The sequence below is a fragment of the Cryobacterium tagatosivorans genome (genome assembly GCF_004402215.1).
Classification (GTDB): Bacteria; Actinomycetota; Actinomycetes; order Actinomycetales; family Microbacteriaceae; genus Cryobacterium; species Cryobacterium tagatosivorans.
In genome coordinates this window covers 1-54729 of record NZ_SOEZ01000061.1, presented here as the reverse complement: position 1 = coordinate 54729, position 54729 = coordinate 1, and the positions used below count along the sequence as shown (strand labels likewise).

Genomic DNA, 54729 nt, shown 5'->3' with positions numbered 1-54729 from the left:
CCACATCCAGGTAGTTGGTGGGCTCGTCCAGCAGCAGCACGTCCGGGCCCTCGAGCAGGATCTTCGCCAGTGCCGCGCGGTTGCGCCAGCCGCCGGAGAGCTCATCGATAGGGCAGACGCGGTGGGCTTCGTTGAACCCGAGCGTGGTCAGCGCGGTGTCGATCCGTCGCTTGTAGTCCCAGCCGTCGAGCCGGTCCATCTGCTCGAACAGCTCCGCCTGGCGGTGGATGAGCCGGTCGAGTTCCGCGTCAGAGGGGGTCTCCGCGATGGCGGCGTCAATCGACGCCAATTCGGCTTCGACGGCCTTGATCTCCACGAACAGGTCGTCGAGGACCTCGCTGATGGTCGCCTGGCCGTCCAGCTCGGAGAACTGCGAGAAGTAGCCGACCTTGACGCCCGGCTCCAGGGTGACGGTGCCGGTATCCGGGGTCACCTGGCCGAGGATCAGCTTGAGGATCGAGGTCTTCCCCGATCCGTTCTTCCCGATCAGGCCCACCCTGTCGCCTGGTTCGAGGCGGAAGAACGCCTCTCGCAGGACCTGCGCGGTTTCGAAACGAACACTGACGTCTTGCAGCCGGATCAGGCTCACTACTGTCCTCTCAAGGGGTGGTTCCCATGGTTCCACCCTACGGTTCCCCAGCCCTGAGTCTACAAAGTCCCGTTGACAATCGGCTGCGGAGGCACCGGGCAGGCACTGGGCAGCCACCCGGCGTGCAGTCGCCGCGCCCTAGAATCGGCGCATGTCCCGCCTCGTCGTCGTCCTCCCATTGCACCCACTCCAGGCCGGGGACAACTTCGCGGTGGCGGACTGGCCGCTGCACATCACCGTGCTGGCCCCCTTCCTCACGGATGCCGCGCCCGCCGACATCGCAGCGGCCATCGCGGCGGCGGTATCCGGCCAGGCTGCCCTCACCGCGGTGGCGGGCCCGGAGGAGTTGTTCGGGCGACGCAAGGATGTCCCGGTGACCCTCGTCGTGGACGATGGCACCCTGGCGCGCCTGCACCGCATCCTGGTCGATGCCGTTCGGCCGTTCGCCGCGGCCCCGGACGAGCCGGCCTTCACCGGCCCCGACTTCCGGGCCCACGTCACGGTCAAGCGGAATGCCCGCGCGGGCGAGGGGGACGTGCTCTCCCTCTCGCAGGTCGCCCTCGTCGACATGGCGCCCCGCACGGGGCCGAGCGGGCGAACCGTGCTCGCCACGGTCTCCCTGCCCACCCCCTGATGCGGGCCGAACTGCCGCCCACCGCGGGCCCGGCCGCCGCTAGGGTGAGGGCATGACGACCAGCATGGGGGATGTCTGGCCGGGCATCATCGAGGATGTGCGGCTGTACCCGTCCCCGCACAACTCGCAGCCGATCAAGCTCCGTGCGCTGAACGACACCACGGCCGAGGTCTACTACGACCTGGACCTGGGGCTGCCGGCCGAGTCCTTCGGCATCCCGTTCGGGCACGTCTGCGCCGGGGTCTTCCTGCACGCGCTGGCCGTGGTAGCCGCCGGCCACGGCTTTCGCACGATCGAGGCGCTCGACCATTCCGACCTCGACTTCGACGCGGCCGAGCGCCTGCACGTCCTTGGCACGGTGACGCTGGAGTCCCAGCACCAGGATGCCGAGGCTCGCGCCGGCCACGCCGACTTCCTCGCCCGGCGTACCTCGCGCCGCCCCTACGACAACACCCTCGTCGACCCATCGACGGTCGAGGAGGCGGCCCGCATCGCGGCGTCGGCCGGGTTCCGGTTCCGCACCACGAGCGACGCCCGGATCGTGCAGGATCTCGTGCGGATCAACCAGGAGACGCTGTTCGACGACCTGCAGAACGACGCCGTGTACGGGGAGATCATGCACTGGCTGCGCTTCTCGAAGTCCGAGGCGGCCGAGCGGCAGGACGGCCTCAGCGCCGAAACCATGCTGATGCCGGGCGGCATCCTGCGCTTCGCCATGAAGCACCGCGGCCTGTGGCAGCTGCCGATCGTCGGCCCGGCCATCCGCGGGGTCTACCTGCGCACCATGCGCGGGGTGCGCCAGCTCGGGTGGCTGGAGGGCCCGTTCGCCGCCCCGGCCGACTACATCGAGGCGGGGCGCACCTTCCTCCGGCTCTGGCTGCACTTCACCCGGGCGGGCGTGTACCTGCATCCGTTCGGCACCGTCATCACGAACCCGGGCTCGCACGACCTGTTCGTGCGCGCCCTGGGCATCACCGAGGGCGACGGCGACATGGCCTGGATGCTGTTTCGTTTCGGCCACAGCAAGACCCCGCCGCTCGCCCACCGCCGCCCCGCGGCCCGGATGCTGCTGCCCGCCACGGAGGACGCCTGATGAAACCGTTCATTTTCCTGTTTGTCTGGCTCCAGGACGGCGTCGTCAGGCTACTCACCCGCGGCATCACGACGCACAGCCTGCTGCTCGGCCCTGGGATCGAGCCGCTGCGCTGGACCCTCGGCCGCTGGCGCGCCTGGCGCACGTTCGAGATGGCGGCCAGGAAGGTCCCCGCCTACCGGGAGTTCCTCGCACAACGCGGAGTGTCGGGAAAGCTCTCGACCAAGGGTGGCCTCGCGGCCAGCTACGCGCGCCTGCCGGAGATGGACAAACGGCTCGACTGGGAGAAGTACGACATCGTCGCAGCCTTCGGCGGGGAGGGCATCAGCGAGAACATGCGCAGCCACATCCTGCGCTACGCGCACAGCGCGTTCGGCTCCTATGGCGCGTCCGACCTGGAAATCAACGTGGCGATCGAGACCGACTACACGGTCGAACTTCGCCGGGCGATCGCGCAGAGCCCGAAGCTCGCCAAGCGCATCACGAAGCAGGGCGAGTACGGCGTGCTGCCGATGGTGTTCCAGTTCAACCCCTACGACTACCTGATCGAGACGAACGAGGGAGGCGAGCTCATCGTCTCCATCGTGCGCAAACAGAACATCAACCCGCGGTTGCGTTACAACATCCACGACCGGGGCCACGTGATGCGCCTGCGCGACCTGCGCCCGATCCTGGAAGAGCACGGGCTGGGCCGGCTGAACCGGCTCCAGTTCCTCGACCTGCCGCTTCTCTTCCACTACGGCCGCAGCGACATGTCGGTCGACTACAACGGGGCGGTCGTCGCTCCGGATGCCCTGCGCGACGTGATCTACACCGATCCGGTGCTGCTCAGGGCCGTGGCCAACCACCGGCTGGTCAGCTTCGAAGATGAGCTGGGCGACAAGCAACTGCACATCGCGCTGCAGCTCACCGAGGGGGCCGGCGACGGGAGCGGGCACGACCTGGCCGCGTGGCGGGCCTCCGTCGTGGCCGCGCTGCGACGCATCAACGGGGACTTCAACAACGCCATCCTCACCTCGGCCGATGCCACCCTGCCGACGATCGCGTTCTACCCCTGGCGCAGCGGGCCGTTCGCCGGCGACGGCGCCAAGCTGAAGAACGAGTACGTCTGGCACCTCACCGCCGCGGACATCCCCGGTGCCAACCTCGACCTCAGCTCGCGCTCCGCGAAGTAGCCGGCCCATAGCCCGCCTCCATCCATCCGGGTAGCATGTCCGCGTTCGCGCCGCGCAGACCGCGCAGCGGAGCCAGGTCGAGGAGGCAACCATGAGTAACGACTACGAGAACAGCACCGCGCACGACACCATGAACGAGGTCGCGGGCATCCAGAAATATGCCATGCAGGTCGCCCGGGCGGCCGACGCGCTGTCCAGGGGTGACGCTCTGACCCAGCGGCTCATCGACGCTGTGCACAGCGGCAGTAGCACTGCGGTGGAGGAGATCTTCGCCGAGGCCGGGGTCGACACCCGGGTCACCCTGGCCACCGTTGACGGACCGGAGACCGGAAAGGTGTCCGACACCGCCCAGCCGGCGCCGGTGCAGCAGACCGCAGCCGCCGCTCGGGCTCAGGCCGCCAGGACCCGCACGGTGACGGTGACTATCGGGATCGGCCCCATCTCGATTTCGGTCACGGTCACCAAGAAATCCAAGTAGGCATATCGACCTGGCCGGAAACGGATGCTCAGGCCGGCTCCGGCCGGAAACAACGGGACCGTCGGATAGCCAGCTATCCGACGGTCCCGTCACAGCGTTGATCTACTCTTCCTCCGGTTCTCCCTCCGGCGGATCCGTTTCGTCCGCCTGGTCGTCTACGTGACGCGTGCCATCCGGGTTGAGCACGATCTCGCGGGGCCTGGCCCCGCGCATCCGTTCCTCGTCCCATTCGGCGGAGTCCGCCGGGTCGGGCGTCACGTGTTCATGGGCCACTCCTGGGGTGTCGGGGGAGTGTTCCCGATCCGGCTCAGGCCGCCGCGGCGACATAGGCACTCTGGATGACGGATCCCCAGTACGGCCCGAACATCGTGTTCTTGACGCCGCTGTAGCCGAAACTGTTGACCGAGTTCTGGTAGCCGGCGGTTCCGCTGCCGATGAACCACGGACCGCCGGACGATCCGCCGGTCATGTTGCAGGGAATGCCCTGCGACTGCGTCTGGCCGTAGGGGTCGTCGGAGGCGGCCCCGTAGCAGGACTGCAGGGTCGCTCCGTTGAACGGCGCTGCCGCCGGGTAGCCGTACGCCGAGTAGGTGAGGCCGCGGCTGTTGTTGAACGACACACCGGATGCGCCGACCGTGTCGCTCAGGCTCGTGCCGGTGGGTGAAGCGACGATTGCGAAACCGGTGTCGTAGTTGATGTCACCGCCGGATGCCCACTGGCTGGGAGCGTAGAGCTCCGTCGCGTCCCACTGGCCGTACGGTGCTGCTCCATTGTTGTAGGCGGGAACGAAGGTGAAGCGTGATGCGAAGGCGCCCGGTCCCTCATTGACGCAGTGTCCGGCCGTGACGACCGTGTTCTTATTGGCCGAGGAAATCGCGTTTCCGGAGCAGACGTAGTTGGCGCCGCCGAGGGTGAAGAACACCTTGCCGATGTGGCTGACGGGTGCCAGCGCCGGGACGGGCCTGGCCTTGAGCGTGGGTGACTGCTTTTCGACCGACTTCGTGGGTCCGACGGCAACCGGGGCCGAGTTCGTCGCTGAGGCGGATGCGACGTTGTCGGCGACGAGGGTGTCGCCCGGCTTCGCGGCTTTCATGCGCGCCGCGGTCCAGTAGTCGCCGCTCTGCTGGGTCTGCGGAACGACCCAGCGGTCGACGTCCGACGATCCCGCCGCGGGGGCCGCACTGGCCCCGCCGGCCGTCGCAAGCCCGCCCGTGACGAGCAAAGCGCCGACCGCCAATACTGCAAAGGCACGGGACCTGAATGTGGTTCTCTTCATTTTCGTCACTCCAGTTATCGATGGAACCCGCCGGGCCGGAATCGCCGACGGTCTGGGGCTGAGCTTGGCGCGTGGACAGGGCTGTCTACCCGCTTTTGTGGTTCCCGACGAATATGTTGTGGGAACCGACACAGATCGGCTTTGGGCATCCATTACTGCTATTCACGCGCGCTTGTCTTCGGCGGCCGTTCCACGGCATCCGGCGAGCCCGCCTCCGGCCGCGGTATCGTATGCCGACAGCACGTCCAGCAACCCTGCCGAGCACATTGCCTCCACGCAGCCGCTCAAGAACATGGAGGACTTCAACATGGAGGACTTCGTGGCACTGAGTACCGAGCCTGCGCCGCACCGGCCGCACTATCGCGGGTCCCGCCTCGACGCCAAGCTGATCGGCCCGCTCACCATCGCCGCGCTCGTGAGCGCCCTGGCCGTCTTGTGGGTCGTGGCGCGGCCATCCGGTGAGGGTTTCGAGCAGCTCGTCGGGGAGTGGCTCGGCGCCGAGGGGGTGCTCCTGCTCTCCATCGGCCTGGTGCTGATCAGCACGCTGCGCTGGGTGGAACGGTGGTTCAACGGGGTCGACCATGCCGCGCTGTGGCACCGCCGGGTCAATATCGCGGGCATGCTGGCGATCTCCGTGCACGCCCTGGTGACCGGCGACGTCCGGGAAACCACGGTCGGCCCGACGCTCGGCCAGATCGGACTGTTCGGCCTGTTGGCGCTCACCGTCTGGGCGATCGCGCCGCGCTGGCTGTCCTTCGTTCCGCAACGCTTCCGGGGACTCGTCCCGAGGGTCACCGGTTCACGAGTGGTGCGCCTGGCCGGTGTCCCCTTCCGCAGCTACGCCGTCTGGCGCTTCTTCCATCGCTTCACGGGCGTGTTCGTGGCCGCCGGGTTCGTGCACGGGCTGCTGGACGCGAGCATGTTCGACTCGGCGGTGCTGAGGTGGACCTACCTCGTCATCGGCGGCACGGGCCTGGCCTTTTACGTCTACCGGGAGTTGCTCGCCCGCCGCTTCGCCCGCACCTACGACTACCAGGTCGACTCCGTGCAGCCGATCGGCGCGAACCTGGTCGAGATCTCGCTGAAGCCGCTGGGACGGCGCTTCGAGTACCGGGCGGGGCAGTTCGCCATCCTCTATCTTGAGGCGAAGGACGGGTGGCACCGGCATCCGTTCAGCATCGCCAGTGCGCCGGCGGATGCCAACGTGCGCGTCGCCGTCGGGGCCCTGGGCGACTTCACCTCCAACATCGCCGACCTGGTCGAACCGGGCATGCCGGCCGTGATCAACAGCCCGCACGGACACTTCGACTACCGTCGGGGCACCGACCACCAGGCCTGGATCGCCGGCGGCATCGGTGTGGCGCCGATCCTCAGCTGGCTGCGGGACGCGACCTCCGAGACCTTGCCCGCGCGGGTGGACCTCTACTTCAGCTCCCGCGGCCCCGCTCCCTACGGCGATGAGATTCGTGCGCTCTCGGCGCGGCACGACGCCATCCATCTGCACCTGATCGACACCAGCACCGAGCCTCGGCTGACCGTCGAGGACGTTCTCACCACGGCCGGCTGCTCGCCCCGTGAGCTGTCGGCGTTCATCTGCGGACCCGAAGCGATGGTGAGCGCGTTCCAGAGGGGACTGGTGCGGGCCGGGGCCCGGGCGGCGAACGTGCACCGCGAGTACTTCAACCTGCGCTGAGACCTGGGCCGGGGGAGGGCTTGCGAGAAAGTACGCTGACTGGATGAGCCTCCTGCGCGCCGCCGAACCGTCCGATCTCCGCGAGATCCTCCGCCTCATCGTGGAGCTCGCCGTCTACGAAAAGGAGCCCGATGCGGTCGTAGCCACCGAGGACGGGTTGCGATCGGCCCTGTTCGGCGAGAGCCCCGCCGTCTTTGCGCTGGTCGTGGACGGCCCGGAGGAGGGCACGCTCGCCGGGGTGGCCCTGTGGTACCTCACCTTCTCGACCTGGGAGGGCGTGCACGGCATCCACCTCGAGGACCTCTACGTGCGCCCCGCCTTCCGCGGCAGCGGATACGGGAAGGCATTGCTGACGCGGCTCGCGGCGATCTGCGTCGAGCGCGGCTATGCCCGCCTCGAGTGGGCTGTCCTGGACTGGAACGACCCGGCGATCGGCTTCTACAAGTCGCTCGGCGCCGTGCCGCTCGACGGGTGGAGCACGTTCCGGCTCGATGGCGACGCGCTGACGCAGACGGCCTAGACGCACATCGCTCGGCGCCGAGATGCGGGAGACTTGACGTTCACGAAAGAGGAACCACATGATCAATCTCACCCAGGACGCCGACGGCTTCATCCGGATGAACCGGCACTTCCCGGCCGGTTCGCTCATTTCGATCACCTTCACGGACGGGTCCGTGGAGACGTTCTCCGGCCGGCGCCTGAACGACATCTATGACGAGGCCGTGATGGTGTACCGAGCGACGAATCACCTCGACGCGAAAGGGTTCTCGCGGCTCCCCGCGAAGACCGTGCACCCCTCGAAGAACATCCAGTTCGTGCCCGTTCGTCCCGGAATGGCCACGATGGCGCCTGGGAACACTCCGGGCTAGGCCGTCGACGGTTCCTGGCTGACGTCCCCGAGGAAGCGCAGCACCCGCTCGGTGAGGAGGGTGGCCGCAGGCCCGTCGTAGGCAGGCAGGCTGTTGTCGGCGAACAGGTGCTCACCGCCGGGGTAGAGGAACAGCCCGGTATCCGGCGTCGTCTCGACGAGTGCGCGGGCCGCGTCGATGTCGCCCTCATCGACGAAGTACGCGTCCGCATCCATGCCGTGGATCTGGACGGGCACTCCCTCGGGCCACGCGCCGCCGAACTCGGATGTCGGGACGCACGAATGGAACAGGAGCGCGCCCTTCGCCCCGGGCCGGGTCTGGGCCAGCATCTGTGCCGGCAACACCCCGACGGAGAACCCGGCGTAGACGAGCTCGCGGGGCAGTCCGTCGCCGGCCGCCCGTCCACGCTCGATGATGGTGCTGAATCCCACTCGCTGGGCGTAGGCCACACCGTCGTCCAGGTCGTCGAAGACCTGCCCGTCGTAGAGATCGGGGGTATGCACGGTGTGACCGGCGAGCCTGAGGTTCTCGGCGAAGTCAAGGACACCGGACGTCAGTCCGTGCGCGTGATGGAACAACAGCACTTCGGCCATCTGCTTTCCTCGCTTCTCGGCGCGCGGGAGCGCCGTCGGAGTGATTGTGGCACATGCCGGGCGCGCTGCCTTGTCGACCCGTCAATCCCTCGAAGCGGTCCGCGCTACTTGGTGATCCGCAGAACGACAGTCTGGCTGCCGGGTGAGTTGCGCCCTGGCTACTATTTCCCGGGGGCCCGGTACGACGGCGTCTTCCTGGCCGCGTCGTCGAGATCCTCCGGTGTCATCAGCGGCTTGAGGCGCACTTGCACGCTGCCCGTCGAATTGATCAGAAGCGACAGGGCGGCGGCGGCGGCCGGTTCCGGGACCTCGATGATCCCCAGGACGTCGGTCTCCCCGAAGGCGTAGTAGAAACTCTCGAGTGAGCCTCCTACGGACTTGACGGCCTCGACGAGCGCGTCCCGGCGCTTCGTGCCGCCCTCACGCATGAGGCCCTTGATGCCCTCGCCGACGTAGTTCGCTTCGAACAGATACTTCGTCATGTTCTTCCTGTCCTGTGATGTCCGGGACGCAGGCATCGAACTGTGCCCGACCGGATGAGAGGAGCTCCCGGAGCTGGTCCCCGGAGTGGGGTTGTGCGCACATAGTAGGCCTTCCTCTTTGCGCTGGCTACGGACGTTGGAGGGCGGCTGCCCGGCTCAGTCGAGGGCAGGGGCGCGCAGGGGGGCCGCAGCGGAAGCGCGGCCCATCAGGAACGGCATGCTGAAGCCCGCGACCACGGCGCCGGCAGCGCCCCAGGCCAGGTCCCCGATCGAATCGACGTACCCGACGAAAATCTTCCCGTCGATGAAGGTATGCCCGAACCACTCGAAGACTTCCCAGAGCACGCCGAGTGAGAGCCCCAGGGCGGCGGTCATCACGACGGCCGACACCATCGGCCGCGGGAGCGTCGCGGCGTCGGCCACGATCCCGAGCCGCACCAGCCCGATGTAGCACAGCGCGGCGCAGAGTCCGTTGGTGAGGAAGTGCATCGGGAGATCCCACCAGCGCGTCGAGATGTAGATGTGCAGCACGCTGCTCCAGACGGCGACGAGCAGCACGATGCCGAACGCGATGTCGACGCTCGGCCGGACGCCCAGCGGGCGGGGGAGGAGCATCCCGCCGGCCACGAACGCGAGGCTCACCCCCTCGATCGGGCCCCAGCCGACGCCCGCGACCACGATGCAGATGAGGGCCAGCACCCGGAGCGCGTCGGCGGCCGTCTCGGCGGCTCCCGAAGGCGCCCGCAGGAATGACCCGGTCATGGCATCACACTAGACGGGTCCGATGCCCCAGGCGACCGGTCGCCGGAGTGCAGCACCGCCTGAACCGGTTCGTGATCGGATGCCGCACTGCTGTCGAACCGGACGGCGTTGATCCCCGCGCTCGCCACGGTGACTCCGTGCCCCACCAGGATGAGGTCGATGCGTTTGGCGCCCGCGCGCCGGCGCCGGTAGTTCGAATAGGTGCCCCATTGCGGCGTGAGGCGCTCGGCCGCCACCTCCCAGGCGTCCCGGAGCGCCCCGTCTGCCGTGAGCCGGCGGTAGACGGCCGAGTCCACGTTCGCGTTGAAGTCGCCGGTCACGACGATCGCGGCGTCCGGCTCCGCCGCGCGAGCGGCCCGCACGAGACCCAGGATGAACGTCGCCGATTCGAGCCTCGAACGCCACGAGAGGTGATCCAAGTGGGTGTTGAAGGCGAGCAGCCGTGCTCCGGTCGCGGTGTCCGTGAAGTCGGCTGACACGACCACCCGCGGCGTCAGGTTTCCCCACGATCTGGACCCGGGCTGCTCCGGCGTCGTGGACAGGGCGTGTTGCCGCCAAGCGGTCAGCTCCAGCCGCCGCGAGTCGTAGAAGACCGCGCATCGTTCGTCCTGCCCGGAGGCTTTGCGGCCGTGGCCGACCCACCGGTAGTGCGGTCCGAGGGCGTCCGCAACGAACTCGGCCTGGTCGGCCAACGCCTCCTGCACGCCCAGCAGCGTCGGCTGCTCGGCCGCGAGGATGCGTCGAACGAGTCGCTTGCGGGTGGCCCAGCGATCCGGGCTTCCCGGCCGGAGGTGGGGGAAACGCCGGCGGATGTTGTAGCTCATCACGTGCAGGTCGGGGGCGTCCACCGGGCCGATCAGCGCGGCATCCGTCATGCGCCCAGCGTACGCTCATCGGGTTTGTGCTCCCGTACACTCACTCACATGTTCAGTTCCCCGCACCGCGCGCTTTCCGGACGGTCAGCATGAGGGCCGTCGTCTACGACCGGTATGGCACGCCCGACCGGCTGCGGGTCGAGGAGGTTCCGACGCCGTCGCCCGGCGCGAACCAGGTGCTCGTCGAGGTCGCCGCGACATCCGTCAATCTCTCGGACTGGGAATGCCTGCGGGGATCTCCGATGTACGCGCGGATCGGGGGACTGCGCGCCCCGGCGCGCCGGGTGCTCGGATCCGACATCGCCGGCCGCGTCGCGTCTGTGGGCTCCGGCGTCACCCGGTTCCGCCTGGGTGATGAGGTGTACGGCGACAATCTGGGTCTCATGGGCGGCTTCGCCGACTACGCGGTGGCGCCCGAGGCGGCGCTCGCACATAAGCCGGGGGAGTTGACGTTCGCCGAGGCCTCGACACTGCCCCAGGCGGGCTCGATCGCGCTTCAGGGAACCGCCGGCGTTCGCCGCGGGCAGCGCGTGCTGATCAACGGGGCGGGCGGCGGGTCGGGCTCGCTCGCGATCCAGCTCGCCAAGCTCGCCGGGGCGCACGTGACCGGCGTCGACAACGCGGGCAAGCAGGATTTCATGAGAGAACTCGGGGCCGACGCAGTGGTCGACTATCGCAGCGCGGACTTCACCCGGCTCGAACCGTTCGACCTCGTGCTCGATCTCGTCGCGCACCGATCCGTCTTCGCCTACCGGCGGGCGCTGGCTCCCGGCGGCCGCTACCTCTGCGTCGGCGGAACCGTGCGAACGCTGCTGCGGGTGGCGACGATCGGGGCCACGCTGGGCCTCCTCACCGGGCGCCGACTCGGGGTCCTCATGGTGAGGCAGGGCCCGGCTCACTTCGAGCCCGTCGCCGAGCGCTGCGTCGCCGGCGATCTTCGCACCCACATCGACCGCACCTTCCCGCTCGACGACGTGCCGCTGGCGCTCGCCCGCGTCGGTGAGGGGCGCGCGCTCGGCAAGGTGGTCGTCACGCCCTAAGAACTCAATGCGCCCAGGGCGTCTCGGGCGCGCGTCATCGATGCCCCGAGCCCCCAGTGGGCGCCGAGTCGATCCAGTTCGGCTGCCTGTTCGCGAGTGCTGACCCGGATACGGGCGTCGAACGCCGGCAGGTCGAGGTCGCGCACGACCTTGACCACCGCCGGGGCGACCGTCAGGTAGTCGGCGGCGGCGAGGATCCGGGCGCGCACGGGCGCTGCCATCCCGGATGCCGGGGCGGCCGCTGCGGCGATGATCCCGTCGAGGTTTCCGTAGGCCGACAGCAGCCTGACTGCCGTTTTCTCTCCCACGCCGGGCACCCCGGGCAGTCCATCCGATGCGTCTCCGCGCAGCGCCGCAAAGTCCGCGTACTGCGCCGGAGTGACCCCGTACTTGGCCTCGAGCGCGGCATCCGTCAGAATCTCGAGCCGTGCCATGCCGCGACCGGTGTAGATCACCCGCACCTCGCGAGAGTCGTCGACCAGCTGGAATAGGTCACGGTCACCGGTGACGACATCCACGGGGATCGGAGAATGCGATGCCAGCGTGCCGATGACATCGTCTGCCTCGTGATCCGGGGCGCCGACGACCGGCACGCCGAGCGCGCCGAGAACCTCGCGGATGACCGCGACCTGCGGTGTGAGCAGGTCCGGAACCTCCTCGAGCGGAGGGTCCGCATCGGCCGGTTGCGCCGCGGCCACCCGGTGGGTCTTGTAGGTGGGGATCAGATCCACGCGCCACTGCGGTCGCCAGGCGTCGTCCCAGCAGGCCACGATTTCGCTCGGCTGGAACTCGGAGGCGAGCCGAGCGACGATGTCGAGCAGCCCGCGTACGGCGTTCACGGGCATCCCGTTCGGCGCGCGCATGGAGTCGGGCACCGCGTAGAACGCGCGGAAGTACAGTGCGGCCGTGTCGAGGAGCATCCGGCGTTCAGGGTGATCGGTCACGGCCGCATCCTCCCACATCGGCCGGTCGAGCGCGGCGAACGCCGCCGCGGGGGCCCGGTTCGCTCAGGGCGCGTTCGGGTGTTGTCCGATGCTCAGCCACGCGTCTGTTCCGGCACCCGGAGTAGTGGTGCCGCGGCCCCTGTCCGAAGCGCCGCCGTTCTTCATGGCCTGAAGTTGACGTTCGACGTCCGCTTTCATTGCACCCGCCGACAATTGCCGTTCGAGGTCGGCGTCGGGTGGGGCGGTGAGATCGTTGAGCGCGCCGCTGGCGAGCAGCTTGTCGGTGGCGGCCGCGCGGGCCTGCATCTGGGCGACCCGGTTTCTGGCCCGGTCGAGGTTGGCGCCGACGTCGCTCACTTGGGCGCCGATGCCCGCCGCGGCCTCGTTTGCCCTGACCTGCGCTTCGGAGGCGGCATAGGTGGCCTTCATCGTCTCCTTTTCGGTGCGGAATGCGGCGACCCGTTCGGCCAGACGCCGCTCATTGTCTTGCAGCTGCGCCTGCTGCTGCTGCAAGGCGATGTGCTGGTCGCGGAGCGCTGCGACCTGGCCCTCGAGGAGGGCGCGGCGCTCCAGGGCGGTCCGGGCGAGGTCCTCCCGGCCCTGGTTGAGCGCCTCCTGGGCCTGGTCGGCCAGCCGCTGGTAGCGGGCACCCATTTCCTGCCCCTGCAGTTCGATCCGTTTCTTCGCCGTCGCGACCTCGGCCAACCCCTGGCGAACCTGCTGGAGCATCTTCACCTGCTGCTCGTAGCTGTCGTCCAGCGCTTCACCGGGGTCTTCCAACCGGTCGAGGGCGCGGGAGGTCTTGCTGCGGAAGATGACTCGCAGCCGTGAAGTGACGCTCATGATTCGTTCCCCCTCAAGAGGCCATCCATCGATAGCTGTCGACGCGAATCGGGCATTCCGTCGTGTCCGTTGAGCACCCGCAGCTCCTGGACTCCGGCATTCAGGGCGGAGACCTCGCGGTCGACCTCAGAGCGCAGCGTCTTAAGCGTGTCGTCGGTGAGGTCCCCGAGGCCGGCAGCGACCGCTGAGCGCAGTCGGCGCACCAACCCGGCCACCTGGTCGACGCGGCCGGGCCACAGGTAGCCCCTCGGCGAGTACAAGGGAATCACTCTCGCTCGCCATCAGCCGCAACTGGGAGTCCAGCGTGACACCCTCGCTCTGGATGCGACGGAAGAGTCGCGGAAGTTCACCACGGGGGCCGGCGCCGAGCACTGCCAGGTCGACGGCAGCCTGCCCGCTGTCGAGGGTTTCCTGCAGCCTCAACCGGAGTTTCAGGACCTCGTGCTGCGGACCCCAACTCAAGCGGGTGCGAGTGCGCAGCACTGTGCCGGTCAGAGCGCGACTGCGGCGAATGCGTTTGTACAGTGCCCGAGCGATGACGGCCAACGTGAGGACACCCGCAAGCATGATGATCGCGAGTGTCAGCAGGATGCCAGTGAGTGTTGTCACGCGTGGCACCGATCCTTTCCGCATACCGCTCCGATCACGGCACGATCTAACGGCCAAAATACGCTCGTTACCGTCGAGTTGTCACAATTCCCAGCGAGTTCGAGATCTACCGCTACGGCAGGGCCGTGCTGGGCCTAATCTTTCGGCATGCCGACAACGTTGCTCCCGGCTGGGCGCGACGAGATGAGGAGCGACCAGCTATGAAGAAGCAGGAATCCGCCAGGACGACGACGGCGAAGGGCCAACCGTCAGAGGGGTTCTCGGAGGAGGAACGGGCTGCCATCAAGGAGCGCGCTGCCGAGCTGAGAGCGGAGAAGCGGCGCGGCCAAGACGCGAACAAGAAGGCGGAGGATGAAACCGCCGTGCTCGCGGCGATTGCGGGGATGCCGGATTCGGACCGCGTCCTGGCCGAGCGCCTCCACGCCGTGATCGCCGCGAGCGCCCCGCAACTCGCGCCCAGGCTCTGGTACGGGATGCCTGCGTACGCCAGGGACGGCAAGGTGGTCTGCTTCTTCCAGGGCGCGCAGAAATTCAAGACGAGGTACGCGACGCTCGGCTTCAGCGACGAGGCCAACCTCGACGAGGGTGCCCTCTGGCCGACGGCCTTTGCCCTGACCGAGTTCACCGCGGCCGACGAGGCAAAGATCGCCGCGCTCGTTAAACGTGCGGTGAATTGACATCCGACCCGCCACCGGGCCGCATGCCGTGACGTACACTATTACGTACAAGGAGGCCTCTAATGAGAACCATGACGTATTCGGAATCACGAGCGCGCTACGCCGAGACGCTGTCCCGGGTGGTCGATGATCGTGAGGAAGTCGTCATCACCCGCGCCGGGCATGAGCCGGTTGTGATCGTCTCTCTCGATGAGTACGAGTCGCTCAAGGAGACGGCCTACCTGCTGAGGAATCCGGCCAATGCGCGACGACTCCTCGGATCGATCGAACGGCTAGAGTCCGGACGTGGCACCGTGAACGACCTGACCGAGTGAAATTCGTCTGGGATGAGGCTGCTTGGGAGGACTACGAATGGTGGCAGTCCCAAGACCGCAAGATCCTCAAACGTATCAACGCTCTCCTCCGTGATGTCGCAAGAAACGGAAACGAGGGCATCGGAAAGCCCGAGCCCTTGAAACATGGCTTCCAGGGTTACTGGTCGCGGCGCATCACCGAGGAGCACCGTCTCATCTACAAGGTTGAAGGCGACGAAGTCCGCATCGCGGGGTGCCGCTACCACTACGGGAACTGATAGTCCGAAAGCCGCACGCCAGCTGCCGAACGTGTACTGGGCGCCGTTAGCACGGCGATGCCGGCTCCGGCACAGATGCCCGCACAACGAGGAAGCCCCAGTCAGCTGACTGGGGCTTCCTCGTTGTGCGTCGACGGGCCTGTCGTGTTAGTGGCTTGTCAAAACCGGCTCCTCGAACTGGTTCATCGTGTTGTTCTTGCCACCCGCCTTCAGCGCGGCCTCGCCGGCAAAGTACTCCTTGTGGTTGTCACCGATGTCGGATCCGGACATGTTCTGGTGCTTGACCGTGGCGATTCCCTCGCGGATCTCGCGACGCTGCACGCCCTTCACGTAGGCGAGCATGCCCTGGTCTGCGAAGTACCCCTTGGCCAGGTCGTCGGTGGAGAGCGCGGCCGTGTGGTACGTCGGCAGGGTGATGAGGTGGTGGAAGATTCCGGCCTCGGCAGAGCCGTCGCGCTGGAACGTGCGGATGCTCTCGTCGGCAATCTGGGCGAGCTCGGTCTCGTCGTAGACGACGCTCATGAGCTTGGCGCGGTCGTAGGCCGATACGTCCTTGCCCTCTGCGAGCAGGTTGTCATAGGCCTGCTGGCGGAAGTTGAGCGTCCAGTTGAACGACGGGCTGTTGTTGTAGACAAGCTTGGCGTTCGGGATGACCTTGCGCACCTCGTTCATCATTCCGGCGATCTGGGCGACGTGCGGCTTCTCGGTCTCGATCCAGAGCAGGTCCGCGCCGTTCTGCAGCGAGGTGATGCTGTCGAGCACGCAGCGGGCCTCGCCGGTTCCCTGACGGAACTGGAACAGGTTGCTGGCCAGGCGCTTCGGGCGCAGGAGCTTGCCATCGCGCTTGATCACGACATCCCCGTTGCCGAGCTCTGCCTCGGTGATCTCGTCGACGTCGAGGAAGGAGTTGTACTGGTCGCCCAGGTCTCCGGGCTGGTAGGTCACGGCGAGCTTCTGCGTGAGGCCGGCACCGAGCGAGTCGGTGCGGGAGACGATGATGCCGTTGTCGATGCCGAGCTCGAGGAACGCGTAACGCACGGCGTTGATCTTTGCGATGAAGTCCTCGTGGGGAACGGTGACCTTGCCGTCCTGGTGGCCGCACTGCTTCTCGTCCGAGACCTGGTTCTCGATCTGGATGGCGCAGGCACCGGCCTCGATCATCTTCTTGGCAAGGAGGTAGGTCGCCTCGGGGTTGCCGAAACCGGCGTCGATGTCGGCGATGATCGGCACGACGTGGGTCTCGTAGTTGTCGATCTGGTCCTGGATCGCCGCGGCCCTGGCGTCGTTGCCGGCGGCGCGGGCATCATCCAGGGCGGTGAAGAGCAGGTCCAGCTCGCGGGCGTCGGCCTGGCGGAGGAAGGTGTAGAGCTCCTCGACCAGCGCGGGGACGGCCGTCTTCTCATGCATGGACTGGTCGGGGAGCGGACCGAACTCGCTCCGCAGCGCGGCGACCATCCAGCCGGACAGGTAGAGGTAGCGCTTGTTCGTCGTCTTCAGGTGCTTCTTGATTGAGATCATCTTCTGCTGGCCGATGAAGCCGTGCCAGACGCCCAGCGACTGGGTGTAGACGGAGGAATCGGCGTCGTACTCCGCCATGTCCTTGCGCATGATGTCGGCGGTGTACTGGGCGATCTCCAGGCCAGTCTTGAAGCGGTTCTGTGCGCGCATACGGGCGACCGACTCCGGGTCGATCGCGTCCCAGCTGCTTCCGAACGCATGCTTCAGAGCTTCGATGGCCTCGGTATCGTCCTGATAGATGGTCATTTGTTTTCCTTCGACGTGGGAGTTGTGCTGTGCCGGGACGGCTGAATCGGCGGCCCGGTATCGGCCGCTAAATGAAGACTGCGGCAAGAAGTACGGGTCTTCTCCGGGAATCGGGGCAGAACTTTTGCGATTCTTCTCCGCCAGAGAAGAAAATCCACAGACCCTCGGCCGTCGAATTGGGTCTTGTGCGTCCCAGATCGCAGAGCGCGGGGCCTTCCGGCGCTTAGGTTTATGGCTGAAGTCACATTTCGCTTATGCATGCTGACCGTACGAGAGGCCAATCCTTTGATGCGTGGACCCGGGAGCCGTTCGGCTGCCCCAGCGAGGTGGAGGTGAGCAACGACCAGCGCGCCCGCTCGAATCCCTCGATGAAGATTGAAATACTCCGCATCGGCGAATGCGCGAACTGGGAAGAGGCCAGCCGACGCGCGCGCATCGCACTCGCGGCAGTCGGCGCGCTCGACTCCACCGTCGAATACCGGCTTCTGTCATCTCCGGAGGACGCTGCGCGGGTTCCCTTCGCCGGCTCGCCAACCATCCTGGTCAACGGGATCGATGCGTTCCCCGGCGGGGACCGCACGACGGATCTGGCCTGCCGGGTCTACACCGACCAGGGTCTCGCCGGACTTCCCACGACCGAGCAGCTTCGCGTCGCACTCACCCAATCCACCATCAGGGAAGGAAGGCACTCCTGACCCGAGGGCGTTTCCTCAGATGATGGATTCCTCGGCTGTCAGTCTGTTCCGAGGGTTCCGACCATCCAGAGTTTGCCCTTGGCGCAGTCGCGTTCGGTCCACGTGTCGTTGAAGGAGTCAATACCGCCGCCGCCCATGGCAAGGGGTGCCCCCGAACGCGCCACGACGTTCTTGCCGGCGTCAAGCACTTCGAAGGACGTTGAATCGCCTCTGGCGGTGTACCCCTTGGGCCAGACCAGACTCACCGGCCCTCCGGCCGTCTCCGCCCGCACGCAGCCGTCTCCGTCGACTGCCAATGTGCCCCGGAGCAGCGCTTCCATGCCGCTCAGCGTCGATGAATCAGACGTGACGAGTCGGAGAGGGGAGGACGCACACGCGCTGACCGCCGACACCAGAGCCACGGCCGATCCAAGAATTAGCAGTCGTGACCACGGTGTGCGCATGGGGCGGACTCTACTCTCGCGCAATGAAGATGGACCGTACCGCGCCGGTGTGCCGATCCGCCGCCGCATTCGCCGCTGGGTTGCATGAGATCTGTCACGTTTCGTACCACGCGCGACATGAAGAGGTATGGACGATTCGACAGACAATGCGGAAGCGCGGATCCGCGCGCTGGGACAGCTGCGGCTCCCCGACGGGGTGCACGACGAGACCGTGGCCCTGGCCCTTCTGTTTGAGGATCCGCAGGTGCGCTCGGCTATGGAGCGAAACCCGCGGCGGCGGGGGCGGTTTCGTGCATTCTCTCGCGCACACCGAGTTCTGGTGGGCAGTCTCATCGCGCTCGCCGGCGTGGGCGTCGCTGTCCCAGCGGCCGCCTTCACCTCCTGGCTCGCCCGCACCGGCGAGTTCGGCGACCCCTCGACGAGTACCGAGGTAGACGACACCGAGTGGATCGACCTCGGCGCCCCAGACGCCCCCCAGATCGTCATCGAGGCATACCCTGACTACCTGACTCTGCCGAAGGGAGTTCCCCGGGAGGCCGCGATCGCGGATGTCTCCCGCATCTTCGCGAAGCTCGATCTGGACGCAGGTGGAGAGGGCCTCGCCCAGGAGGGTCTGATGACTCAGACCTACGAGAACTTTGCGATCTGTGCCTGGACCGGTGATTGGCTCACCGCCCACCTGGCTTCCGACGCAGCACGCGAGGATCGCGCAGCCACCTGGCTTGGCGACACCGGCAACTTCCCTTCGATGGTCGCCCACGACGGCGGGGGCGTCACCGACGCTCTCCTGAGCTTCGCTGCCGCCGCGCACGACGGTGACGTCAAGACCGTCCATCAGGCATTCGATATGCAATCCTGTGGAGAGCGCCTGGGGGGAGGGAAGCGATGATTCCTGCGACCACGGAGACAGCTGCGCCGGTTCCTTCGCACGCCGATGCCGACGACACTGAGGCTTTCATCCGTTCGATCGCCCACGAGCTGCTCGGATACTTCGCACGCCGCGTGATCCCCAGCGAGGACGCTGCCGACTGCCTCTCCGAGACCCTCCTGGTTCTTTGGCGACGACGCGACCGTCTCCCCAGCGAACACGGCGAGCGACGCGCGTGGAGCTATGGGATCGCTCACCTTGTCCTTGCCGCCCACCGGCGAGGACGCGTGCGTCAACTCTCGCTCGCAACCCGGCTCCGCGAGGAACTCCAGCACCGGCCGATCGCCCCCGAGTCCACGGACGACGACGCGATCACCGCGCTCGCCACGCTCTCCTTGCGCGATCAGGAGCTGGTCTGTCTCGTTGTCTGGAGGGACTGACCATCACCCAGGCAGCCACCGTGCTCGGCATTCGAGCGGAGGCCGCCCGCGCTCGGTACTCCCGGGCACGCCGCACCCTCCGCTCGCGATTGGCCGGTGCATCGGTCACGACCTCCGCCAGCGAGCGCCCTCGCGGGGCCTCGTCGAGGCCGGGGACCTGAGGTCAAACGGTGAATACCGACCTGGCCAAGCCGACCGGTGGCCCGTGGCCTAGCGTCGGCTGTCTGCCGTGGGGCGCAGCCGGATGAGCCGCTGCGGGCCGTCCTCGTCCAGCTCGACCAGGTCGCCGCGCGAGGACAGAAAATCGGTGAAGGAACGGAAGCCGAGCGGCTTCTCGTTGAAGGAGGGGTCCATTCGGCGCATCTGGTTCTTGATCGTGCCCGTGTTGAGCCACTCGTCGGCGTCGCCCTTGGCGTGACCGATCTGCAGCGCGCGCACGAGGAGTTCCGTGCCCAGTGTCTGCGGGTCGATGTTGTCGTCGGCCTCTGGCTCGTCGGACTGCGTGTCCTCGGTGTGCGAGAACATGGGAATCGTCGTGAGCTTGCGGGCCTCGGGGGCCGTGTCGGGTGCCGTGTCGGGTGCCGCGTCGGCAGGTTCCGCGGCCTTCTTGCTCGCCTTGGGCCTCTCCGCGCCGGCGGCAGCGGCGGTAGCGGTGGACTTGTCGATTCCGGGCAGCGAATCGTAGTCCTCGAACTCGTCGCACGCGGCCGCAAGCGAGGTGCTCGTCGAGCCCGCGACGCCGATGCCGACGACGTAGCGACCCAGCCGCTTCGACTTCTGGGCGAGGGCGATGTAATCGGAGTCGCCGGCGATGATGATCACGTGGGTCAGATCGGGCAGTTGGAAGAGGTCTTCGACCACGTCGACGGCCAGGCGGATGTCGGCCCCGTTCTTGGTCCCCCTGGTGGTCGTGGTGAACAGCTGGGTCAGGTCCACCGCTCGAGACATGAGCTGCCGCTGGTAACTCGCGTTGACGGGCACTGACCAGTCGGCGTACGCGCGGTTGACAACCAGGGTGCCGAATGATGCGGCAAAGTCGATGATGGCGTTGAAGTCGACCGTCGCGGCGGCGAGCTTCGCGGCGATCTCGGGGTCGGCATCCCGGCTCGACTTGTCGAAATCGCGGATGCCGTCGCGCTGGAAGGCATTGCGCCCGTGCAGCTGCTGATAGCGCGAGATGACGATGTTGTCGAAGTCGATATAGAGGCCGACGCGTGCATCGTTCGGTTCAGTCATGGTGAGCTCCTCAGCCGCAGGCGGAAGACTCAGTTGCGATCCGGTACCTCCAGTCTGACGGGAGCGAGGTGGCGAGGGCAACTCGGGTGCGCGATCTCCCGGATCGCGCCCTCAGATCAGCTGAGCGAGCGAAGGTAGCGCCCGCGCGCGATTCGCTGCGCGATCCGAAGCAGTGGGTAGAGGGCTCGCCAAGGCTGCTGTGGTGCCGCCCGGGTGAGCGAGCGCACTGTGAGACGTACCTCGTGGCCGTGACGGTGCACGATAAACGCCTCCTCGCCGCTGACAGGGTGCCCTGGCAGGGTGCGGTACGCGAACCCGACCCGGTCTGACTCCTCAACGACGGACACGACCTCCACCGGCTCGAGCACGGTCACGTTGAAGAGTCGTGCCGTGACGACCACGCGGTCGCCTCGCGACACCGGACGGGTTGAGTCCACGGCAAACCCGCTCTCCGTCTTCACCCGCCAGCGGAGCACATCCCTGGTGACGCGCTCCCACACCGCGTCACCGCTTCCCACGACCGCCGACACTTCCGAGCGGCTGAATCTGCGGTCGCTCGCGGGCCATCCACGAAGTTCAGGGCTGGTCATCTGTCCTCCTTCGCTCCGCCAAGCGGACTCTCATAGGGCTTGGTCTCACGTCCCGGCAACACCACGGGCGGAAACGCGGACGACGATGCCCCGCCAACGGGTCCCGACCCCACCACGTCAGCCAAAACAAGGACCACCGTGAGGAAAACCTGACCCATCGAACGCAACACGCTCGTGGTTCTTCTCAGCAGCATGCCTATGTCGTATTTCGCTCTCACTTGATGCCCCCTGTTCGATGGAGCCTACCGACCTGCCCATCACTCGTCGGTCACGAACCGGAAGTTCCCGGGTGGTTCGTCTTCGTCAGCGCCGCCACGGACCGCCGGCTCTCGAGGCGCAGTTCCATTTCGCTCATGACAATCGCGGCGAGGTCGCCGAGGGTGGCGAGTTCCTGTTCCGTCGCCATACGCGGTTCGAAGTCGAGCACGCAGAGCGTGCCGAGGTTGTGTCCGTCCCGCGTGCGCAAGGGCACCCCGGCGTAGAACTGCAGGCCGAAATCCTCGGCGACGAGGGGGTTGGCCAGTGTCCGGGGGTCGAACCGGGCATCCTCGACGACCCAGGGCACGTCATCCAGGATTGCCGAGGCGCAGAGCCCGGGGTGCCTGTCAATGTGGTCGATCTCGAGACCGTGGTGCGACGTGAACCAGATCCGATCGTGATCGACGATCGTGACGAGCGCGACCGGAACGGAGAACACGCGGGCGGCGATCGCCGTGACGCGGTCGAAAGCACCGTCGGCCGGCGCCTCCGGCAGCCGATAGCGCTCGACCGCGAGCATGCGGGCCGCCTCGGTCGACGGCTCGGGAGAGGCAACCACATCCCTGTGCCGACCGGTCTCGGCAGCAACCAGCTGGCGAAGCGCCACGACCAGATCGTGGATGGAGGGACGGTCCTCCGGATTGCGAGCAGTCATGGCCGCCAGCAGCGCCCTCCATTCCGAGGCGATGCCAGGCGGAATGGGCGGATCGCTGCGGAGCCGGGCCAGTGCCGACGGGATCGGGTCGCCGGGAAACGCGACGGTGCGGGTGAAGCACTCGAGGAGAACGAGCCCCAGCGAGTAGATGTCGCTGGGCGACCCCAGCATCTGTCCCCGCGCCTGTTCGGGGCTCAGGTAGGCGGCCGTGCCCGTCGTCACGGTGTCCGTGTCGCGGCGCTCGATGGCGCCGACCAGGGCAATGCCAAAATCGGTCAGTTTCGCGCGGTACCGTGCGCCGCCCTGGCCGTAGTCGACAAGCATGATGTTGGCCGGCTTGACGTCTCGATGCACAACACCCCGATGGTGAATGTATTGCAGGCCTTCGGCCAGGTCGAAGCCGATGTGCGCTATCTGGCGAGCGGTGAGGGAGCCCCCCTCGAGCTGGACCTTGAGATCGTCGCCCGTGACGAGCTCCATGACGAAGTAGACCCGCGGCCGGGCCGCATCCGTGCGGTCGACGCCCGCATCCAGCAGGGTAACGAGGCTGTGGTGGCTCAGGCTCGCCAGGAGGTTCACCTCGTCTTCTTGGCGACGTATCTCCTTCTCGTTTGTCGCGGACGCCTCGAAGACCTTCACCGCGACGTCGCGCCCCAGTGTTTCGTCCCGGGCGCGGTAGACAGACCCCGCGCCGCCTCGACCGATCATTTCCTGCAATCGGTAGCGTCCGCGGAGGCGCGGTGCGCCGGCTTCGGAGACCTCCGGAGAGCGCCCGGCCAAGGTGACGGCGTCCATAGTGAACCTTTGTTTCGTGGCGCCTCCACCACGGCGGTCCGGCGTATCCATTAATAGGACGTAGCTCGAGGCGAATGTGTCACGCCCGACACCGAAATTACTGCTGGAGCCAGCCGGAATCTCTCTGCTTTTCCCTTCGTCCCTTGTCCCGGCAGTCCCCGAGGAGTACTTTTCCCGAATGTGGGGGAAGGCGGGGCGGGACGCTGGCTCACCCGACGCCAGGCGGGCCGTCTCTTATTGAAGGGAAGACTCATGAAACGTATGACAATAGGGTGCGTCGTCGCACTCGGACTCGTTTTCGCTGGCGCCACTGCGGCTCAGGCTGGCGAGACCAGTGGCAACGGTAGCCCGGTCCCCGGCGCAGAGAAGGCGAGCTCGATTTGCGCCTATTCGGGTCAGGACCTCCCCGACGCTCAGGAGAACCAGCCGCCCGAGTTCAACGATGACTTCGTCACGGACGGGCACGTACAGAGTTACGGACGGTGGGTCAGCCACGGCTTCAAGGATGTTGTGCCCAGCCCGGGCGACGCCTGCCGCGGCAACGTGGCGTTTGGGGAGTAAGTCGCCGATCCGACGGCCCAAGTCATCTGTGCTAAACGCCCCGGACAGCGAACACGGCGCTCACTGTGTTGTTCGAAGCGTCAGTTCACTGGGTTTGCGTCGGGCACGAACGGCCACTTCCGGGAAGGACCGGGATGATTCTTCAACCATCTCGGTCCTTCTTCCCTGACTCTCCGGGTCGTACATGAACTCGCAGAGTTCATGCGAGCAACGGCAGGCCACCGCGATCTTCCTCGCCCACTCGACCGCGTCCTCGCGCGTCGGCAGCTCCAGCACGGTGAACCCGCCCTTGAGGGCGCTGCCCCGACGCCCGCCACAGCACCCCTGAGGCAGCGTCTGTTCAAGGCTCGCGTCAAGCGGCTCGCCGCCATCGACAATGCTGGTACGCCGGATACGACCGAGGTCGCTTTGCGTGAATCGCTCGCGGCCGGGCTCCACGACATCGTTGCAGGCATGAACCGAAAAAACTTCCTCGTGCGCAGGCACCTGCGCGAAGTCGAGCGATTCGCGGAACCCGCGACTTGGCTGAATCCGTCGCCGACAGATCTGGACGACGCGGCCGATCACCTGTCCGACCTCCCCTCGGCAGTCCACGCCAACGACACCGACGAAGAGGCGAAACGATTTGACCTCCTCGCGTTGCGTGCGCAGTTGGGGGTCGTCGACAGCGACCCGGCGAACCTCGCGGCGTTTGCTGCTGCCCGGAAGCGCATTCAGGAGATCGCAAGTGCGCTGGGAGACCAACGCAATATCCCGGTCGTGATGCAGAATCTCGAACTCATCGATGCCGTCGCGAGCGACGTATGGTGGGACGGCATCACACTCAACCTGCTCGAGCTAATGCGTCTCCGGCTTCGCGGGCTCGTGCGTCTGGTCGACAAGTCAAAGCAGGCCATCGTCTACACAGATTTCGAAGACACCCTCGGAGAGTTTGAGGCACTCGAACCTCGTATCGTCACTCCAGGTCTGGATCGGGAACGGTTTAGAGAGAAGCTGTTCGCATTCCTGCGTGAACACGAAGACCAAGTCGTTCTGCACAAGCTGCGGACTGGCCGCCAGCTCACCGCACTCGACCTTGCAGAGCTTGAACGTATTCTCACCGAAACCGGCGGGTTCACTGCCGCCGAGATCGCGGCAGGTGCTGCGGAGGCCCAGGGACTTGGTCTGCTGATTCGTTCGGTCGCGGGGATGGAACGCGCGGCCGAGGTCGAAGCGCTGGGCGCCTTCGTGGGGGACACGACCCTCACGGGCAACCAGCTCGCCTTCGTGAACCTAATCATCGAGCAGCTCACCCAGCGCGGTGCCGTCCCAACTCGACTGCTTTACGAGGCGCCCTTCACCGATTTTGCACCAAAGGGTCCCGATGAGCTGTTTACAGACGCTCAGGTCACACAGCTTGTCGATGCACTTCACCGAGTCACTGCAACCGCGGCCGCGTCGTAGGTTGCGAAACAGCGAGATGAAACATTGGACAGCGGAGGCCACGAGCGCATTCTCGTCGTCATTGCCTGTAGCGGGCGCACTCATGATCGGTTCTCGCCGGTGGCCACTTCATCGTTCTGACTGCGGCACGTTCCAATGCTGATAGCGCCTGTGTCGCTTCACCGGGATGACCACTTGCTCGGATGCCCAGTTCTCTCTGCGGGACGATCTGTCGGCTACATGCTTACGCGTAGGCGAAATGCCTGGCACAGCACAACGATCAACCAGTACTTCTCAACAGAACCCCTGTTTACTGACCTGGCCGCTGCAGAACGTGCCGCGGAGAAACGAAGAGAACGAGGAACGTACTTCGAGATTGATGCAGGGCCTGTGCTGGTGTGTGACCTCGGAGATAGCAGTCTGGTCGTCTCGCACCTGAACACTTCCCAACCGTTCGCGAATTGGACGGCGCCCCGCCATCTAACGGAGGGTGACACGCCGGTTACCGGTCTTGACCTCGTCAAGTCGTTTGGCGAGCTTTACTTTCGCGATGCCGAATCTGGGTGGCCACTCCACGCAGGCCAGCCGACCGTGATCGTTGGAATCGTCAGTTCCTTTTCCCTATCGATCGACGTTGGCGACGCACCGTTTACGGTGCGCCGATCGGAAGTCGAGGCAGGAGAGATGTACTTCACAGAGGTGCGAACTGACGTGATTGACACGACGGCAGTGGCCCGCATCGCCGAAGAGCTGGGCCGAATTGTGACGATGCGAAACGAGCCCGACAACAGGGAGCCTGGAGAAGATTACTTTCTCGACGGCGACTGAACCGCAGCTGCCCGGTCGAGTTCAGCTGCGATGCACAGAGCGGCGGACTCGAACGTACAACGGAGTTGGCAGCGTGTAACGCCCGTGAATTCGGCACGCGGGACTCGAGCGCACTAACCGCACTGTCTCGCTGCCACGAGAGCCCGATGGCTTAGAACGACGACAAACGCCCGCAAAACATCGTTTGTCCGAGAAGCGTGGCGAAAGTCCGAAGTAGCGTGTCACGTGACACCTGGTGCCCCCAGGCAGATTCGAACTGCCGCCCCTGCCTCCGGAGGGCAGTGCTCTATCCCCTGAGCTATGGGGGCCAGGTTCGCTACTACGTTACCAGCATCTGAGGGCCGCTCCACCGCACCGCAGGCGCCGGGAGCCTAGGGCAGGTGGGAGACCGCGGCGGCGATCAGCGGCTCGGCGTCGCCGGGCTCTCCGAACTCGACCGAGCTGGCGACGACCCAATACTTGCCGGTGAAGACCTGGGCTTCGCCCTTTCCGCCGGATGCGGTGAAGTACCCCTCGACGTCGACGCCGGTGCCGTACGTCGGCACGGGGGTGCTCGCCGACACGGCCTGATTCTTCAGGTCGGTCAGCACGGATGCGCTCGGCTGGGCGACCGAGATCTCGATCACGTCGCCGCTGGTCTGGTTGAGCCAGCTGCAGGCGACTCCCTGGTAGGAGACCGCGACCGCGGCGGCGCTGCCGCCCGCCGGCTTGTAGCCCGGGGCCGCTCCGAAGTTCGGGTTGAAGGCGTAGACGTCATCGGGGGTGAGGACCTCGTCGCAACCGAGCGTGACCGCGGTGGCCGGGTCTTCCGTGGCGGTGGGCGTCGGCTCGGCGCTGGCGGCCGGCGTTGTGGTCGGCGCGGCTGTGGACGACGCGCTCGGCGTGGGGGCGGCGCCCGGTGCGCAGCCGGCGAGAACGATCAGGGCGAGCGCCCCGGTGGCCAGGGCGGAGCCGGAGCGAACACGGCGGGCGCGGATGGATGCAGGCAGAGGCGAGAGGGTCACGGGCTGACCCTACCAACAGGGATGGTGGCCGGTAGGATGGATCGCCGTGACCCCTGCTGAGCTTTCTCAATCCCTGTTCGACCTCGTCATCCGCTTGATCGAGCGTCGACGCGCGGCCGGCAGCGCCGGCCCCGAGATCGAACTGAGCGTCGCCGACGTCGTCCTCGAACGGCCCAGGAACCGCGACCACGGAGACTGGGCGTCGAGCATCTCGATGAAGATCGCCAAGGCGCTCGGCTCCAACCCGCGCGAGATCGCCGGCGAGCTCGCCGCCGGGCTCGAACAGGTCCCCGGCGTGGCGTCCGTCGAGGTCGCCGGCCCCGGCTTCATCAACATCCGCCTCGAAGCGGCAGCCGCGGGCGCGCTCGCCAAGGCGATCGTCGATGCCGGCGAAAGCTACGGCACGGGATCGGCCTACGCGGGCATCAAGATCAACCTCGAGTTCGTCTCGGCCAACCCCACCGGGCCCATTCACATGGGCGGTGTCCGCTGGGCCGCCGTCGGCGACAGCCTCGCCCGGGTGCTCAAGGCCGAGGGCGCGGATGTCACGCGCGAGTACTACTTCAACGACCACGGCTCACAGATCGACCGGTTCGCCCGCAGCGTGCTCGCCAGCTACCTGGGGGAGCCCACGCCGGAGGACGGCTACGGCGGCGCGTACATCTCCGACATCGCCGGCAAGGTCGTCGAACTCTACGAGGGCGACCTCGCCGCGCTGCCCCGCGACCAGCAGCAGGAGGTCTTCCGCTCGATCGGCGTCGACCTCATGTTCACCGAGATCAAGGAGAAGCTGCACAGCTTCGGCGTCGACTTCGACGTGTTCTTCCACGAGGACTCCCTGCACGAGTCCGGTGCGGTCGAGCGCGCGATCGAACGCCTGCGCGAGCAGGGCCACATCTTCGAGTCCGAGGGCGCCATCTGGCTGCGCACCACCACGTTCGGCGACGACCGCGACCGCGTCATCATCCGTTCCAGCGGCGAACCGGCGTACATCTCCGGCGACCTCGGCTACTACCTCGACAAGCGCGAGCGCGGCTTCGACCAGAACCTGGTCATGCTCGGCGCCGACCACCACGGCTATGTCGGCCGGCTGATGGCGATGACCGAGGCGTTCGGCGACATCCCGGGGCAGCACCACGAGATCCTGATCGGGCAGATGGTCAACCTCGTCCGCGAGGGCGAGCCGGTGCGGATGAGCAAGCGCGCCGGAACCATCGTGACCCTCGACGACCTCGTCGACGCCGTCGGGGTGGATGCCGGACGGTACGCGCTCGTGCGCTCCAGCAGCGACTCGCAGGTCGACATCGACCTCGACCAATGGGGCAAGCGCACCAACGACAACCCGGTCTTCTACGTTCAGTACGCCCACGCCCGCACCCGCTCGGTCGCCCGGAACGCGGCGACCTCCGGGGTGGAGCGCACGGCGTTCGCGCCGGAACTGCTCACCCACGACTCGGAGTCGGCGCTGCTCGGAGTGCTGCAGGAGTACCCCCGCATCGTCGCGCTGGCCGCGGAGCTGCGCGAGCCGCACCGCATCGCCCGCTACATCGAAGAGCTCGCCGGCTACTACCACCGCTGGTACGACAACTGCCGCGTCATCCCGCTCGGCGACGAGCCCGTGACCGACCTGCACCGCACCCGGCTGTGGCTCAACGATGCCACCGGCCAGGTCATCCGCAACGGCCTCGGCCTCCTCGGGGTTTCGGCGCCGGAGCGGATGTAGCGATGGCGGGCAAACGCCGGGGCATCGGCGAGCTCGTCATTACGGCCGTCGTGCTGCTCGGGCTGGTCGCCGCCTTCGTCATCGTCGACGCGCGAGTGCGCGCCTACGCCGAGGAGCGCGTCTCGACCGAGATCGCGGCCAACCTGCCCGAGGGAGCCAGCGGAGACATCGACGTGTCGATTGGCGGCGCCTCGGTGATCGCCCAGTACCTCGCCGGGAGCTTCGACCGGGTTGTCCTGGATGCCCCGCGGTTCGCCGTCGACGGCGTTTCGGCGGCCGTGCACATCGTGGCCGAGGTTGTGCCCGTGGACTACGAGTCCACGCCTGTCGGCGCGGTCACGGGCAGCATCGACTTCGGGGAGGAGGCGCTCAATGCCCTCCTCGCGTCCGGCGGAAACACCGGCGACGCCGAGCTCGCCCTGGGGGGAGGCGAGGTGAGCTACTCGGGCACGTTCGCGATCTTCGGACTCGAGCTCGGTTACCGGGCCACGGCGACCCCGAGCACCTCAGCGGACAGCCTGCTGTTCACGCCGACCGACGCCGAACTCACAACCGGTGCCGGCTCCGTCGACCTGACCAGCGCCCTCCCGCTCATCCTCGGCCAGAAGCCCCTCGCCATCTGCGTGGCCGAGTTCCTGCCGCAGGGCGTCGAGCTCACCGGGGTGAACGTAACACCCGAGCGCGCACGCATTAAGCTGGAGTCGAGCACGCTGATGCTCACCCGGCAGTCGCTCACCACCCTGGGCTCCTGCTCGGCCGGCTGATTCGGCACGCACACCACGCGTTCGCTAGAATCTGCGGTACTCGCCCCCAACGTTGACGGCGACTTCTCCTCCCTGGCTCCAGGGACCAATCCGGGTTCGCTCGCCGCCGAGTGAGACACACACACACTCGACTTGCAATGAGGTTTTCACTCGTGGCCACCAATCCGCTCGCCCCCGACTGGCTCAGCCTGCCCGGCGACGCCAACGCGCTCGGCGAGGGACTCTGGCCGTCGACGACGACGCGCAACGCCGACGGCGAGCTGGTGATCGGTGGTGTGACCGCTTCCGCGCTCGCGGCCGAGTTCGGCACCCCGCTCTACGTCATCGACGAAACGGATGCCCGCGGCCGCGCGGCCGAGCTCCGCACGGCCTTCGAGGCCGAGTTCGCGCGCATCGGCACCTCGGCGCGGGTGTACTACGCCGGCAAGGCCTTCCTCTCGACCGAGGTCGCCCGCTGGATGGTGGCCGAGGGCCTCAACATCGACATCTGCACCGGCGGCGAGCTCGCCGTGGCCCTGGCCGCCGGCGTCGACCCGGCCCGGCTCGGCTTCCACGGCAACAACAAGTCACTCGCCGAAATCGACGAGGCCACCCGGGTGGGCGTGGGCACGATCATCATCGACAGCCCGATCGAAATCGACCGTGTCGCCGCCGCCGCCGCGCGCCACGGCAGGGTCCAGGCCGTGCGCCTGCGCGTGAACAGCGGGGTGCACGCCCACACCCACGAGTTTCTGGCAACCGCGCACGAGGACCAGAAGTTCGGTGTCGTGCTGGAGGACGCACCTCGCCTGGTCGCCGCCATCCGCGCCGAGGAGAGCCTGCGCTTCCTCGGGCTGCACTGCCACATCGGCTCGCAGATCTTCGGCGTGGACGGGTTCGCCGAGTCGGCGGCCCGGCTCCTCGCCGTGCATGCCGGCCTCCTCTCCGACGGCCCCGTCCCCGAACTCAACCTGGGCGGCGGGTTCGGCATCGCCTACACGTCCGCCGACACGCCCACCCCGATCCGCGAACTCGCGGCGGGGCTGGCCGACATCGTGTCCGCCGAGTGCCGGCGCCGCGGCATCCCGGTTCCTGCGATCGCCTTCGAACCAGGGCGAGCCATCATCGGGCCGGCCGGGGTGACCCTGTACGAGGTCGGCACGATCAAGCCGGTCGACGTCGGCGGGGCAACCCGGCTGTACGTGAGCGTCGACGGCGGGATGAGTGACAACGCCCGCCCGGCGCTCTACGGAGCCGACTACTCGGTGCGAATCGCCGATCGCGTCTCCCGCGCGGCTCCGGTGCTCGTGCGCGTCGCCGGCAAGCACTGCGAAAGCGGCGACATCGTCGTGGACGCCGACTACCTCCCCGCCGATGTGGCACCGGGCGACCTTCTCGCGGTGCCGGCGACCGGTGCCTACTGCTGGTCGCTGTCGAACAACTACAACTTCCAGGGCCGGGCTCCCGTGGTCGCGGTGCGGGATGGCGCGGCGCGCGTGCTCGTGCGCGGCGAGAGCATCGCGGACCTGCTGGCGCGCGACACCGGGGTCTCGACAGGCTCGACCGCCGACGGGGTCTCGACAGGCTCGACCGCCGACGGGGTCTCGACAGGCTCGACAACCGAACAAAAGGACATTCTCCGATGATCGAATACCGCAACCTGCGCGTTGCCCTGCTCGGCGGCGGCTCCGTCGGCGCCCAGGTGGCGCGACTGCTGCTCGAGCAAAAGGAGGAGCTCGCCAACCGGGTGGGCGCCGGGCTCGAACTCGTCGGAATCCTGGTGCGCGACGTCAACGCCGAGCGCACGGTCGACCTGCCGCAGGAGCTGTTCACGACGGATGCCGAAGCCCTCATCCTCGGCGCGGACGTGGTGATCGAGCTCATCGGCGGCCTGGAGCCCGCCCGCAGCTACATCCTGATGGCCATCAACTCGGGCGCGGATGTCGTCACCGCCAACAAGGCGCTGCTCGCCGCCCACGGTCCGGAGCTGTTCGAGGCGGCCGACCACGTCGGCGCCCAGCTCAACTACGAAGCCGCCGTCGCCGGCGCGATCCCGATCGTGCGCCCGCTGCGCGACAGCCTGGCCGGCGACCAGGTCAACCGCATCCTCGGCATCGTCAACGGCACCACGAACTTCATCCTCGACCGGATGGACGTCGCCGGCGACACCCTCGAGGAGGCGCTGGCCGTGGCCACCGAGCTCGGTTACGCCGAGGCCGACCCGACCGCCGACATCGGCGGTTACGACGCCGCCCAGAAGGCCGCGATTCTCGCCAGCCTCGCCTTCCACACCACCGTTCCCCTCGAATCCGTGTACCGCGAAGGCATCACCTCCGTGACACCGGAGCAGATCGAATCGGCCCGCAAGGCCGGCTACGTCGTCAAGCTCCTCGCGATCTGCGAGCGCCTGGACGACGAAGCGGGTCGCGCGGGAGTCTCGGCCCGGGTCTACCCGGCCATGGTGCCCCGCAGCCACCCGCTGGCGGCCGTGCACGGCGCCAACAATGCCGTCTTCGTCGAGGCCGAAGCGGCCGGCAGCCTGATGTTCTACGGCGCCGGCGCCGGGGGAGTGGAGACGGCATCCGCCGTGCTCGGCGACCTCGTGTCGCTCGCCCGGCGCCACGTTGCCGGCGGGCCCGGGTTCGCCGCGTCCAGCCACGCCGACCTGCCCGTCTTCGACATCGGCAGCGTGACCACCCGCTACGCGGTCACCCTCGAGGTCGCCGACGAGCCCGGCGTGCTCGCCACCATCGCGAGCGTCTTCGCCGACCACCACGTCTCGCTCGCGCTCGTGGAGCAGTCGATGACCCCCGCGCAGGCGGGAACCGCCAGCCATGCGCCCGTTTCGTCCACGGCTACCCTTGTGATTGGAACCCACGAGGCCACCGAGGCCGCGCTCGCCGCGACCGTCAAGGACCTGGCGGCCAACCCCGTTGTCACCCAGGTCGCATCCGTTTTGAGAGTTGAAGGAGTCTGATGTCCAGCGAAGACAAGTCCCGCCGGCCCGTGTCCAGGCAGTGGCGCGGCGTGCTGCACGAGTACGCGGACCGCCTGAACATCACGGATGCCACGCCGATCGTCAGCCTCGGCGAAGGCGGCACCCCGCTCATCCCGGCCGCGGCGCTCTCCGCCCGCACGGGCGCGAAGGTCTGGGTCAAGTACGAGGGCATGAACCCGACCGGGTCGTTCAAGGACCGCGGAATGACCATGGCCATCTCGAAGGCCGTCGAAGCCGGCGCCAAGGCCGTCATCTGCGCCTCGACCGGCAACACCTCGGCCTCGGCCGCCGCCTACGCGACCCACGCCGGGCTGACCGCGGTCGTCCTCGTGCCCGAGGGCAAGATCGCCATGGGCAAGCTCAGCCAGGCGATCGCCCACAACGCCCAGCTGCTCCAGGTGCAGGGCAACTTCGACGACTGCCTCGACATCGCCCGTGAGCTCGCCACCAACTACCCGGTGCACCTGGTGAACTCGGTCAACCCCGACCGCATCGAGGGCCAGAAGACCGCCGCATTCGAGGTCGTCGAGGTGCTCGGCGACGCCCCCGACTTCCACATCGTCCCGGTCGGCAACGCCGGCAACTACACCGCCTACTACCGCGGCTACAGCGAAGAGCTCGTGCGCGGCGTGACGACGAAGCTGCCGCGGATGTTCGGCTTCCAGGCCGCCGGCAGCGCCCCGCTCGTGCTGGGCCACCGCGTCGACCACCCCGAGACCATCGCCAGCGCCATCCGCATCGGCAACCCGGCCTCGTGGGAGCTCGCGATCAACGCCCGCGAGGAGAGCAACGGCTACTTCGGCGCCATCACCGATGAGAAGATCCTCGAGGCCCAGCGCATCCTCTCGGCCGAGGTTGGCATTTTCGTCGAGCCGGCCTCCGCGATCAGCGTCGCCGGTCTGCTCGAACGGGCCGAGTCGGGGCACATCCCCGCCGGCTCGACCGTCGTGCTCACGGTCACCGGGCACGGCCTGAAGGACCCCCAGTGGGCGCTGCGCACCGCGGACGGGTCGGACGTGAAGCCGACGATCGTGCCGGTCGACACCGCCGAGATCGCTTCCGTGCTGGGCCTGGTCAAGGCATGACCGTGACAAGCGCCCTGGCCGGCCGGCCGGTTCTGTCGGGCCGTTCGGTCACCGTGCAGGTGCCGGCGACCACCGCCAACCTGGGCCCGGGTTTCGACACCCTGGGCCTGGCCCTGGCTCTCTACGACCACCTCGACGTCACCGTCGTGGACACTCCGGGTGTGCTCGTCGAGGTGCACGGCGTGGGTGAGGGAGAGGTGCCGACCGACGAGACCAACCTCGTCGTCCGGGCCATCGCGCACACCTTCGCCGCGTACGGCCAGGACCTGCCCGGCCTCAAGCTGGTCGCCCAGAACGCGATCCCGCACGGGCGCGGCCTCGGATCGTCCGGCGCCGCCATCGTGTCCGGAATCGTCGCCGCGAAGGGGCTGCTCGAGGGAATCGTCGACATCGACGCCGAGGCGCTCCTGTCGCTGGCGACCGAAATGGAGGGGCATCCGGACAACGTGGCCCCTGCCCTGTTCGGCGGCCTCACGATTGCCTGGATGACGCCGGAGGGCCCGCGGCACAAGAAACTCATCGTGCATCGCGGCGTGAAGCCCCTGGTCTTCGTGCCGGAGCACGCGATGTCCACCGCGCTCGCCCGCAGCCTCCAGCCCGAGTCGGTGCCCCACGAGGATGCCGTCTTCAACGTGTCCCGGTCGGCGCTGCTCATCGCCGCGCTGATCCAGAGCCCGGAACTGCTCCTCGCGGGCACGGAGGACAAGCTCCACCAGCGCTACCGGGCCGCAGCCATGCCCGAGACCGATCGGCTGATCACGCTGCTGCGCGACCAGGGCTTCGCAGCGGTCGTCTCCGGCGCCGGGCCATCCGTGCTCGTGCTTGCCAGCGATCCGGGCCAGCGTCTCGTCGCCGCGGACCTCGTCGCCGCGCGTTCGGAGACCCCGTGGCAGGCGCTCATGCTGGCCGTGGACTCCCAGGGCGCCACGGTCACCCGCACCGACGCGTAGGGCAACTGTTGCCCATGCGGACAATTGTTGCCGGCGCACCGGGAACAGTCGTCCGCATGGGCAACAGTTGGGTTCGCTGTCGGGCGCGGCCCCCACTCGGATTGGGGGCCGCGTGTCGGGCGCGGATGCGTCGGACTGACAGGCTGGAGTGTTAGAGTCGACGTGCACCCGATAGAAACCGCGTAACGTGCGGATCTGTTCTCCGGTGTATTCCCTGTAACTCACTGCTATCGCGTCTTCCGTGCGTGGCTGTGTGGTTTACACCAATCCTTTCCATCTTCGGATTGGTTCACCCGCAGCGCGTCAGTCGCTGCAACATGTCTCCTGGTCAAGCTCATCGAGCGCCAGGCGAAAGGAACCCCCTTCGTGACCGATGTCAACCTTCGCACCTCTGGTGCGGGCTCTGCCCACCTCAACACCCTCCGCGTCGCCGAACTGCAGGCTCTTGCCGGCGAGCTCGGCCTCCAGGGTGCCTCCAAACTTCGTAAAGGAGAGCTCGTGGAAGCGATTTCCGAGATCCAGTCCAGGAACGCCGGCTCGACCGCTCCGGTGAGCCTCCCCGACGCCGTCGACGCGGACGTCGCCGAGGCCGTTGCCCAGGCTGTCGCCCAGACCGTCGTTGAGGAGCCGACCGTCGTTGAGGCGCCGCGCAAGCGAGCCTCACGTCGCGTTACCACCGCGACCGCCGCGCCGGCCGGCGCACACGTCAGCGCTGACGGTGTCCTCGACTTCGGCATCATTCTCCCCGAGGCGCCCGCCGCCAACTCCCGCAAGACCGCCGCACCGGCGACCTACGCCGGCTCGACCGACACCGATGCCGCGCAGTCGCCGGTCGCCGCGGAGAAGCCGGTTCGCCAGGCCCGCAAGCGCGCGAGCTCGGCCACCGTCAAGGCAGCCGCCGCCGACGCCGCCACCCTGGAGTCCGCGGCCGCAGAGGCAGCGCCCACCGAGGCTCCCGCAGCCGAGGCAGCAACCGAGGCAGCGACCGAGGTCGCTCCCGAGGCGGCCGCCGGCTCCGGCCGGAACGCGCGCCGCGGCCGCGGCGGCGCGCGCAACAGCATCGATGCCCGCGAGAGCATCGACGCCCGGAACATGGAAGAGCAGGAGGCCCAGCCCGCTGAGCCGACCGAGCCGACCGACCGCGCCGAGCAGGCCGAGCAGGCCGAATCGACCGACGAGTCCGAGCAGGGCGAGCAGCCCCGCCAGGGCCGCAGCCGCAACCGCAGCCGCGGCGGCGACCGCAGCCAGACGGCCGAGCGCACCGAAGACGGTGGGCGCCAGCAGAACCAGCGCCAGGCAACCACCCGCCAGGACCGCCAGCAGGGCCAGGACCGTCAGGGTCAGGACCGCCAGCAGGGCCAGGACCGCCAGCAGGGCCAGGACCGCCAGCAGACGCAGGACCGTCAGCAGGACCGTCAGCAGGGCCAGGACCGTCAGGGCCAGGACCGCAATGGTCCCGACGAGGACCTCGGCGGCCGCGGCAACCGCAACCGTTTCCGTGACCGCAAGCGTCGCGGCCCGAGCACGGGAGACGACTTCGAGCCCGAGCTCAGCGATGACGACGTGTTGATCCCGGTCGCCGGCATCCTCGACGTCCTCGACAACTACGCCTTCGTGCGCACCTCCGGCTACCTGCCGGGTGCCAGCGACGTGTACGTTTCCCTCGGCCAGGTCAAGAAGTACAACCTGCGCAAGGGTGACGCCGTCGTCGGCTCGATCCGTCAGCCGCACGAGGGCGACCAGAGCGGTCGCCAGAAGTACAACGCGATCGTCAAGGTCGACTCGATCAACGGGCTCACCGTTGAAGAGGCCGCCACCCGCGTCGAGTTCCAGAAGCTCACTCCTCTCTACCCGCAGGAGCGCCTGCGCCTCGAGACCGAGCCCGGCAAGCTGACGCAGCGCATCATCGACCTCGTCGCCCCGATCGGCAAGGGCCAGCGCGGCCTGATCGTCTCGCCGCCCAAGGCCGGCAAGACCATCGTCCTGCAGCAGATCGCCAACGCCATCGCCACGAACAACCCCGAGGTCCACCTCATGGTCGTCCTGGTCGACGAGCGTCCGGAAGAGGTCACCGACATGCAGCGCACGGTCAAGGGTGAGGTCATCGCCTCGACCTTCGACCGTCCCGCCGAGGACCACACGACCGTCGCCGAGCTCGCCATCGAGCGCGCCAAGCGCCTCGTCGAGCTGGGCCACGACGTGGTCGTGCTCCTCGACTCGATCACCCGCCTGGGACGTGCCTACAACCTGACGGCCCCGGCCTCGGGTCGTATCCTCTCCGGTGGAGTCGACGCATCCGCGCTCTACCCGCCGAAGCGTTTCTTCGGTGCCGCTCGCAACATCGAGAACGGTGGCTCGCTCACCATCCTCGCCTCGGCGCTGGTGGAGACCGGCTCCAAGATGGACGACGTCATCTTCGAGGAGTTCAAGGGCACCGGCAACATGGAGCTTCGCCTGTCCCGCCAGCTGGCCGACAAGCGCATCTTCCCCGCGGTCGATGTGAACGCATCCGGCACCCGCCGCGAGGAGATGCTGATGAGCGCCGACGAGGTCAAGATCACCTGGAAGCTGCGCCGCGCCCTCGCCGGGCTCGAGCAGCAGCAGGCGCTCGAGGTCATCCTCGGCCGTCTCAAGGAGACCTCCTCCAACGTTGAGTTCCTGATGCAGGTCCAGAAGTCGATGCCGACCCCGAACGGGTCAGACAAGGACCACTGATGTTCGAATCTGTCCTGACCCTGCTGGCTGAGCACGACGAGCTGCAGGCCCAGTTGGCGGATCCGGAATTGCACGCGAATCCGGCCCGCTCGAAGAAGGTCAACCGTCGGTATGCCGAGCTGAGCCGCATCATCGCGGCCTGGTACGAGTGGAAAGAGATCGGCGAGAACCTCGATGCCGCCCGCGAACTCGCGGACGAAGACGAGTCTTTCGCCGAGGAGATCCCCGACCTCGTTGAGGCGCAGGAGGCCGCAGCCGAGAAGCTGCGGCGCCTGCTGATCCCGCGGGACCCGCTGGACGCACGCGACGTGATCATGGAGATCAAGATGGGGGAGGGCGGCGCCGAATCGGCGCTGTTCGCCGCCGACCTCCTGCGCATGTACCTGCACTATGCGGAGTCCAAGCGGTGGAAAACCGAGATCATCGAGCAGACCACGAGCGACCTGGGCGGCATCAAGGACATCCAGCTCGCGATCAAGGGCAATTCCAGCGACCCTGCAGAGGGCGTCTGGGCGCACCTGAAGTACGAGGGCGGCGTGCATCGCGTGCAGCGCGTGCCGGCGACCGAGTCGCAGGGACGCATCCACACCTCGGCGGCCGGCGTGCTCGTCTTCCCCGAGGTTGATGAGCCCGAGGAAGTCGAGATCCACCCGAACGACCTCAAGATCGACGTCTACCGATCGAGCGGGCCCGGCGGCCAGTCGGTCAACACGACCGACTCCGCCGTGCGGATCACCCACTTGCCCACCGGCATCGTCGTGGCCATGCAGAACGAGAAGAGCCAGCTGCAGAACAAGGAAGCCGGCATGCGAGTGCTGCGCGCCCGCGTGCTTGCCCGGCAGCAGGAGGAGATCGACGCCGCGGCATCGCTGGTCCGCAAGGGCCAGATCCGCACGATGGACCGGTCGGAGCGCATCCGGACGTACAACTTCCCGGAGAACCGCATCGCCGACCACCGCACCGGCTACAAGGCGTACAACCTGGACACCGTGATGAACGGCGCCCTGGATGCCGTCATCGAGTCGTGCATCACCGCCGACGAGGCGACCCGCCTCGCCGAGATCGGCGACCACGACTAACCCGCACTCCCACCCCCGCGAAACCGCAGTTGTGCGCGATATGCGGGACGCATAACGCGCACAACTGCGGTTTCGCGGGGGTTTTTAGCGGGTGAGGTCGGGGTAGTGGATGGCGGCGACATCCGGATGCGCGCGGAGCCGGCTCTTCAGGGCGTTCTCGCCGTAGGTCGTGAAGATCGGATTCGCGGGGTCGAGGGTGATCCCGGGCGCCTCCAGCGACTCCGGCAACGTCAGCAGCGGGATCGTCGCGTCGAGCGCGGGGCCGAAGAAGAACGGGATTGAGATGCGGTCGTCGCCGAGGAGCGGCGAGATCACGCGGTGCACGGTGGCCTTGAGGTAGCCGTCGGTGGCCACCTCGAGCAGCTCGCCGATGTTGACGACGAACGCGCCGTCCAGCGGCGGTGCGTCGATCCACGCGCCGTCCTTTTCCACCTGCAGGCCGCCCTTGCCGGGTTCGACGAAGAGCAGCGTCAGCACGCCGGAATCCTTGTGCGCGCCGACGCCCTGCCTCGGGGTGGGGTCCGACTTGCCTGGGTAGCGCACGATCTTGATCAGGGTGAACGGCTCGCGGGCGAAGGCCTCGTCGAAGACGTGCTCGTCGGCGCCGAGCGACAGCGCCCAGGCCCGCATCAGGCGAAGCGCGACCGCGCTGAGCTCGTCGTGCCACTGGCCGATGACCTCGCGGAGTTCGGGGAGGGCAGAGGGCCACAGGTTCGGCCCCTCGAGGCGCAGGTAGTCGGGGGTATCCGGCGTGCGTGGGACCGCGGGACGTTCCGGACCGATGTCGATCTGTTCGCGCCAGTCGACGGCGCCCAGGGTCAGCTCGCCACCGACGCGCGTGTACCCGCGGAAATGCGGGCTCTGCAGGTTCTCGATCGCCATCTTGTCGGCCTCGGGCAGGTCGAAGAACGCGCGGGCCGTGCCCATGACACGGTCGACGAGGTCGGCAGGGACACCGTGGCCGGTCAGGTAGAAGAAACCGTACTCGTGGGTCGCCTCCCGCAACTCGGCCCGGAAGGCTGCGGCCTCCGCCTCGCCCGCATCCAGGCGGGACAGGTCGAGGACCGGCAGGGACAGTGGAGCGGGCGACGGCGCTGGGCGGGACATCCTTCTATTGTCCTCCTCCGCCCAGCCCTGCCGGACGGTCAGTCTTCGGAGTAGTGCAGTCCCCGGGCGGCCTCGATGGTGTCGACGGAGACCGGTCGCACCGTCGCCGGGATGCCGAGGAGCAGGGACTTCGCGGGTGCGTCCTTCGTGACGACGGCGTTGGCGCCGATCGTGCTCCAGGCGCCGATCGTCACCGGGCCGAGGATCTTCGCGCCCGCGCCGACCGTCACGCCGTCTCCGAGGGTCGGATGCCGCTTGGCACCGCGCTGCACGCCGTGACGGCTCTTACCGCCGAGGGTGACCCCGTGGTACAGCATCACGTCGTCGCCGAGCTCGGCCGTCTCGCCGATCACGACGCCCATACCGTGGTCGATGAACAGCCGGCGTCCAATCGTGGCGCCGGGGTGGATCTCGATGCCGGTCAGGAACCTCGCGAACTGGGAGAGCATCCGGGCGGGCAGCCGCAGGCCGCCGACCCACCAACGATGCGCGATGCGGTACGACCAGACCGCGTGCAGCCCGCTGTAGGCGAGGAACACCTCGCTGTTGCTGCGTGCGGCCGGGTCATGGACGCGTGCGTTGGCGACATCCTCCCGGATGCGCGAGAAGACTCCCATTCGCTAGTCCAGCAGGTCCTCGTAGAGCACCGTGGAGATGTAGCGCTCCCCGAAGCCGGGCACGATGACGACGATGGTCTTGCCGGCGTTCTCGGGCAGCTTCGCCTGCTCCAGCGCGGCCCAGACGGCCGCCCCGCCGGAGATGCCGGCCAGGATGCCCTCATCCGTCGCCAGCCGGCGCGCGGTCGCGAGGGAATCGGCCAGGGTCACATCGGTGACCGAGTCGTAGACCGTGCGGTCGAGCACGGCCGGGACGAAGTTGGCGCCGATGCCCTGGATCTTGTGCGGGCCGGGGGTGCCGCCGGTGAGGATGGGGGAGTCGAGCGGCTCGACGCCGACGACGACGACTTCGGGCTTCCGCTCCTTGAGCAGCTGGCCGGTGCCGGTGATGGTGCCGCCGGTGCCGATACCGGCCACGAGGATGTCGACGGCCCCGTCGGTGTCGTCCCAGATTTCGACGCCGGTCGTGGCCTTGTGGATGGCGGGGTTGGCGGGGTTGTCGAACTGGCGGGCCATGATCGCGCCGGGGGTGCTCGCGACGATTTCCTTCGCCTTCTCGACCGCGCCGCGCATGCCCTCGGGGCCCGGGGTCAGCACGACCTCGGCGCCGTAGGCACGGAGAAGCACGCGGCGTTCTTTGCTCGCCGACTCCGGCATCGCGAGGATGACCCGGTAGCCGCGGGCCGCGCCGACCATGGCCAGGGCGATGCCCGTGTTGCCGCTGGTGCTCTCCACGATGGTGCCGCCGGGAGCCAGTTCACCGGACGCCTCCGCGGCGTCGACGATGGCGATGCCGATGCGGTCCTTCACGCTGCCGGAGGGGTTGTAGAACTCGAGTTTCGCCAGAACAGTGGCGGCCGCGCCATCCGTGATCCGATTCAGCCGCACGAGCGGAGTGCCGCCGACGGCTCCGGTGATGTCTGAGTAGATTTTCGCCGCCACGGGGGCACCTTTCGCTCGGGATCAACAATCTCGTTCAGCCTAGGGCTCATTGCACCCGTGAATGCTGTGCATTCCCGTGTGTGACACTGGCGGGGTGACTGTGACACCAGAGCATTCCCCGCTTCCCACGACCGTCGACGCCATGCGCGGCCACGCGATCGGCGTTCTCTCCCGAGCCGGGATCGCCGACGCCGAGGTGGACGCCGACCTCCTGACCGGCCATGTGCTCGGCCTGAGCCGCGGCCAGGTGCAGGCCGCGGTGATCATGGGCACACCTCTTACTTCCACGGATGCCGCCGCGATCCTGGAGCTGCTCCGGCGCCGGGCCCTGCGCGAGCCGCTCCAGCACATCACCGGTCGGGCGCCCTTCCGCTCCCTCGAACTCCTGGTCGGCCCCGGCGTGTTCGTGCCGAGGCCGGAGACCGAACAGGTCGCCCAGTTCGCCATCGACGCCCTCCGTTCGCTGCCCGACCCCGCCCCGATCGGCGTGGACCTCGGAACGGGAAGCGGCGCGATCGCCCTGGCCCTGGCGGTCGAGGTGCCCAACGCGGTGATCTGGGCGGTGGAGAACTCGCCGGAGGCCTTCCCCTGGACCACCCGCAACTTCGAGCAGGTTGACGCACCGAACGCCACGCTCGTGTTCGGCGACCTGGCCGACGCGCTGACCGAGCTGGACGGTACCGTGGCCGTGGTCATCTCCAACCCGCCCTACATCCCGGCCGACGCCATCCCGCGCGACCCGGAGGTGCGTTTGTTCGACCCGGCCCACGCCCTCTACGGCGGTGCGGACGGGCTGGATGTCGTGCGGCACGTCTCCAGGACCGCGCTGCGCCTGCTGCGCCCCGGCGGGGTGCTCGTGATCGAGCACGGCGAGCTGCAGGGCGCGGAGATCCGCGCGCTCCTGGCGCAGGACGGCTGGCGCGCCCCCGCCACCCACCGCGACTACACGACCCGCGACCGGGCGACCACCGCGCTCCGACCCTAGGCACAGTCCCTTCCCCGTCCCCTCCCTTCCCTTCCCCCGCCTCCACTCCCGCGAAACCGCAGTTGTGCGCCTTATTCGGCCCGAATGACGCGCACAACTGCAGTTTCGCGGAGGTGGGTCGCCTAGAATCGAGCCCATATGACACGCATCTATGACTGCTCGGTCGACACGGAACTCCTGACCGGCATGAGACTCGCACGTTCGGCCATCGGCCGCGGCGCGCTCGTTGTCATCCCCACCGACACCGTCTACGGCATCGCCGCGGACGCCTTCAACCCCGAGGCCGTGCAGCGGCTGCTGGATGCCAAGGGTCGCGGCCGCCAGTCGCCGCCGCCCGTGCTCATCCCCGGCATCCCGACGCTCGATGCGCTCGCGCAGGAGGTTCCGCAGCCAGTGCGCGACCTCGTCGCCGCGTTCTGGCCGGGCGGACTGACCGTGGTGCTCAACGCCCAGCCGTCGCTGGTCTGGGACCTCGGCGACACCCGGGGAACCGTCGCCCTGCGCATGCCGCAGGACAAGATCGCGCTCGAGCTGCTCTCCGAGACCGGGCCGCTCGCGGTGTCGTCGGCAAACCGCAGCGGGCTGCCGGCGGCCATCGACGCCCAGGGTGCCGAGGAGATGCTCGGCAACAGCGTGTCCGTCTACCTCGACGGGGGAGTGGCCGGCCAGGCCTACGAGCCCATCGGCGACCGCGCCGGCGACACGTCGTCGACGATCGTGGATGCCACGGCCTTCGAGAGCAACGGCGGCAGGCTGACCATCGTGCGCAACGGCGTCATCTCGCGGGAGGCCATCGAGGCTGTCATCGGCGACGTCCTGGCCCCCGCGGCACCGCCGGCCGCCGTAGAAGCTGCCGACGCAGACGTTGCCGCCGTAGAAGCTGCCGACGCAGACGCTGCCGAGCCCCAACCCGCCGTGCCCGACGCGGCCCGTCCCGACGCGTCCGCTCCGGCGGACGAGACCACCTCCGCGGGCTGACCCATGACCCTGTTCCTGCTGCTCGCCCTGGTCTCCGCGGCCGTCACCTTCGGGCTGTCGATCGTCGTCTTCAAGCTGAGCCACCGCTACCGCCTGTACCCGAAGATCCGGTCTCGGGACGTGCACGTCACCCCCACCCCGCGGCTCGGCGGGATCGCGATGTTCTTCGGCATCCTCGTCGCCTTCGGCGTCTCCTACCTGATCGCGTCCCAATTCGCGCCCCTCCGGCTGATCTTCGCCGAACCGAACAAGATCCTGGCCATCCTCGGCGCCGCGCTGCTGATCGTGCTGCTCGGTGTCGCCGACGACATCTGGGACCTCGACTGGATGACCAAGCTCGCCGGGCAGTTCATCGCCGCCGGACTCGTCGCCTGGCAGGGTGTGCAGATCTACTCGCTCCCGATCGGCGGCCTGACCGTCGGCTCGGGGTGGATGTCGATCGTGATCACCGTCTTGGCCATCGTGATCGTGATGAACATGATCAACTTCATCGACGGGCTCGACGGACTCGTCGCCGGCGTCGCCCTGATCGCCAACGGCGTGTTCTTCCTCTACAGCTACCTGCTCGTCCGGGACACCTCGCCCACCAACTACTTCAACCTCGCCTCGCTGATCGCCGCCGTCCTCGTCGGGGCCTGCGTGGGCTTCCTGCCGCTCAACTGGCACCCGGCCAAGCTGTTCATGGGGGACGCCGGCGCCCTGCTCGTCGGCCTGCTGATGGCCACCTCGGCGATCGCCATCACCGGCCAGATCGACCCGACCGCGGTCAACAACTCGCAGCTGTTCCCGGCGTTCATCCCGATCATCCTGCCCGTCGCGATCCTGATCATCCCGCTGCTGGACTTCGGGCTGGCGGTGTTCCGCCGCGTGCGCGCCGGCAAGTCGCCGTTCAGCGCCGACCGGAAGCACCTGCACCACCGGCTCCTCGACATGGGGCACTCGCACCTGCACGCCGTGCTCATCTTCTACGGCTGGACCGCGGCGGCGTCCGTGGGCTGCCTGCTGTACTTCGTGTTGCCGGTCTACTTCGGGCTGCCCAGCTGGTATGCCACGATGTTCCTGGTGATCACGCTGCTTGCCTGCACCATTGTCACGCTCGCGCCGCTCAGCCGGCGCAAGGCCGTCGAGGCCGCCAGCCAGCTCGCTCCCAGCGACCCCGGCGACCGCGATACAACCGCCCTGCTCGACCCTCTCGACGAGGCGTCCGAGAAAGCCGAGGAGACCGTATGACCAGCACGACACCCCAACCCAACCAGCCGACCTCCGTGCCGGTCCTGCGCAGGATCCTGGTCTACGGGGCCTTCCTGGCGCTGGGCATCATGGTGGTCGGGGCCATTGTCGGCGGACTCGTCGCGGGCGTCTCCGGGGTGGTCAGTGCCCTGGTCGGCACGCTCATGGCCGTGGTGTTCATGGGGATCACGGCCGGCAGCATCCTGCTCGCCAACCGCTTCGCCGGCACGGAGGCGGCCATCGGCGCGTTCTTCGGAATCGTGATGGGCGGCTGGCTCCTGAAATTCGTGGTCTTCCTGGCCCTGATGTTCCTTCTGCGCGGCCAGCCGTGGATCCAGCCCGTCGTCTTGTTGCTCAGCATCATCGCCGGCGTGGTCGGCTCGCTGGTGGTCGACGTGGTCGTCGTGATGAAGAGCCGGATGCCGTACGCGAGCGATGTGACCCTGCCGAAGGCACCCAGCGACGGTTGAACCGCGTCAGGACGCGCCTCTCGATTGGGTTACACGCCCGTTTCTTGCTACAGTTAGGCGATCCCACCCCGGTTTGCTGCTGCTCTTACGGCGTCGTAAATCTGTCACTTATCCGTCGTCGCGCGAGCCGAGCTCACCGCCCCGAAACAGGAGAAAGCGCTGCTAGAAACCGCTGTAAACCTGCTGGTCCCGTCTGCCACCGACGACGGTACTTTTCACGGTCCGTCCATCAACGAATTCTTCCCGGATGCCATCTTCTTCGCGGACACCCCGTTTGAGATAAACCGGGTCATTCTGATCCGCTTCCTCGCGGTCGCCGTGCTGATGCTCGTGTTCTGGGTCGGCACCCGCCGCATGAAGGTTGTTCCCAACCGCCTCCAGAGCGTCGTCGAGATGGGCCTGGACCTCGTCCGCGTCAACATCGCCGAGGATCTGCTCGGCAAGAAGGACGGGCAGCGTTTCCTGCCCCTGATCACGACCATCTTCTTCATGGTCCTGTTCATGAACTTCACCGGTGTCATCCCCTTCCTGAACATTGCGGGCACGGCCGTGATCGGCACTCCGCTGGTCCTGGGCCTCGTTGCCTACGGCGCGTTCATCTACGCCGGCGTCAAGAAGAACGCGGGCAAGTTCTTCCGCAACTCACTCTTCCCGCCCGGTGTTCCGCCGGCGCTGTACATCATCGTGACGCCGATCGAGTTCATCTCGACCTTCGTGATCCGACCGATCACGCTGACGCTCCGACTGCTGATGAACATGGTCGTCGGCCACCTGCTCCTGGTGCTGTTCTTCGCGGCCACGCAGTTCTTCTTCTTCACCGCTGATGGCGGCTTCAAGGCGTTCGGTGTCGGCACGCTGGCCTTCGGGTTCGCGTTCACGCTGTTCGAGCTCCTCGTAGCTGTTCTGCAGGCCTACGTTTTCGCACTGCTCACCACTGTCTACATCCAGCTCGCGCTGGCTGAGGAACACTAAACACGAATTCGGCACCTGCCTTATTCGCCTTACGGAAGGAAACACACGTGGACGCAACAACCGTTCTCGCTGCAATCTCGGGCAACATCGCGACCGTCGGTTACGGCCTCGCAGCCATCGGCCCGGCCATCGGCGTCGGCATCGTCGTCGGCAAGACCATCGAGGGTGTCGCACGTCAGCCCGAACTGGCCGGCCGTCTCCAGGTCCTGATGTACATCGGTATCGCCTTCACCGAGGCGCTCGCCTTCATCGGTATCGCCGTCGGCTTCATCTTCGTCTAGTCCTCTTTACACCTAGTTAGGAGGCATGATGTTTCACGCAGTGATTGCAGCTGCCGCGGAGGCTGAGCAGAAGAATCCGCTCATCCCGGAGATCTACGACATCATCTGGTCCACGGTCGTGTTCGTGGTGATCTTGTTCTTCTTCTGGAAGCTCGTGCTTCCGAGGATGCAGAAGCTCCTTGACGACCGCGCCGAGGCCATTGAAGGCAACATCGCCAAGGCCGACGACGCCCAGCGCAAGGCCGAGGCTGCTCTCGAGCAGTACACGGCACAGCTGGTCGGCGCGCGCGCCGAGGCCGGTCAGATCCGCGACCAGGCCCGTGCAGACGGCCAGCGGATCGTCGCCGAGCACAAGGATCAGGCATCGGCCGAGGCGGCACGTATCGCGGCCTCTGCCAAGACCCAGATCGAAGCAGAGCGCCAGGCAGCAGTCGTGTCGCTCCGCTCCGAGGTGGGATCCCTGGCCATCGACCTCGCTTCCGGCGTCATCGGCGAGAGCCTGACCGACGACGCGAAGGCCGCCGCCATCGTCGACCGTTTCCTGGCCGACCTTGAGGCCTCGGAGAAAGCAGCTAAGTAATGGGAAGCGCCACCAGAGAAGCTTTGGCCTCGTCGAGGGACGCACTGGCTGCCCTCGGCAGCTCGGTCGATCTGGCGACGGGCGAAAGCCTGTTCACGGCCGGTCGGGTCGTCGGCGAGTCGTCCCAGCTGCGTTCCGCGCTGGCCGATTCGTCCTCGGACGAGAAGGCCCGCCTCGCTCTCGTCGAGCGAGTGTTCTCGTCCGCCCTCACGCCGAGCGCCCTGGTGCTGCTGAAGAAGGCAGCGTCGGTGCGCTGGTCCAGCCAGGGCGACCTGCTGGCCGGCATCGAGGAGCTGGGGCTGCGGGCAGCCGCCGCTTCCGCGCCGCGGAACGTGTCGATCGAGTCAGAGTTGTTCGCGTTCGCCGCCGCAGTCTCCTCCGACGCCGGACTCGAACTTGCCCTCACGAGCAAGCTCGGCCGTGCCGACGCCAAGCTCGACCTGGTCGACGCGCTGCTGGCCGGCAAGGTTTCGGCCCAGACGCTCGCGATCGTTCGCCATCTGGTGCGCCAGCCTCGCGGCCGGCGGATCGGCCAGTTGCTGCGCCACGCGGCATCCGTGGTCGCCGACCAGTCCGGAACCACGATCGCGACGGTCACCTCGGCCGCCGAGCTCGCTCCGGCTCAGCTCGAACGCTTGAACCAGAGCCTTGCGGCGCGTTACGGCCGCGAACTCACGATCAACCAGATCGTCGACCCCGGCCTCGTCGGCGGTGTCCGCGTTCAGATCGGCGATGACGTGATCGACGGCAGCATCGCCACGAGGCTCAAGGACCTGAGACTCCAGCTTGCTGGCTGACCCACGGTCAGCCAGAACATAGACACTTCGGTGCGGCAACGCCTCGAAACTGACAAGACCTGTACACCCCGTACAGAAAAGGGAAGATGATGGCAGAACTAACGATCAGCCCGGATGAGATCCGCGACGCTCTCCAGGACTTCGTCAAGTCCTACGAGCCGAACAAGACCGCAACGACCGAGGTCGGTTACGTCACCACCGCCGGCGACGGAATTGCCCACGTTTCGGGCCTGCCCGGCGTGATGGCCAACGAGCTCATCAAGTTCGCCGACGGCACCCTGGGCCTGGCCCAGAACCTCGACGAAGATGAGATCGGCGTCGTCGTGCTCGGTGAGTTCGGCGGCATCGTTGAGGGCATGGAGGTGCACCGCACCGGCGAGGTTCTCTCCGTTCCCGTCGGCGACGGCTACCTCGGCCGCGTCGTCGACCCCCTCGGCGCTCCCATCGACGGCCTCGGTGCCATTGCGACCGAAGGCCGCCGCGCCCTCGAGCTGCAGGCGCCCGGCGTCATGGCGCGCAAGTCCGTGCACGAGCCGATGCAGACCGGCATCAAGGCCATCGACGCCATGATCCCGATCGGTCGCGGCCAGCGCCAGCTGATCATCGGTGACCGCCAGACCGGCAAGACGGCCATCGCGATCGACACGATCATCAACCAGAAGGCCAACTGGGAGTCCGGCGACACGAACAAGCAGGTTCGCTGCATCTACGTCGCCATCGGCCAGAAGGGCTCCACCATCGCTTCGGTGAAGGGTGCCCTGGAAGACGCCGGAGCGATGGAGTACACCACCATCGTCGCCGCCCCCGCGTCCGACCCGGCCGGCTTCAAGTACCTCGCCCCGTACACCGGCTCGGCCATCGGCCAGCACTGGATGTACGCCGGCAAGCACGTCCTCATCGTCTTCGACGACCTCTCTAAGCAGGCCGAGGCGTACCGCGCCGTGTCGCTGCTGCTGCGTCGCCCGCCGGGACGCGAAGCCTACCCGGGTGACGTGTTCTACCTGCACTCCCGTCTGCTCGAGCGTTGCGCCAAGCTCTCCGACGAGCTCGGTGCCGGTTCGATGACCGGTCTTCCGATCATCGAGACCAAGGCGAACGACGTCGCGGCCTACATCCCGACCAACGTGATCTCGATCACCGACGGCCAGATCTTCCTGCAGTCCGACCTCTTCAACGCCAACCAGCGCCCCGCAGTCGACGTGGGCATCTCGGTGTCCCGTGTCGGTGGCGACGCGCAGGTGAAGTCGATCAAGAAGGTCTCCGGAACGCTGAAGCTCGAGCTGGCGCAGTACCGCTCGCTCGAAGCCTTCGCGATGTTCGCGTCCGACCTGGATGCGGCCAGCCGTCGCCAGCTCGCTCGTGGCGCCCGCCTCACCGAACTGCTGCGCCAGCCGCAGTACTCGCCCTACCCGGTCGAAGACCAGGTCGTCTCGATCTGGGCCGGCATCAACGGCAAGCTCGACGAGGTCCCGGTCGAGGACGTGCTGCGTTTTGAGCGCGAGCTGCTCGACTTCCTGGCCCGCAACACCACGGTGTTGTCGACCCTGCGCGAGACGAACGTCCTCTCCGATGACACCGTCGCCGCGCTGACCAGCGAGATCGACAAGTTCAAGCTCGAATTCCAGACGGGCGAGGGCAAGCCGCTCGCCTCGGTGGGCAAGGAACAGTTCGAAGCCATCGCCGAAGAAGACGTCAACCAGGAAAAGATCGTGAAGCGCAGGCGCTAATCGCGACCGGCTCGATCACCGATTTCTTCGTACTAAACATCTAGCAACCACAGGAGACACATGGGAGCGCAACTTCGGGTTTACCGGCAGAAGATCAAATCTGCCCAGACGACCAAGAAGATCACTCGGGCCATGGAGCTGATCTCCGCCTCGCGCATCCAGAAGGCGCAGGCGAGGGTCGCTGCGTCCACCCCGTATTCGAAGGCGATCACGCGCGCCGTATCGGCCGTGGCCACATACTCGAACGTTGAGCACGTGCTCACGACCGAGCCGGCCAGGATCGATCGCGCTGCCGTGCTCATCTTCGCGTCGGACCGCGGACTCGCCGGGGCGTTCAGCTCCCAGGTGCTTCGCGAGGCTGAGGAGCTCAGCGAACTGCTGCGCAGCCAGGGCAAGGATGTCGTCTACTTCCTCGTCGGACGCAAGGCGGTCGCCTACTTCGGCTTCCGCCGCCGCGCATCCGAACGGATCTGGACCGGCGGGACCGACCAGCCCCTCTTCGAGACGGCCAGGGACATCGGCGACGCGCTCCTCGAATCCTTCCTGCGGGACTCGGAAGACGGCGGCGTCGACGAGATCCACATCGTCTACAACCGCTTCGTGAGCATGGTGACCCAGGTTCCAGAGGTCGTGCGACTGCTTCCCCTCGAGGTCGTCGAGGGCATGGAAGAGCCGGGCGAGCACACCGTGCTGCCGCTGTACGAATTCGAGCCGGATGTTGAAACCGTGCTCGACGGGCTGCTGCCGGTATACATCGAGAGCCGTCTCTTCAACGCCATGTTGCAGTCGGCCGCCTCAGAGCACGCCAGCCGCCAGAAGGCGATGAAGTCGGCCAGCGACAACGCCGACAAGCTGATCACGGACTACACGCGGTTGTCGAACAACGCCCGCCAGTCCGAGATCACCCAGCAGATTTCCGAGATCGTGGGTGGAGCCGATGCGCTCTCATCCGCCAAGAAGTAACCAGAGAAGAGAGAGCTATGACTGACACCATGAGCGCGCCAGTTCGCGCGGAGGACACAGCAGGCGCTGTGGGCCGCATCGCGCGCGTCACTGGCCCCGTCGTCGACATCGAGTTCCCGCATGATTCGATCCCGGGCATCTACAACGCGCTGAAGACCACGATCACGATCGGCGAAGAGTCGACCGAGATCACGCTCGAGGTCGCCCTGCACCTCGGCGACGACCTCGTTCGCGCCATCGCGCTGAAGCCGACCGACGGACTCGTCCGCGGCCAGGAAGTGCGCGACACCGGCGGACCCATCACGGTCCCGGTCGGCAACATCACCAAGGGCAAGGTGTTCAACGTCATCGGCGAGGTGCTCAACGGCGTCCCCGGCGAGAAGCTTGAGATCACCGAGCGCTGGCCCATCCACCGCAAGCCCCCGGCGTTCGACCAGCTGGAGTCCAAGACCCAGCTGTTCGAGACCGGCATCAAGGTCATCGACCTTCTCACGCCGTACGTTCTCGGCGGAAAGATCGGCCTGTTCGGTGGCGCCGGTGTCGGCAAGACCGTCCTGATCCAGGAAATGATCCAGCGCGTCGCGCAGGACCACGGTGGAGTGTCCGTGTTCGCCGGTGTCGGCGAGCGCACCCGTGAGGGCAACGACCTGATCGCGGAGATGGAAGAGGCGGGCGTCTTCGACAAGACCGCCCTCGTGTTCGGCCAGATGGACGAGCCGCCGGGAACGCGTCTGCGCGTCGCGCTCTCCGCCCTGACCATGGCCGAGTACTTCCGCGACGTGGAGAAGCAGGACGTCCTGCTCTTCATCGACAACATCTTCCGCTTCACCCAGGCCGGTTCCGAGGTGTCGACCCTGCTGGGCCGCATGCCTTCCGCCGTGGGTTACCAGCCGAACCTCGCCGACGAGATGGGCATCCTCCAGGAGCGCATCACCTCGACGCGTGGACACTCGATCACCTCGCTGCAGGCGATCTACGTTCCCGCCGACGACTACACCGACCCCGCGCCGGCAACGACGTTCGCGCACCTAGACGCGACGACCGAGCTGTCGCGTGAGATCGCATCCAAGGGCCTGTACCCCGCCGTCGACCCGCTCACCTCGACCAGCCGCATCCTCGACCCCCGCTACCTGGGCGCCGATCACTACAACACGGCCGTTCGCGTCAAGGCGATCCTCCAGAAGAACAAGGAACTCCAGGAGATCATCGCGATCCTCGGTGTTGACGAGCTCTCCGAAGAGGACAAGGTCACCGTTTCGCGTGCCCGTCGCATCCAGCAGTTCCTGTCCCAGAACACCTACATGGCGAAGAAGTTCACCGGTGTCGAGGGTTCCACGGTTCCGCTGAAGGACACCATCGAGGCGTTCACCGCGATCTCCAACGGAGAGTTCGACCACGTGGCCGAGCAGGCCTTCTTCAACGTCGGTGGCATCAACGACGTCGAAGAGAAGTGGGCTCAGATCCAGAAGGAGAACGGCTAAGCATGGCTTCGGCGCCGCTCAACGTCAGCGTTGTCTCGGCGGACCAGCAGGTCTGGTCCGGCGAGGCGACCATGGTCGTTGCTCGCACCGTGGAAGGCGAGATCGGTATTCTCGCCGGCCACGAGCCGATGCTCGCGATCCTCGCCAGTGGCGAGGTTCGCATGACGCTGGCCGACGGATCGAAGATCGTCGCGGAGGCAGCCGACGGCTTCCTCTCCGTCGAGAACGACACCATCACGATCGTTGCCCGCCAGGCAGGGCTCGTTTAGTCGATCGTGCTGATTCTCCTTCCGCCGTCGGAAACCAAGCGTGACGGTGGCGAAGGCGGATCGTTCGACAGTAAGTCACTCGGGTACCCGTCGCTGAATGCTCAGCGGCGGGTACTCGTGCGTGAGCTGCGCGCCCTGGCTCGGGATCCCGAGGCCATGATGGCCGCCCTCAAGCTCGGCCGCACGCAGGCCGCCGAGGTGCAGCGCAATCGCGCCCTGACCACCTCGCCGACGATGGCCGCGCTGGACCGCTACACCGGCGTGCTCTACGACGCACTGGATGCGCCGACCCTGTCCGCCGCCGCGCGGGACTTCGCCGGCCGGCACGTGGTCGTGCACTCGGCGCTGTTCGGGCCGGTCGGCGCCCTCGACCTGGTGCCGGCGTACCGGTTCTCGCACGATTCCCGGTTGCCGGGGCATCCGTTGAAGAAGCACTGGGGCGGCGCGGTCAGCCAGGCCCTCGCCGTCGCAGAGGGGCTCGTGCTCGACCTGAGGTCGGAGGCCTACGTGGCACTCGGCGCGGCCCCGGCCGGGTCGGAGTCGCTGTTCCTCCGGGTCGTGACCGAGGCCCCGGGCGGACAGAAGCGGGCGCTCAACCACTTCAACAAGAAGTCGAAGGGTGAGTTCACCCGCGCGATCCTGGAGCACGGGCGGGTCTTCGCCTCCGCCGAGGAACTGCTCGACTGGGCGCCCACGGCCGGCTTCCGGCTGCACCGCGGAGCCCCCGGCGAGCTCGAACTCGTCGTCTGACCGGCGCTTCCTCCCCGCGAAACCGCAGTTGTGCGCCCTAAACGGGACGAATAACGCGCACAACTGCGGTTTCGCGGGTACTGCGGTGGCAGAGTTCGACGTGGTCGTCGACTAGGCCGGCCGACTGCATGAGGGCGTACATCGTCGTCGGCCCGACGAAGCGGTAGCCGCGGCGGCGCAGCTCGGCGCTCAGCGCGGTCGACTCGGACGTGATCGCCGGGATGTCCTGCAACGAACCCAGGCGCTCCGGCCGGGGCGGCGGCGCGAAGCTCCAGATCAGGTCGGTGAGGCTCTCGCCCAGGTCCCGCGTGACGCGGGCGTTGCCGATGGCCGCCAGGATCTTGCCGCGGTGGCGGATGATGCCGGCGTCGGCGACGAGGCGCTCAACGTCCGCCTCGTCCATCGCGGCGACCCGGTCAATGTCGAAATCGTGGAAGGCGGCCCGGAACGCGGGGCGGCGGCGCAGGATCGTGATCCAGGACAGACCGGCCTGGAACCCCTCGAGGCAGAGCTTCTCGAACAGGCGCTGGTCGCCGAGCAGGGGGCGGCCCCATTCCTCGTCGTGGTAGCGCTGGTATTCGGCATCGACGCCGACCCAGGCGCAGCGGGTGAGGCCGTCCGGCCCGGCGATGACGGATGCCCGCTCGGGCAGTTCGCTCACGCCGCGTGCCCGATTCCCTCGTGGTCGAGCAGCCAGACCTTGGTCGGGATGCCGTTGCCGCCGCTGTACCCGGTGATGCGGCCGTTGGACGCGAGCACCCGGTGGCAGGCGATGATGATCGGAACCGGGTTCGCGCCGACGGCCCCGCCGATCGCGCGGCCGGAGCCCGGCCGGCCGATTTCTTGGCCGAGTTCGCCGTAGGAGAGATACTCGCCGAAGACGATCCCGGCGAGCCGGTTCCAGACGGCCTGCTGGAATGCCGTGCCCCCGCTGAGGCGCACGGGCAGGTCGAAGGCGGTGCGCGTCCCGGCGAAGTATTCGCCGAGCTGCCGCGCGGCCTCGTCGAGCACGGGGGAGTGCACCTCGGGTGCCCCCTCGAGCGGCAGATGCCCGCCGCGTTCAATCGACAACGACAGGATCTGCTCGCCGTCGCCGGTGAGTTCCAGGCGGCCCAGGGGGCTCTGAACCCGGATCAAAGACGTTGCTGTGCTGGTCATGGCTCTACTTTATTCGGCCGGGCAGAACCGGGCTCGCGGGTTTCGGACATCGGTGCGACCGCCGGCATCCGCCCATCGGTGGAGGACAGGTGCGAGGTGACTACTCCCCGCGCGCGTGCGGGTACTCCGCGGGGCGCCCCTGGAAGGCGAGGATGTTGGGATTCTGGATGACGCCGTCGCGGATCTCGATCGCGCGCCGGAGTGTCTCGTTGGCCTCCCAGGCGTCCTCGCCGGAGAGCACGTCCTCGAGGTAGGGCAGCAGGGCCTCGCTGATCTCCCAGGTCGCCGAGTTCCAGAGGTAGGACGGGCTGTGGTCGACGGCGTAGTACGTGACGTGGTGGCCGACCGTGAACGTGGGCTCCCGGAACGACGTCGGCCTGGCCCAGCTGAAACCCATGCCCTCGTCGCAGGAGACGTCGACGACCAGCGTCCCGGGCGCGAGCCTCGGCAGGTCCGCGTCCGAGAGGAAGGTGAGCGGCGCATTCGTGTCCTGGAGCACGCAGTTGACGATGATGTCGTGCCCCGCGAGGAACTCCGGCACCGGCACGCGGGCCTCGTCGACGAGGGCGAAGTGCCCCGGTCCGTCTTCGCCCTGGTCGAGCTGGACGATATTCGCGGAGTGGATCGGGGAACTGACGGCCGAGATCTCCCGGTTCGTGAGGATGCTCACGTCATAGATCCCATGGGCGTTGAGCGCGGTCACCGCGCCCCGCGCGGTCGCCCCGAAGCCGATCACGGCGGCCCGCAACTTCCGGCCGTAGTCGCCCGTCGAGCCGATCAGCTGCAGCGAGTGCAGCACCGAGCAGTAGCCGGCGAGCTCGTTGTTCTTGTGCAGCACGTGCAAGTTGAACTCGCCGGAGGCCGTCCAATGGTTCATCGCCTCGAAGGCGATCAGGGTCAGCCGCTTGTCGATGGCCAGCTGGGTGAGCGCGGCATCCTGCACGCAGTGCGGCCAGCCCCACAGGGTCTGTCCCTCGCGCAGCTGCTCGACGTCGGCAAGCAACGGCTTGGCGAGCAGGATGACATCGCATTCGGCGATGAGTTCGTCCCGCGAGCGCAGGCCGGCGACCAGCGGCGCGAGCTGGTCATCGGAGATTCCGAAGTCTTCACCGTACCCGCTTTCGAGGAAGATCCGCTCGCGCACCTCCGGATCGATCCGGTCGAAATGCAGCGGATGAATCGGCAACCGGCGTTCATCCGGCTTGCGCGAGCGCGACATGATTCCGAGCGTGAGTCGACCCACGGGTACCCCTTTGTTCGGCTTCCTGTCTAGGGCGTGTCTCCTAATTCGTGTAACCAGATGGTGATGGCGCGGAGGACGACTCCTCCGCGGTAGGTCAGGGCAAGTTTGTCGTAGCGGGTGGCGA

At 67.4% G+C, this 54729-nt stretch carries 59 protein-coding genes and 1 tRNA gene (1 of these 60 only partly in view); 38 read left to right on the top strand and 22 right to left on the bottom strand.

Annotated elements, in window-relative coordinates; translation table 11 throughout:
* A protein-coding gene (locus E3O23_RS18540; protein WP_241983469.1) for an ABC-F family ATP-binding cassette domain-containing protein crosses the window boundary here: on the bottom strand, positions 1-589 show its 5' portion. Its footprint begins 440 nt before the window's first position; 589 of the gene's 1029 nt are visible here — the first part of the coding sequence; its start codon is at positions 587-589; its stop codon lies beyond the left edge, outside the window.
* Positions 590-740: 151 nt separating this feature from the next.
* On the opposite strand from E3O23_RS18540, the gene E3O23_RS12995 reads away from it, so the two are divergent.
* From E3O23_RS12995 to E3O23_RS12980, 4 genes are all read left to right on the top strand, one after another.
* Positions 741-1223, top strand: a complete 483-nt coding sequence (locus E3O23_RS12995; protein ID WP_134491639.1) for a 2'-5' RNA ligase family protein — start codon at positions 741-743, stop codon at positions 1221-1223.
* A 52-nt stretch (positions 1224-1275) separates the two neighbouring features.
* Positions 1276-2316: a nitroreductase family protein gene (locus E3O23_RS12990; RefSeq protein WP_134491637.1), complete on the top strand. Its 1041-nt coding sequence runs from the start codon at positions 1276-1278 to the stop codon at positions 2314-2316.
* A complete protein-coding gene (locus tag E3O23_RS12985) occupies positions 2316-3491 on the top strand; it encodes a phenylacetate--CoA ligase family protein (RefSeq protein ID WP_241983468.1) in 1176 nt (391 codons plus the stop codon). The genes E3O23_RS12990 and E3O23_RS12985 overlap by 1 nt, the downstream gene beginning before the upstream one ends.
* Positions 3492-3582: 91 nt before the next feature.
* The gene (locus E3O23_RS12980) at positions 3583-3969 is read left to right on the top strand and encodes a hypothetical protein (RefSeq protein WP_134491635.1); all 387 of its coding nucleotides are present in this window, start codon (positions 3583-3585) and stop codon (positions 3967-3969) included.
* A gap of 102 nt (positions 3970-4071) precedes the next feature.
* Here the strand turns inward: E3O23_RS12980 and E3O23_RS18175 are convergent, their stop codons facing one another.
* Both E3O23_RS18175 and E3O23_RS12975 read right to left on the bottom strand, forming a co-directional pair.
* Positions 4072-4242 (bottom strand): hypothetical protein, encoded by a 171-nt coding sequence (locus E3O23_RS18175; protein ID WP_166790504.1) that lies wholly within the window; start codon positions 4240-4242, stop codon positions 4072-4074.
* A gap of 34 nt (positions 4243-4276) precedes the next feature.
* A complete protein-coding gene (locus E3O23_RS12975) occupies positions 4277-5245 on the bottom strand; it encodes a trypsin-like serine peptidase (RefSeq protein WP_134491633.1) in 969 nt (322 codons plus the stop codon).
* Between the two features lie 307 nt (positions 5246-5552).
* Between E3O23_RS12975 and E3O23_RS12970 the strand changes: the two genes are divergently transcribed.
* Genes E3O23_RS12970 through E3O23_RS12960 form a run of 3 tightly spaced genes read left to right on the top strand, consistent with a single transcriptional unit; the run spans position 5553 to position 7807 of the window.
* Positions 5553-6938, top strand: a complete 1386-nt coding sequence (locus E3O23_RS12970) for a ferredoxin reductase family protein (protein WP_166790503.1) — start codon at positions 5553-5555, stop codon at positions 6936-6938.
* Between the two features lie 43 nt (positions 6939-6981).
* Entirely contained in the window at positions 6982-7458 is a 477-nt protein-coding gene (locus E3O23_RS12965; RefSeq protein ID WP_134491629.1) for a GNAT family N-acetyltransferase, read from the top strand.
* A gap of 58 nt (positions 7459-7516) precedes the next feature.
* On the top strand, positions 7517-7807 hold the full coding sequence (locus E3O23_RS12960) for a hypothetical protein (RefSeq protein WP_134491627.1): 291 nt from the start codon (positions 7517-7519) through the stop codon (positions 7805-7807).
* Here the strand turns inward: E3O23_RS12960 and E3O23_RS12955 are convergent.
* From E3O23_RS12955 to E3O23_RS12940, 4 genes are all read right to left on the bottom strand, one after another.
* The gene (locus E3O23_RS12955; protein ID WP_134491625.1) at positions 7804-8400 is read right to left on the bottom strand and encodes a dienelactone hydrolase family protein; all 597 of its coding nucleotides are present in this window, start codon (positions 8398-8400) and stop codon (positions 7804-7806) included. The genes E3O23_RS12960 and E3O23_RS12955 overlap by 4 nt on opposite strands.
* 161 nt (positions 8401-8561) lie before the next feature.
* A complete protein-coding gene (locus E3O23_RS12950; protein ID WP_134491623.1) occupies positions 8562-8882 on the bottom strand; it encodes a GYD domain-containing protein in 321 nt (106 codons plus the stop codon).
* 156 nt (positions 8883-9038) lie between these two features.
* Entirely contained in the window at positions 9039-9644 is a 606-nt protein-coding gene (locus E3O23_RS12945; RefSeq protein ID WP_134491621.1) for a DUF2238 domain-containing protein, read from the bottom strand.
* On the bottom strand, positions 9641-10519 hold the full coding sequence (locus tag E3O23_RS12940) for an endonuclease/exonuclease/phosphatase family protein (protein WP_134491619.1): 879 nt from the start codon (positions 10517-10519) through the stop codon (positions 9641-9643). Before E3O23_RS12940 ends, E3O23_RS12945 begins: the two co-directional genes overlap by 4 nt.
* A gap of 89 nt (positions 10520-10608) precedes the next feature.
* On the opposite strand from E3O23_RS12940, the gene E3O23_RS12935 reads away from it, so the two are divergent.
* Positions 10609-11559 (top strand): NAD(P)-dependent alcohol dehydrogenase, encoded by a 951-nt coding sequence (locus E3O23_RS12935; protein ID WP_134491617.1) that lies wholly within the window; start codon positions 10609-10611, stop codon positions 11557-11559.
* On the opposite strand, the gene E3O23_RS12930 is transcribed toward E3O23_RS12935, so the two are convergent.
* Entirely contained in the window at positions 11556-12479 is a 924-nt protein-coding gene (locus tag E3O23_RS12930; RefSeq protein WP_134491702.1) for a 5'-3' exonuclease, read from the bottom strand. The two genes, E3O23_RS12935 and E3O23_RS12930, sit on opposite strands and share 4 nt — an antisense overlap.
* Positions 12480-12566: 87 nt before the next feature.
* A complete protein-coding gene (locus tag E3O23_RS12925) occupies positions 12567-13346 on the bottom strand; it encodes a PspA/IM30 family protein (protein WP_134491615.1) in 780 nt (259 codons plus the stop codon).
* Positions 13347-13408: 62 nt separating this feature from the next.
* Between E3O23_RS12925 and E3O23_RS18700 the strand changes: the two genes are divergently transcribed.
* The 4 genes from E3O23_RS18700 (at position 13409) to E3O23_RS12910 (ending at position 15203) form a co-directional block, all read left to right on the top strand.
* Complete coding sequence (locus E3O23_RS18700) at positions 13409-13534, top strand: hypothetical protein (RefSeq protein ID WP_255453306.1); 126 nt, start codon at positions 13409-13411, stop codon at positions 13532-13534.
* Between the two features lie 621 nt (positions 13535-14155).
* On the top strand, positions 14156-14632 hold the full coding sequence (locus tag E3O23_RS12920; protein WP_134491613.1) for an iron chaperone: 477 nt from the start codon (positions 14156-14158) through the stop codon (positions 14630-14632).
* A 62-nt stretch (positions 14633-14694) separates the two neighbouring features.
* Positions 14695-14946 (top strand): type II toxin-antitoxin system Phd/YefM family antitoxin, encoded by a 252-nt coding sequence (locus tag E3O23_RS12915; protein ID WP_134491611.1) that lies wholly within the window; start codon positions 14695-14697, stop codon positions 14944-14946.
* On the top strand, positions 14943-15203 hold the full coding sequence (locus tag E3O23_RS12910; protein ID WP_134491609.1) for a Txe/YoeB family addiction module toxin: 261 nt from the start codon (positions 14943-14945) through the stop codon (positions 15201-15203). The genes E3O23_RS12915 and E3O23_RS12910 overlap by 4 nt, the downstream gene beginning before the upstream one ends.
* A 147-nt stretch (positions 15204-15350) precedes the next feature.
* On the opposite strand, the gene E3O23_RS12905 is transcribed toward E3O23_RS12910, so the two are convergent.
* Positions 15351-16967, bottom strand: coding sequence for an isocitrate lyase (locus E3O23_RS12905; RefSeq protein WP_134491607.1), 1617 nt, complete (start codon positions 16965-16967; stop codon positions 15351-15353).
* A 368-nt stretch (positions 16968-17335) separates the two neighbouring features.
* Between E3O23_RS12905 and E3O23_RS12900 the strand changes: the two genes are divergently transcribed.
* Positions 17336-17662: a thioredoxin family protein gene (locus E3O23_RS12900; RefSeq protein WP_134491605.1), complete on the top strand. Its 327-nt coding sequence runs from the start codon at positions 17336-17338 to the stop codon at positions 17660-17662.
* A 38-nt stretch (positions 17663-17700) separates the two neighbouring features.
* Here E3O23_RS12900 and E3O23_RS12895 read toward each other — a convergent pair whose 3' ends face one another.
* Entirely contained in the window at positions 17701-17982 is a 282-nt protein-coding gene (locus E3O23_RS12895) for a hypothetical protein (RefSeq protein WP_134491603.1), read from the bottom strand.
* Between the two features lie 442 nt (positions 17983-18424).
* Here E3O23_RS12895 and E3O23_RS12890 point away from each other — a divergent pair, with 442 nt between their 5' ends.
* Both E3O23_RS12890 and E3O23_RS12885 read left to right on the top strand, forming a co-directional pair.
* Complete coding sequence (locus tag E3O23_RS12890; protein ID WP_166790502.1) at positions 18425-18994, top strand: hypothetical protein; 570 nt, start codon at positions 18425-18427, stop codon at positions 18992-18994.
* Positions 18991-19413 (top strand): RNA polymerase sigma factor, encoded by a 423-nt coding sequence (locus E3O23_RS12885; RefSeq protein WP_134491599.1) that lies wholly within the window; start codon positions 18991-18993, stop codon positions 19411-19413. Before E3O23_RS12890 ends, E3O23_RS12885 begins: the two co-directional genes overlap by 4 nt.
* Before the next feature lie 210 nt (positions 19414-19623).
* Here the strand turns inward: E3O23_RS12885 and E3O23_RS12880 are convergent, their stop codons facing one another.
* From E3O23_RS12880 to E3O23_RS12870, 3 genes are all read right to left on the bottom strand, one after another.
* The gene (locus E3O23_RS12880) at positions 19624-20649 is read right to left on the bottom strand and encodes an NYN domain-containing protein (protein ID WP_134491597.1); all 1026 of its coding nucleotides are present in this window, start codon (positions 20647-20649) and stop codon (positions 19624-19626) included.
* A 116-nt stretch (positions 20650-20765) separates the two neighbouring features.
* A complete protein-coding gene (locus tag E3O23_RS12875) occupies positions 20766-21239 on the bottom strand; it encodes a DUF1990 family protein (RefSeq protein ID WP_134491595.1) in 474 nt (157 codons plus the stop codon).
* A gap of 268 nt (positions 21240-21507) precedes the next feature.
* On the bottom strand, positions 21508-22947 hold the full coding sequence (locus E3O23_RS12870) for a protein kinase domain-containing protein (RefSeq protein WP_166790501.1): 1440 nt from the start codon (positions 22945-22947) through the stop codon (positions 21508-21510).
* 762 nt (positions 22948-23709) lie between these two features.
* Here E3O23_RS12870 and E3O23_RS12855 point away from each other — a divergent pair.
* Both E3O23_RS12855 and E3O23_RS12850 read left to right on the top strand, forming a co-directional pair.
* Complete coding sequence (locus E3O23_RS12855) at positions 23710-24951, top strand: type I restriction-modification enzyme R subunit C-terminal domain-containing protein (protein ID WP_134491591.1); 1242 nt, start codon at positions 23710-23712, stop codon at positions 24949-24951.
* A gap of 219 nt (positions 24952-25170) precedes the next feature.
* The gene (locus E3O23_RS12850; protein ID WP_134491589.1) at positions 25171-25758 is read left to right on the top strand and encodes a hypothetical protein; all 588 of its coding nucleotides are present in this window, start codon (positions 25171-25173) and stop codon (positions 25756-25758) included.
* A gap of 233 nt (positions 25759-25991) precedes the next feature.
* On the opposite strand, the gene E3O23_RS12845 is transcribed toward E3O23_RS12850, so the two are convergent.
* Both E3O23_RS12845 and E3O23_RS12840 read right to left on the bottom strand, forming a co-directional pair.
* A tRNA-Arg gene (locus tag E3O23_RS12845) sits at positions 25992-26066 on the bottom strand.
* A gap of 63 nt (positions 26067-26129) precedes the next feature.
* Positions 26130-26762, bottom strand: coding sequence for an iron ABC transporter ATP-binding protein (locus E3O23_RS12840; RefSeq protein ID WP_134491588.1), 633 nt, complete (start codon positions 26760-26762; stop codon positions 26130-26132).
* Between the two features lie 46 nt (positions 26763-26808).
* Here E3O23_RS12840 and argS point away from each other — a divergent pair, with 46 nt between their 5' ends.
* From argS to prfA, 8 genes are all read left to right on the top strand, one after another.
* Positions 26809-28485 (top strand): arginine--tRNA ligase, encoded by a 1677-nt coding sequence (gene argS, locus E3O23_RS12835; RefSeq protein ID WP_134491587.1) that lies wholly within the window; start codon positions 26809-26811, stop codon positions 28483-28485.
* A gap of 2 nt (positions 28486-28487) precedes the next feature.
* On the top strand, positions 28488-29249 hold the full coding sequence (locus E3O23_RS12830; protein ID WP_134491586.1) for an LmeA family phospholipid-binding protein: 762 nt from the start codon (positions 28488-28490) through the stop codon (positions 29247-29249).
* A 152-nt stretch (positions 29250-29401) separates the two neighbouring features.
* Positions 29402-30874: a diaminopimelate decarboxylase gene (lysA, locus tag E3O23_RS12825; RefSeq protein ID WP_420897671.1), complete on the top strand. Its 1473-nt coding sequence runs from the start codon at positions 29402-29404 to the stop codon at positions 30872-30874.
* Entirely contained in the window at positions 30871-32205 is a 1335-nt protein-coding gene (locus E3O23_RS12820) for a homoserine dehydrogenase (RefSeq protein WP_134491583.1), read from the top strand. The genes lysA and E3O23_RS12820 overlap by 4 nt, the downstream gene beginning before the upstream one ends.
* Positions 32205-33311, top strand: a complete 1107-nt coding sequence (gene thrC / locus E3O23_RS12815) for a threonine synthase (protein WP_420897670.1) — start codon at positions 32205-32207, stop codon at positions 33309-33311. The genes E3O23_RS12820 and thrC overlap by 1 nt, the downstream gene beginning before the upstream one ends.
* Positions 33308-34261, top strand: a complete 954-nt coding sequence (gene thrB / locus E3O23_RS12810) for a homoserine kinase (protein ID WP_134491582.1) — start codon at positions 33308-33310, stop codon at positions 34259-34261. The genes thrC and thrB overlap by 4 nt, the downstream gene beginning before the upstream one ends.
* Before the next feature lie 366 nt (positions 34262-34627).
* Complete coding sequence (gene rho / locus E3O23_RS12805) at positions 34628-36976, top strand: transcription termination factor Rho (protein WP_134491581.1); 2349 nt, start codon at positions 34628-34630, stop codon at positions 36974-36976.
* Complete coding sequence (prfA, locus tag E3O23_RS12800) at positions 36976-38055, top strand: peptide chain release factor 1 (RefSeq protein ID WP_092321665.1); 1080 nt, start codon at positions 36976-36978, stop codon at positions 38053-38055. Before rho ends, prfA begins: the two co-directional genes overlap by 1 nt.
* An 84-nt stretch (positions 38056-38139) precedes the next feature.
* Here prfA and E3O23_RS12795 read toward each other — a convergent pair whose 3' ends face one another.
* The 3 genes from E3O23_RS12795 to cysK are packed head-to-tail and all read right to left on the bottom strand — an operon-like array spanning position 38140 to position 40721.
* Positions 38140-39162: an isopenicillin N synthase family dioxygenase gene (locus E3O23_RS12795; RefSeq protein WP_134491580.1), complete on the bottom strand. Its 1023-nt coding sequence runs from the start codon at positions 39160-39162 to the stop codon at positions 38140-38142.
* 38 nt (positions 39163-39200) lie between these two features.
* Positions 39201-39779: a serine O-acetyltransferase EpsC gene (gene epsC / locus E3O23_RS12790; protein ID WP_134491579.1), complete on the bottom strand. Its 579-nt coding sequence runs from the start codon at positions 39777-39779 to the stop codon at positions 39201-39203.
* Positions 39780-39782: 3 nt separating this feature from the next.
* Positions 39783-40721 carry a cysteine synthase A gene (gene cysK / locus E3O23_RS12785; protein WP_134491578.1) on the bottom strand — a complete coding sequence of 313 codons (939 nt, stop codon included), beginning with the start codon at positions 40719-40721 and terminating at the stop codon, positions 39783-39785.
* Positions 40722-40863: 142 nt separating this feature from the next.
* On the opposite strand from cysK, the gene prmC reads away from it, so the two are divergent.
* From prmC to E3O23_RS12720, 13 genes are all read left to right on the top strand, one after another.
* On the top strand, positions 40864-41706 hold the full coding sequence (gene prmC / locus E3O23_RS12780) for a peptide chain release factor N(5)-glutamine methyltransferase (RefSeq protein ID WP_134491696.1): 843 nt from the start codon (positions 40864-40866) through the stop codon (positions 41704-41706).
* Between the two features lie 138 nt (positions 41707-41844).
* Positions 41845-42684: an L-threonylcarbamoyladenylate synthase gene (locus E3O23_RS12775; protein ID WP_134491576.1), complete on the top strand. Its 840-nt coding sequence runs from the start codon at positions 41845-41847 to the stop codon at positions 42682-42684.
* Positions 42685-42687: 3 nt separating this feature from the next.
* Complete coding sequence (locus tag E3O23_RS12770) at positions 42688-43914, top strand: MraY family glycosyltransferase (protein ID WP_134491575.1); 1227 nt, start codon at positions 42688-42690, stop codon at positions 43912-43914.
* Complete coding sequence (locus tag E3O23_RS12765) at positions 43911-44384, top strand: Cg1360 family ATP-synthase-associated protein (RefSeq protein WP_134491574.1); 474 nt, start codon at positions 43911-43913, stop codon at positions 44382-44384. Before E3O23_RS12770 ends, E3O23_RS12765 begins: the two co-directional genes overlap by 4 nt.
* A 159-nt stretch (positions 44385-44543) precedes the next feature.
* On the top strand, positions 44544-45356 hold the full coding sequence (gene atpB, locus E3O23_RS12760) for a F0F1 ATP synthase subunit A (RefSeq protein WP_134491573.1): 813 nt from the start codon (positions 44544-44546) through the stop codon (positions 45354-45356).
* Between the two features lie 47 nt (positions 45357-45403).
* Positions 45404-45637, top strand: a complete 234-nt coding sequence (gene atpE / locus E3O23_RS12755; protein WP_134491572.1) for a F0F1 ATP synthase subunit C — start codon at positions 45404-45406, stop codon at positions 45635-45637.
* Between the two features lie 28 nt (positions 45638-45665).
* Positions 45666-46217: a F0F1 ATP synthase subunit B gene (locus E3O23_RS12750; protein WP_134491694.1), complete on the top strand. Its 552-nt coding sequence runs from the start codon at positions 45666-45668 to the stop codon at positions 46215-46217.
* A complete protein-coding gene (locus tag E3O23_RS12745; protein ID WP_134491571.1) occupies positions 46217-47014 on the top strand; it encodes a F0F1 ATP synthase subunit delta in 798 nt (265 codons plus the stop codon). The genes E3O23_RS12750 and E3O23_RS12745 overlap by 1 nt, the downstream gene beginning before the upstream one ends.
* 89 nt (positions 47015-47103) lie before the next feature.
* Complete coding sequence (gene atpA / locus E3O23_RS12740) at positions 47104-48741, top strand: F0F1 ATP synthase subunit alpha (protein ID WP_134491570.1); 1638 nt, start codon at positions 47104-47106, stop codon at positions 48739-48741.
* 60 nt (positions 48742-48801) lie between these two features.
* Complete coding sequence (locus E3O23_RS12735; RefSeq protein WP_134491568.1) at positions 48802-49704, top strand: F0F1 ATP synthase subunit gamma; 903 nt, start codon at positions 48802-48804, stop codon at positions 49702-49704.
* A gap of 17 nt (positions 49705-49721) precedes the next feature.
* A complete protein-coding gene (gene atpD, locus E3O23_RS12730) occupies positions 49722-51185 on the top strand; it encodes a F0F1 ATP synthase subunit beta (protein ID WP_134491567.1) in 1464 nt (487 codons plus the stop codon).
* Positions 51186-51187: 2 nt separating this feature from the next.
* Entirely contained in the window at positions 51188-51454 is a 267-nt protein-coding gene (locus tag E3O23_RS12725) for a F0F1 ATP synthase subunit epsilon (protein ID WP_134491566.1), read from the top strand.
* Between the two features lie 6 nt (positions 51455-51460).
* On the top strand, positions 51461-52204 hold the full coding sequence (locus E3O23_RS12720) for a YaaA family protein (RefSeq protein WP_134491565.1): 744 nt from the start codon (positions 51461-51463) through the stop codon (positions 52202-52204).
* A gap of 37 nt (positions 52205-52241) precedes the next feature.
* Here E3O23_RS12720 and E3O23_RS12715 read toward each other — a convergent pair whose 3' ends face one another.
* The 3 genes from E3O23_RS12715 to E3O23_RS12705 form a co-directional block, all read right to left on the bottom strand.
* Positions 52242-52856, bottom strand: coding sequence for a DNA-3-methyladenine glycosylase I (locus tag E3O23_RS12715; protein ID WP_241983474.1), 615 nt, complete (start codon positions 52854-52856; stop codon positions 52242-52244).
* A 5-nt stretch (positions 52857-52861) separates the two neighbouring features.
* Positions 52862-53362 carry a methylated-DNA--[protein]-cysteine S-methyltransferase gene (locus E3O23_RS12710; RefSeq protein ID WP_134491564.1) on the bottom strand — a complete coding sequence of 167 codons (501 nt, stop codon included), beginning with the start codon at positions 53360-53362 and terminating at the stop codon, positions 52862-52864.
* A 100-nt stretch (positions 53363-53462) separates the two neighbouring features.
* Positions 53463-54581 (bottom strand): N(5)-(carboxyethyl)ornithine synthase, encoded by a 1119-nt coding sequence (locus E3O23_RS12705; protein ID WP_166790506.1) that lies wholly within the window; start codon positions 54579-54581, stop codon positions 53463-53465.
* Between the last annotated feature and the right edge of the window lie 148 nt (positions 54582-54729).

Excerpts from the sequence above, each read along its gene's own strand:
- E3O23_RS12945 (WP_134491621.1), bottom strand. The coding sequence starts at position 9,644 with ATGACCGGGTCATTCCTGCGGGCGCCTTCGGGAGCCGCCGAGACGGCC.
- E3O23_RS12905 (WP_134491607.1), bottom strand. The coding sequence starts at position 16,967 with ATGACCATCTATCAGGACGATACCGAGGCCATCGAAGCTCTGAAGCAT.
- E3O23_RS12990 (WP_134491637.1), top strand. The coding sequence starts at position 1,276 with ATGACGACCAGCATGGGGGATGTCTGGCCGGGCATCATCGAGGATGTG.
- E3O23_RS12940 (WP_134491619.1), bottom strand. The coding sequence starts at position 10,519 with ATGACGGATGCCGCGCTGATCGGCCCGGTGGACGCCCCCGACCTGCAC.
- E3O23_RS12935 (WP_134491617.1), top strand. The coding sequence starts at position 10,609 with ATGAGGGCCGTCGTCTACGACCGGTATGGCACGCCCGACCGGCTGCGG.
- E3O23_RS12830 (WP_134491586.1), top strand. The coding sequence starts at position 28,488 with ATGGCGGGCAAACGCCGGGGCATCGGCGAGCTCGTCATTACGGCCGTC.
- E3O23_RS12855 (WP_134491591.1), top strand. The coding sequence starts at position 23,710 with ATGCGAGCAACGGCAGGCCACCGCGATCTTCCTCGCCCACTCGACCGC.
- E3O23_RS12930 (WP_134491702.1), bottom strand. The coding sequence starts at position 12,479 with ATGCTCCTCGACACGGCCGCACTGTACTTCCGCGCGTTCTACGCGGTG.
- E3O23_RS12735 (WP_134491568.1), top strand. The coding sequence starts at position 48,802 with ATGGGAGCGCAACTTCGGGTTTACCGGCAGAAGATCAAATCTGCCCAG.
- E3O23_RS12980 (WP_134491635.1), top strand. The coding sequence starts at position 3,583 with ATGAGTAACGACTACGAGAACAGCACCGCGCACGACACCATGAACGAG.
- E3O23_RS12965 (WP_134491629.1), top strand. The coding sequence starts at position 6,982 with ATGAGCCTCCTGCGCGCCGCCGAACCGTCCGATCTCCGCGAGATCCTC.
- E3O23_RS12960 (WP_134491627.1), top strand. The coding sequence starts at position 7,517 with ATGATCAATCTCACCCAGGACGCCGACGGCTTCATCCGGATGAACCGG.
- atpA (WP_134491570.1), top strand. The coding sequence starts at position 47,104 with ATGGCAGAACTAACGATCAGCCCGGATGAGATCCGCGACGCTCTCCAG.
- E3O23_RS12985 (WP_241983468.1), top strand. The coding sequence starts at position 2,316 with ATGAAACCGTTCATTTTCCTGTTTGTCTGGCTCCAGGACGGCGTCGTC.
- E3O23_RS12850 (WP_134491589.1), top strand. The coding sequence starts at position 25,171 with ATGCTTACGCGTAGGCGAAATGCCTGGCACAGCACAACGATCAACCAG.
- atpD (WP_134491567.1), top strand. The coding sequence starts at position 49,722 with ATGACTGACACCATGAGCGCGCCAGTTCGCGCGGAGGACACAGCAGGC.
- E3O23_RS12710 (WP_134491564.1), bottom strand. The coding sequence starts at position 53,362 with ATGACCAGCACAGCAACGTCTTTGATCCGGGTTCAGAGCCCCCTGGGC.
- E3O23_RS12795 (WP_134491580.1), bottom strand. The coding sequence starts at position 39,162 with ATGTCCCGCCCAGCGCCGTCGCCCGCTCCACTGTCCCTGCCGGTCCTC.
- E3O23_RS12895 (WP_134491603.1), bottom strand. The coding sequence starts at position 17,982 with ATGGAAGCGCTGCTCCGGGGCACATTGGCAGTCGACGGAGACGGCTGC.
- E3O23_RS12970 (WP_166790503.1), top strand. The coding sequence starts at position 5,553 with ATGGAGGACTTCGTGGCACTGAGTACCGAGCCTGCGCCGCACCGGCCG.
- E3O23_RS12920 (WP_134491613.1), top strand. The coding sequence starts at position 14,156 with ATGAAGAAGCAGGAATCCGCCAGGACGACGACGGCGAAGGGCCAACCG.
- E3O23_RS12900 (WP_134491605.1), top strand. The coding sequence starts at position 17,336 with ATGAAGATTGAAATACTCCGCATCGGCGAATGCGCGAACTGGGAAGAG.
- E3O23_RS12880 (WP_134491597.1), bottom strand. The coding sequence starts at position 20,649 with ATGACTGAACCGAACGATGCACGCGTCGGCCTCTATATCGACTTCGAC.
- E3O23_RS12885 (WP_134491599.1), top strand. The coding sequence starts at position 18,991 with ATGATTCCTGCGACCACGGAGACAGCTGCGCCGGTTCCTTCGCACGCC.
- E3O23_RS12770 (WP_134491575.1), top strand. The coding sequence starts at position 42,688 with ATGACCCTGTTCCTGCTGCTCGCCCTGGTCTCCGCGGCCGTCACCTTC.
- E3O23_RS12875 (WP_134491595.1), bottom strand. The coding sequence starts at position 21,239 with ATGACCAGCCCTGAACTTCGTGGATGGCCCGCGAGCGACCGCAGATTC.
- E3O23_RS12705 (WP_166790506.1), bottom strand. The coding sequence starts at position 54,581 with ATGTCGCGCTCGCGCAAGCCGGATGAACGCCGGTTGCCGATTCATCCG.
- E3O23_RS12725 (WP_134491566.1), top strand. The coding sequence starts at position 51,188 with ATGGCTTCGGCGCCGCTCAACGTCAGCGTTGTCTCGGCGGACCAGCAG.
- E3O23_RS12745 (WP_134491571.1), top strand. The coding sequence starts at position 46,217 with ATGGGAAGCGCCACCAGAGAAGCTTTGGCCTCGTCGAGGGACGCACTG.
- E3O23_RS12950 (WP_134491623.1), bottom strand. The coding sequence starts at position 8,882 with ATGACGAAGTATCTGTTCGAAGCGAACTACGTCGGCGAGGGCATCAAG.
- E3O23_RS12955 (WP_134491625.1), bottom strand. The coding sequence starts at position 8,400 with ATGGCCGAAGTGCTGTTGTTCCATCACGCGCACGGACTGACGTCCGGT.
- prfA (WP_092321665.1), top strand. The coding sequence starts at position 36,976 with ATGTTCGAATCTGTCCTGACCCTGCTGGCTGAGCACGACGAGCTGCAG.
- E3O23_RS12750 (WP_134491694.1), top strand. The coding sequence starts at position 45,666 with ATGTTTCACGCAGTGATTGCAGCTGCCGCGGAGGCTGAGCAGAAGAAT.
- E3O23_RS12995 (WP_134491639.1), top strand. The coding sequence starts at position 741 with ATGTCCCGCCTCGTCGTCGTCCTCCCATTGCACCCACTCCAGGCCGGG.
- prmC (WP_134491696.1), top strand. The coding sequence starts at position 40,864 with ATGCGCGGCCACGCGATCGGCGTTCTCTCCCGAGCCGGGATCGCCGAC.
- E3O23_RS12775 (WP_134491576.1), top strand. The coding sequence starts at position 41,845 with ATGACACGCATCTATGACTGCTCGGTCGACACGGAACTCCTGACCGGC.
- E3O23_RS12925 (WP_134491615.1), bottom strand. The coding sequence starts at position 13,346 with ATGAGCGTCACTTCACGGCTGCGAGTCATCTTCCGCAGCAAGACCTCC.
- thrC (WP_420897670.1), top strand. The coding sequence starts at position 32,205 with ATGTCCAGCGAAGACAAGTCCCGCCGGCCCGTGTCCAGGCAGTGGCGC.
- E3O23_RS12820 (WP_134491583.1), top strand. The coding sequence starts at position 30,871 with ATGATCGAATACCGCAACCTGCGCGTTGCCCTGCTCGGCGGCGGCTCC.
- E3O23_RS12765 (WP_134491574.1), top strand. The coding sequence starts at position 43,911 with ATGACCAGCACGACACCCCAACCCAACCAGCCGACCTCCGTGCCGGTC.
- thrB (WP_134491582.1), top strand. The coding sequence starts at position 33,308 with ATGACCGTGACAAGCGCCCTGGCCGGCCGGCCGGTTCTGTCGGGCCGT.
- E3O23_RS12975 (WP_134491633.1), bottom strand. The coding sequence starts at position 5,245 with ATGAAGAGAACCACATTCAGGTCCCGTGCCTTTGCAGTATTGGCGGTC.
- E3O23_RS12870 (WP_166790501.1), bottom strand. The coding sequence starts at position 22,947 with ATGGACGCCGTCACCTTGGCCGGGCGCTCTCCGGAGGTCTCCGAAGCC.
- E3O23_RS12915 (WP_134491611.1), top strand. The coding sequence starts at position 14,695 with ATGAGAACCATGACGTATTCGGAATCACGAGCGCGCTACGCCGAGACG.
- epsC (WP_134491579.1), bottom strand. The coding sequence starts at position 39,779 with ATGGGAGTCTTCTCGCGCATCCGGGAGGATGTCGCCAACGCACGCGTC.